50 protein-coding genes, 2 pseudogenes and 1 riboswitch (1 of these 53 cut by a window edge) are annotated in these 57,043 nt (G+C 69.3%); of the genes and pseudogenes, 23 read left to right on the top strand and 29 right to left on the bottom strand.

The window, feature by feature from the left end; all coding sequences use genetic code 11:
• Positions 1-3,224, bottom strand: the 5' portion of a protein-coding gene (locus tag GPJ59_RS01700) for a response regulator (RefSeq protein WP_219664478.1). Its footprint begins 709 nt before the window's first position; 3,224 of the gene's 3,933 nt are visible here — the first part of the coding sequence; the start codon lies at positions 3,222-3,224; its stop codon lies off the left edge, out of view.
• 903 nt (positions 3,225-4,127) lie between these two features.
• Here GPJ59_RS01700 and GPJ59_RS01695 point away from each other — a divergent pair.
• Positions 4,128-5,000, top strand: coding sequence for a hypothetical protein (locus tag GPJ59_RS01695; protein WP_219664476.1), 873 nt, complete (start codon positions 4,128-4,130; stop codon positions 4,998-5,000).
• Positions 5,001-5,263: 263 nt separating this feature from the next.
• Here the strand turns inward: GPJ59_RS01695 and GPJ59_RS01690 are convergent, their stop codons facing one another.
• The 3 genes from GPJ59_RS01690 to GPJ59_RS01680 form a co-directional block, all read right to left on the bottom strand.
• A complete protein-coding gene (locus GPJ59_RS01690) occupies positions 5,264-6,226 on the bottom strand; it encodes a hypothetical protein (protein ID WP_219664474.1) in 963 nt (320 codons plus the stop codon).
• Positions 6,227-6,605: 379 nt separating this feature from the next.
• Positions 6,606-7,154 (bottom strand): response regulator, encoded by a 549-nt coding sequence (locus GPJ59_RS01685; RefSeq protein WP_219664473.1) that lies wholly within the window; start codon positions 7,152-7,154, stop codon positions 6,606-6,608.
• A 45-nt stretch (positions 7,155-7,199) separates the two neighbouring features.
• Positions 7,200-10,139, bottom strand: a complete 2,940-nt coding sequence (locus tag GPJ59_RS01680) for a helix-turn-helix transcriptional regulator (RefSeq protein WP_219664472.1) — start codon at positions 10,137-10,139, stop codon at positions 7,200-7,202.
• 334 nt (positions 10,140-10,473) lie between these two features.
• Between GPJ59_RS01680 and GPJ59_RS01675 the strand changes: the two genes are divergently transcribed.
• Entirely contained in the window at positions 10,474-10,902 is a 429-nt protein-coding gene (locus GPJ59_RS01675; protein ID WP_308120070.1) for an ATP-binding protein, read from the top strand.
• Between the two features lie 387 nt (positions 10,903-11,289).
• Entirely contained in the window at positions 11,290-11,667 is a 378-nt protein-coding gene (locus GPJ59_RS01670; protein WP_219664467.1) for a hypothetical protein, read from the top strand.
• A gap of 35 nt (positions 11,668-11,702) precedes the next feature.
• Here the strand turns inward: GPJ59_RS01670 and GPJ59_RS01665 are convergent, their stop codons facing one another.
• Complete coding sequence (locus tag GPJ59_RS01665) at positions 11,703-11,840, bottom strand: hypothetical protein (protein WP_219664465.1); 138 nt, start codon at positions 11,838-11,840, stop codon at positions 11,703-11,705.
• A 350-nt stretch (positions 11,841-12,190) separates the two neighbouring features.
• Positions 12,191-12,260: riboswitch (guanidine-III (ykkC-III) riboswitch) on the top strand.
• A gap of 7 nt (positions 12,261-12,267) precedes the next feature.
• On the opposite strand from GPJ59_RS01665, the gene GPJ59_RS01660 reads away from it, so the two are divergent.
• The 4 genes from GPJ59_RS01660 (at position 12,268) to GPJ59_RS01645 (ending at position 16,952) form a co-directional block, all read left to right on the top strand.
• Complete coding sequence (locus GPJ59_RS01660) at positions 12,268-12,504, top strand: hypothetical protein (RefSeq protein WP_219664463.1); 237 nt, start codon at positions 12,268-12,270, stop codon at positions 12,502-12,504.
• Positions 12,505-12,514: 10 nt separating this feature from the next.
• Positions 12,515-12,913: an ACT domain-containing protein gene (locus tag GPJ59_RS01655; RefSeq protein ID WP_219664461.1), complete on the top strand. Its 399-nt coding sequence runs from the start codon at positions 12,515-12,517 to the stop codon at positions 12,911-12,913.
• Positions 12,914-13,084: 171 nt separating this feature from the next.
• On the top strand, positions 13,085-15,400 hold the full coding sequence (locus GPJ59_RS01650) for an ATP-binding protein (RefSeq protein ID WP_219664459.1): 2,316 nt from the start codon (positions 13,085-13,087) through the stop codon (positions 15,398-15,400).
• Positions 15,401-15,896: 496 nt separating this feature from the next.
• Entirely contained in the window at positions 15,897-16,952 is a 1,056-nt protein-coding gene (locus GPJ59_RS01645; protein ID WP_219664457.1) for an RICIN domain-containing protein, read from the top strand.
• Between the two features lie 53 nt (positions 16,953-17,005).
• Here GPJ59_RS01645 and GPJ59_RS37000 read toward each other — a convergent pair.
• Positions 17,006-17,209, bottom strand: a pseudogene (locus tag GPJ59_RS37000) (NAD(P)H-dependent glycerol-3-phosphate dehydrogenase); the annotation flags it as partial.
• A gap of 456 nt (positions 17,210-17,665) precedes the next feature.
• Here GPJ59_RS37000 and GPJ59_RS01635 point away from each other — a divergent pair.
• From GPJ59_RS01635 to GPJ59_RS01615, 5 genes are all read left to right on the top strand, one after another.
• On the top strand, positions 17,666-18,157 hold the full coding sequence (locus tag GPJ59_RS01635) for an ATP-binding protein (RefSeq protein ID WP_258023703.1): 492 nt from the start codon (positions 17,666-17,668) through the stop codon (positions 18,155-18,157).
• 434 nt (positions 18,158-18,591) lie between these two features.
• On the top strand, positions 18,592-18,831 hold the full coding sequence (locus tag GPJ59_RS01630; protein WP_219664455.1) for a hypothetical protein: 240 nt from the start codon (positions 18,592-18,594) through the stop codon (positions 18,829-18,831).
• Positions 18,832-19,030: 199 nt separating this feature from the next.
• On the top strand, positions 19,031-19,378 hold the full coding sequence (locus GPJ59_RS01625; RefSeq protein WP_219664453.1) for a recombinase family protein: 348 nt from the start codon (positions 19,031-19,033) through the stop codon (positions 19,376-19,378).
• Positions 19,379-19,502: 124 nt separating this feature from the next.
• A complete protein-coding gene (locus GPJ59_RS01620; protein WP_219664451.1) occupies positions 19,503-20,672 on the top strand; it encodes a transglycosylase family protein in 1,170 nt (389 codons plus the stop codon).
• A 130-nt stretch (positions 20,673-20,802) separates the two neighbouring features.
• Positions 20,803-21,261, top strand: a complete 459-nt coding sequence (locus GPJ59_RS01615) for a transglycosylase SLT domain-containing protein (RefSeq protein WP_219664450.1) — start codon at positions 20,803-20,805, stop codon at positions 21,259-21,261.
• 8 nt (positions 21,262-21,269) lie between these two features.
• On the opposite strand, the gene GPJ59_RS01610 is transcribed toward GPJ59_RS01615, so the two are convergent.
• Positions 21,270-22,727, bottom strand: a complete 1,458-nt coding sequence (locus GPJ59_RS01610) for an NF041680 family putative transposase (RefSeq protein ID WP_219664447.1) — start codon at positions 22,725-22,727, stop codon at positions 21,270-21,272.
• 615 nt (positions 22,728-23,342) lie between these two features.
• On the opposite strand from GPJ59_RS01610, the gene GPJ59_RS36990 reads away from it, so the two are divergent.
• Together GPJ59_RS36990 and GPJ59_RS36985 are read left to right on the top strand one after the other, a co-directional pair.
• Positions 23,343-23,471 (top strand): hypothetical protein, encoded by a 129-nt coding sequence (locus GPJ59_RS36990; RefSeq protein ID WP_374200762.1) that lies wholly within the window; start codon positions 23,343-23,345, stop codon positions 23,469-23,471.
• 1,146 nt (positions 23,472-24,617) lie between these two features.
• Complete coding sequence (locus GPJ59_RS36985) at positions 24,618-26,912, top strand: proprotein convertase P-domain-containing protein (protein ID WP_258023702.1); 2,295 nt, start codon at positions 24,618-24,620, stop codon at positions 26,910-26,912.
• A 214-nt stretch (positions 26,913-27,126) separates the two neighbouring features.
• On the opposite strand, the pseudogene GPJ59_RS36980 reads toward GPJ59_RS36985, so the two are convergent.
• Positions 27,127-27,357, bottom strand: a pseudogene (locus GPJ59_RS36980) (isochorismatase family protein); the annotation flags it as partial.
• A gap of 349 nt (positions 27,358-27,706) precedes the next feature.
• Between GPJ59_RS36980 and GPJ59_RS01590 the strand changes: the two are divergent.
• Entirely contained in the window at positions 27,707-27,856 is a 150-nt protein-coding gene (locus tag GPJ59_RS01590) for a hypothetical protein (RefSeq protein WP_219664445.1), read from the top strand.
• Between the two features lie 6 nt (positions 27,857-27,862).
• On the opposite strand, the gene GPJ59_RS01585 is transcribed toward GPJ59_RS01590, so the two are convergent.
• Positions 27,863-28,249 carry a winged helix-turn-helix transcriptional regulator gene (locus GPJ59_RS01585; protein WP_219664443.1) on the bottom strand — a complete coding sequence of 129 codons (387 nt, stop codon included), beginning with the start codon at positions 28,247-28,249 and terminating at the stop codon, positions 27,863-27,865.
• Positions 28,250-28,288: 39 nt separating this feature from the next.
• Between GPJ59_RS01585 and GPJ59_RS01580 the strand changes: the two genes are divergently transcribed.
• Positions 28,289-29,827: an MFS transporter gene (locus tag GPJ59_RS01580; protein ID WP_219664441.1), complete on the top strand. Its 1,539-nt coding sequence runs from the start codon at positions 28,289-28,291 to the stop codon at positions 29,825-29,827.
• Here the strand turns inward: GPJ59_RS01580 and GPJ59_RS36975 are convergent.
• The 3 genes from GPJ59_RS36975 to ctaD all read right to left on the bottom strand — a co-directional run bounded on the left by GPJ59_RS36975 (position 29,812) and on the right by ctaD (position 32,486).
• A complete protein-coding gene (locus GPJ59_RS36975; RefSeq protein WP_258023700.1) occupies positions 29,812-30,090 on the bottom strand; it encodes a hypothetical protein in 279 nt (92 codons plus the stop codon). The two genes, GPJ59_RS01580 and GPJ59_RS36975, sit on opposite strands and share 16 nt — an antisense overlap.
• Before the next feature lie 285 nt (positions 30,091-30,375).
• A complete protein-coding gene (locus tag GPJ59_RS01570) occupies positions 30,376-30,804 on the bottom strand; it encodes a hypothetical protein (protein ID WP_219664439.1) in 429 nt (142 codons plus the stop codon).
• 41 nt (positions 30,805-30,845) lie between these two features.
• On the bottom strand, positions 30,846-32,486 hold the full coding sequence (gene ctaD, locus GPJ59_RS01565; protein WP_258023707.1) for an aa3-type cytochrome oxidase subunit I: 1,641 nt from the start codon (positions 32,484-32,486) through the stop codon (positions 30,846-30,848).
• A 294-nt stretch (positions 32,487-32,780) separates the two neighbouring features.
• On the opposite strand from ctaD, the gene GPJ59_RS01560 reads away from it, so the two are divergent.
• On the top strand, positions 32,781-34,469 hold the full coding sequence (locus tag GPJ59_RS01560) for a sensor histidine kinase (protein ID WP_258023699.1): 1,689 nt from the start codon (positions 32,781-32,783) through the stop codon (positions 34,467-34,469).
• A 70-nt stretch (positions 34,470-34,539) separates the two neighbouring features.
• On the opposite strand, the gene GPJ59_RS01555 is transcribed toward GPJ59_RS01560, so the two are convergent.
• From GPJ59_RS01555 to GPJ59_RS01530, 6 genes are all read right to left on the bottom strand, one after another.
• Entirely contained in the window at positions 34,540-35,274 is a 735-nt protein-coding gene (locus GPJ59_RS01555; RefSeq protein WP_219664433.1) for a response regulator, read from the bottom strand.
• 110 nt (positions 35,275-35,384) lie between these two features.
• Positions 35,385-36,857 carry a protoporphyrinogen oxidase gene (gene hemG / locus GPJ59_RS01550; RefSeq protein ID WP_219664431.1) on the bottom strand — a complete coding sequence of 491 codons (1,473 nt, stop codon included), beginning with the start codon at positions 36,855-36,857 and terminating at the stop codon, positions 35,385-35,387.
• A gap of 25 nt (positions 36,858-36,882) precedes the next feature.
• Positions 36,883-37,863 (bottom strand): globin domain-containing protein, encoded by a 981-nt coding sequence (locus GPJ59_RS01545; protein WP_308120069.1) that lies wholly within the window; start codon positions 37,861-37,863, stop codon positions 36,883-36,885.
• Complete coding sequence (locus tag GPJ59_RS01540) at positions 37,842-38,117, bottom strand: hypothetical protein (protein ID WP_219664526.1); 276 nt, start codon at positions 38,115-38,117, stop codon at positions 37,842-37,844. The genes GPJ59_RS01545 and GPJ59_RS01540 overlap by 22 nt, the downstream gene beginning before the upstream one ends.
• On the bottom strand, positions 38,114-38,764 hold the full coding sequence (locus GPJ59_RS01535; protein ID WP_219664428.1) for a vitamin K epoxide reductase family protein: 651 nt from the start codon (positions 38,762-38,764) through the stop codon (positions 38,114-38,116). Before GPJ59_RS01535 ends, GPJ59_RS01540 begins: the two co-directional genes overlap by 4 nt.
• Complete coding sequence (locus GPJ59_RS01530; RefSeq protein ID WP_258023698.1) at positions 38,745-39,308, bottom strand: hypothetical protein; 564 nt, start codon at positions 39,306-39,308, stop codon at positions 38,745-38,747. Before GPJ59_RS01530 ends, GPJ59_RS01535 begins: the two co-directional genes overlap by 20 nt.
• Before the next feature lie 283 nt (positions 39,309-39,591).
• Between GPJ59_RS01530 and GPJ59_RS01525 the strand changes: the two genes are divergently transcribed.
• The gene (locus GPJ59_RS01525) at positions 39,592-40,074 is read left to right on the top strand and encodes a pyridoxamine 5'-phosphate oxidase family protein (protein WP_219664426.1); all 483 of its coding nucleotides are present in this window, start codon (positions 39,592-39,594) and stop codon (positions 40,072-40,074) included.
• A 49-nt stretch (positions 40,075-40,123) separates the two neighbouring features.
• Here GPJ59_RS01525 and GPJ59_RS01520 read toward each other — a convergent pair whose 3' ends face one another.
• The 3 genes from GPJ59_RS01520 to GPJ59_RS01510 form a co-directional block, all read right to left on the bottom strand.
• Positions 40,124-41,038, bottom strand: coding sequence for a universal stress protein (locus GPJ59_RS01520; protein WP_219664424.1), 915 nt, complete (start codon positions 41,036-41,038; stop codon positions 40,124-40,126).
• A 276-nt stretch (positions 41,039-41,314) separates the two neighbouring features.
• Positions 41,315-42,022 carry a response regulator gene (locus GPJ59_RS01515; RefSeq protein ID WP_219664422.1) on the bottom strand — a complete coding sequence of 236 codons (708 nt, stop codon included), beginning with the start codon at positions 42,020-42,022 and terminating at the stop codon, positions 41,315-41,317.
• Positions 42,023-42,170: 148 nt separating this feature from the next.
• The gene (locus GPJ59_RS01510; protein ID WP_445271626.1) at positions 42,171-43,889 is read right to left on the bottom strand and encodes a sensor histidine kinase; all 1,719 of its coding nucleotides are present in this window, start codon (positions 43,887-43,889) and stop codon (positions 42,171-42,173) included.
• Positions 43,890-44,224: 335 nt separating this feature from the next.
• Here GPJ59_RS01510 and GPJ59_RS01505 point away from each other — a divergent pair, with 335 nt between their 5' ends.
• The 3 genes from GPJ59_RS01505 (at position 44,225) to GPJ59_RS01495 (ending at position 46,886) form a co-directional block, all read left to right on the top strand.
• Positions 44,225-44,917, top strand: a complete 693-nt coding sequence (locus tag GPJ59_RS01505) for a CBS domain-containing protein (RefSeq protein ID WP_219664510.1) — start codon at positions 44,225-44,227, stop codon at positions 44,915-44,917.
• 183 nt (positions 44,918-45,100) lie between these two features.
• Positions 45,101-45,889: a ribosome hibernation promotion factor gene (locus GPJ59_RS01500; RefSeq protein ID WP_219664420.1), complete on the top strand. Its 789-nt coding sequence runs from the start codon at positions 45,101-45,103 to the stop codon at positions 45,887-45,889.
• A gap of 64 nt (positions 45,890-45,953) precedes the next feature.
• Positions 45,954-46,886: a universal stress protein gene (locus GPJ59_RS01495; protein WP_219664417.1), complete on the top strand. Its 933-nt coding sequence runs from the start codon at positions 45,954-45,956 to the stop codon at positions 46,884-46,886.
• Between the two features lie 71 nt (positions 46,887-46,957).
• On the opposite strand, the gene GPJ59_RS01490 is transcribed toward GPJ59_RS01495, so the two are convergent.
• The 6 genes from GPJ59_RS01490 to GPJ59_RS01465 form a co-directional block, all read right to left on the bottom strand.
• The gene (locus GPJ59_RS01490) at positions 46,958-48,490 is read right to left on the bottom strand and encodes a YfcC family protein (protein WP_219664415.1); all 1,533 of its coding nucleotides are present in this window, start codon (positions 48,488-48,490) and stop codon (positions 46,958-46,960) included.
• Positions 48,487-49,440: a carbamate kinase gene (gene arcC / locus GPJ59_RS01485; protein ID WP_219664413.1), complete on the bottom strand. Its 954-nt coding sequence runs from the start codon at positions 49,438-49,440 to the stop codon at positions 48,487-48,489. Before arcC ends, GPJ59_RS01490 begins: the two co-directional genes overlap by 4 nt.
• Before the next feature lie 33 nt (positions 49,441-49,473).
• A complete protein-coding gene (argF, locus tag GPJ59_RS01480) occupies positions 49,474-50,475 on the bottom strand; it encodes an ornithine carbamoyltransferase (RefSeq protein WP_219664411.1) in 1,002 nt (333 codons plus the stop codon).
• A 74-nt stretch (positions 50,476-50,549) separates the two neighbouring features.
• Positions 50,550-51,773, bottom strand: a complete 1,224-nt coding sequence (locus GPJ59_RS01475) for an arginine deiminase (protein ID WP_219664410.1) — start codon at positions 51,771-51,773, stop codon at positions 50,550-50,552.
• A gap of 308 nt (positions 51,774-52,081) precedes the next feature.
• Positions 52,082-52,978: a universal stress protein gene (locus GPJ59_RS01470; RefSeq protein WP_219664408.1), complete on the bottom strand. Its 897-nt coding sequence runs from the start codon at positions 52,976-52,978 to the stop codon at positions 52,082-52,084.
• A 104-nt stretch (positions 52,979-53,082) separates the two neighbouring features.
• Complete coding sequence (locus GPJ59_RS01465; protein WP_219664406.1) at positions 53,083-53,697, bottom strand: cysteine hydrolase; 615 nt, start codon at positions 53,695-53,697, stop codon at positions 53,083-53,085.
• Between the two features lie 76 nt (positions 53,698-53,773).
• Here GPJ59_RS01465 and GPJ59_RS01460 point away from each other — a divergent pair, with 76 nt between their 5' ends.
• On the top strand, positions 53,774-54,232 hold the full coding sequence (locus GPJ59_RS01460) for a pyridoxamine 5'-phosphate oxidase family protein (protein WP_219664404.1): 459 nt from the start codon (positions 53,774-53,776) through the stop codon (positions 54,230-54,232).
• Between the two features lie 90 nt (positions 54,233-54,322).
• Here GPJ59_RS01460 and GPJ59_RS01455 read toward each other — a convergent pair whose 3' ends face one another.
• Entirely contained in the window at positions 54,323-55,237 is a 915-nt protein-coding gene (locus GPJ59_RS01455; RefSeq protein WP_219664402.1) for a LysR family transcriptional regulator, read from the bottom strand.
• A gap of 73 nt (positions 55,238-55,310) precedes the next feature.
• Here GPJ59_RS01455 and GPJ59_RS01450 point away from each other — a divergent pair, with 73 nt between their 5' ends.
• Positions 55,311-56,336: a DMT family transporter gene (locus tag GPJ59_RS01450; protein ID WP_219664401.1), complete on the top strand. Its 1,026-nt coding sequence runs from the start codon at positions 55,311-55,313 to the stop codon at positions 56,334-56,336.
• Here GPJ59_RS01450 and GPJ59_RS01445 read toward each other — a convergent pair.
• A partial coding sequence (locus GPJ59_RS01445; protein ID WP_219664400.1) for an aminotransferase class I/II-fold pyridoxal phosphate-dependent enzyme occupies positions 56,327-57,043 on the bottom strand: 717 nt, incomplete at its 5' end. The two genes, GPJ59_RS01450 and GPJ59_RS01445, sit on opposite strands and share 10 nt — an antisense overlap.

Below are 57,043 nucleotides of genomic sequence, written 5' to 3'. Positions count from 1 at the left end.
TGTGCCACCTGTGCGGTGTATCCGATCCTGCTGAGCATGCGCAGCAGGAGGAGGCGGTTGGTCTCGTTGTCCTCCGCCACGAGGATCCGCAGATCCTGGGCGGCGGCAGGGGCTTGCTCGGGGGAGGCCAGCAGCTGCAGTTCCGCGGAGGCCTGCGGCATACCGAGCACCCGGCCCAGTTCCTCGCAGAGCTGGCTCGCTTTGATGGGCTTGGTGTGGTAGCTGGCGAATTCGTCGAAGTTCTCGCTGCTCTGGCGGCCGACCGAGGTGAGCAGGATCAGCGGCAGAGTCGTCCTGTTCCGCCACTTGCGGATCTCGCGGGAGAGTACGGCGCCGTTGGTCTCCGGAAGGCGGTAGTCCAGGATTCCCACGTCGAAGGGATCGCCCCGGCGGATCCAGTCCAGGGCCTCGCCGGGTGATGGTGTGGCCCGGACGACCATGCCCCAGGATTCTCCCTGCAGAGTGAGGATCGTGCGGTTCGTCGCGTTGTCGTCGACCACGAGCATGCGCTTCCCTCGCAAGTCCGGAATCGTTTCCGTCTGAGGGTGGATCCGCATCGCGGCGGGGACAGGTTGCGCCCGGATGGTGAAGTGGAAGGTCGAGCCCTTGCCTGGAGTACTCTCCGCCCAGATGGTGCCGCCCATGAGCCCGGTCAGACGGCGGCTGATCGCCAGCCCCAGCCCGGTCCCCTCAAAGCGCCGACCACTGGAAGCGTCCAGTTGTTCGAACGCGTGGAACAGCAGGTTCATGCGGTCGGCGGGGATGCCGATGCCGGTATCGCGAACCGCGAAGTGCAGGTGTACCGAGGCCTCTTCCGGCACTTGGGCATCGTCGGGTGGGGTGGCCTGATCCAGTTGCCCGGCTTCGCGCCCGGGTACTGCCGTGTGCGGCCCGACGGGGCTGAGGGTGAGCACCACCTCGCCTTCGTCGGTGAACTTCACGGCGTTGCTGAGGAGGTTGCTGATGACCTGGCGCAGACGGACGGGGTCGGTCATCACGTGTTCTGTTGTCCCGGGCGTAACGATGTAGGCGAGGTCGAGGTTCTTCCGGGCTGCTCGGCTTGCGACCAGGTCAAAGGCCGTCTCGATGCAGTGGCGCAGGTCAACAGGCTTGCTCTCCAGGTCCAGCTTGCCGGCCTCGATCTTGGAGAAGTCCAGGATGTCGTTGATGATGACGAGGAGGTTTTCGCCGCTGTTGCGGATGATCTCGGTGAAGTCCCGCTGCTCACGTTGAAGGGGAGTGTCCAGCAGCAGCTCCGTCATGCCGATCACGGAGTTCAGGGGGGTGCGGATCTCGTGGCTCATCGTGGCGAGGAACGCGCTTTTTGCCTGGTTGGCGACCTCGGCGTTCTTCTGGGAGACCCGCAGGTCCTCTGCTGCCTGGGAGCGTTCCAGTGCGCGTCCCAGCTGGGTGCCGACGTTCAGCATCAGCCTGCACAGCGTGGCGTCAGGCTCGGTCGGTCCTGAAGCCAGGAATTCGAGCACTCCACCTACGTGCTCGCCATACAGCACGGGGAACACCAGATAGGTGCGGACGTCGAGGCGGGCAGCCCTCCGCATCGATGCAAGATGCGGCTCGTCGTCGAGGTCTTTGATCCACACAGGTTTGGCGTCACGCCGGACCTTTTCGGCCGGTGGGGCGATCGATGAGGTCTGGATGGCTTCGAAGAGATTTTTGAGCCCCTGGGCTTGCTGCGGGTCATCGAAGCGCCAGTCCTCATAGTCCGGGACCCGCGCGGAGTGGTTGGTGCCGGTGGCCCCGCTGTCACACGATGGCAATGGCCCGGCCATGCGCACGTGTCCCGCCGGCCACCTGGTGTAGGAGCACACGAGGCCCAGGATGGTGCGTGCGGCCTGTTGAGGGGTTGTCGCCACGTTCGCGGCCGAGGCCACGCCTTCCAGCAGTTCCAGCGACGCGTTGCGCTCGTCCAGCTGTCGGGTGCGCTGGCTCACTTTCTCCTCCACCGCGGTATAGCTCTCCTGCAGGTGGTCGGCCATGGTGTTGAACGTGGTAGCCAGCGTCCCGATTTCGTCCCGGCTTGTGACGTGGGCCCGTCGGCCAAGGTTGCCTTCCGTCAGGTTCCTTGCGGCGTCAGCCACGGCGGAGAGATTGTGGGCGATGCGGCGGGACATCAGAGTCGTCAGAGAGACGATGAGCGCCAGCCCGGTGCCGATGGTGACCAGCAGGACGGTGTTGCGCGTCCGGACCGCGTCGATCCGCGCGTGCAGCATGTGCTCTTCCCTGTCGAACATGGCGTTCCACAGTTGTGTGTTCGCCTGCAAGGCGCTCCTGGTCAGCTCTTCGACCCTCGTAGGGGTCAATCGGGAGCTCTGCCCCGAAGCCAAGTGTGTATTCGTCGCACCCATCAGGCTGGTGACCGACGCGCTGGCCCGATCGAGCAGCGGAGCGAGAGTCGATCTCAGCGCGGTGTCGTTGTTGTTTGCCGGCGTGGCGACGAATGAGCGGTTGAGGGCGTCGTTCAGTTGGCTGACGTGCTGATTCAGCCGACCCATCGTCTGGTTGAGGTCACCGGCGTCTTTGGTGCTTCCTGTTCGTACAGCCGTACCGAGCTCGCCGCCTAGCTGGCTTATGTCGCCGACCAGCGCTGGCTCCAGTGACAGCATTGCGGCACCGATGTAGAAGGTGTCGAGCTGAGGATCGAGGTTGAGTTTGGAAGCGTCGCCCACGTAAGAGTAAAGCGCCAGCAGATTGTCGACCAACTGGTCGGTGTAGCCCGTATTCAGCGCGTACACCGGGCCCGCGGCCTTGACGGCGTTCCATTCGTTCAGAAGCGCCGAAGGCGCGAGTTGTCCCTTGCCCTCGGTTTCCAAAGTTGCGCTCAGCTGCCGCTGCAGCGGGCGGACCGCCCGGGTGAGCTTGGTGAAGTCGGCGTCGACCGCAGCCTCGGCGTCGGCGAACTGCTGCGGCGCAATGCTCTGTCCGTGCACCGCCTGGTTCGAGAGCGCAGCGTACTGCAGCACCTTGAATGTCACTGTGCTCAAAGGGCGGAGGAACTGGGTGCCCTGGAGTTCATCGTTGGCGACGTTGACACTGTTGTTCTGCTGGCCGATCACATAGACCGTCGCCAAGGCCAGAGGCACCAAGAATGCCAGGGCTATGGCGCAGAGCTTGTGCCAGATCCGAGGCATGTAGCGCCAGGTACGGCCCTCCCTGCTCGACAGCGCGTGCGCCGTCGACGGTGAGGAGACCGGGTCCTGGCTCATGCTTCGTCCTGCAGGCAGACGCACTTTTCGGCGACTGGACGGTTGGCGGGAACCGCTGTCGCCTGCCGCCTGACTCTCTAGTATGCAATAAAAGGGACATGAGCGACGACAGCACGCGTACGCCTTGAGGCGCCGGGGGAAGTCTTTCGCGCGGTGGCGGCGATCGACGACGCAGTTTCCTGCGGATCATTCGCACGGCAACCGGACCGGTGGACCCGGAGGCGTGGTTCGCTGCGGTCCACCCAGTGCCCTGAGTCGTTGGCAGTAGGCGGCGGTGCCGGTCAGGTCGCCAGTCCGCCCGGGCACACCGTGATCACGACTCGTCGGATCACGGACAGCGACGGCGCGACACGCACCTGAAATGCCCGGCGATGGGGGCGCCGGACCGGGCCAAGGTGTCCTGCAGCACCGCCCCGGACAAGATCACCACGACTTTCCATCAACTGTGAGTGGCGGGCGCAGTGCTGTTGGTGCAGCAGTGGATGTAGCGGCGAGGCGCTTAGCGGCCTACGATGTTTTTGCCGTGTTGCGAGCAGCTCAGTTCGCCCGGCATGGCAACCTTTGAACCACCTGCAGGCCATCAACATTTCCTGATGTTATGCATTGCTTTTGCGGGAAACCGAGATGCGCATACCGTACCCGGTCAGTGTGATGACCGTCCCTCTGGTCGTCGTGATGGTTGCGTCCGGATGCACCGGCACCCGACCGCAGTCATCTCTCCTGCCCCCGTCTGCGGCGGTGGATCTAGCCGGAGTCTGTCCGCGTACCGTAGTGGTCCAGGCGGATTGGGAACCCGAAGCTGAGCATGGGGCTTTGTATCACTTGCTCGGTCCGGGGTATCGCATCGACGAATCCAAGAGACGTGTCAGCGCTCCGCTGGTGATTGGCGGAATGAGTACCGGAGTGAATATCGAAGTGCGTGCGGGCGGCTCGGCGGTCGACTTCCAGACGGTACCGGCGCTGATGTACAGCCATCCGGAAATCACGCTCGGCATGGTCACAGCAAATCAAGCATTGGCAACGTATGCGCTCTTTCCCGTCACCGCTGTCTTCGCGCCGCTCACCAAGAGTCCCGGGATTATCATGTGGGATCCGGCTTCCCATCCAACTTGGCGGGGCATCGCCGATATCGGCAAGAGCGATGTGAAGGTCTTGGTGTCACCCGGGTCGTTGTACACCCCCCTGCTGGTCCGGGAGGGCCTGATCAAGCAAAGTCAGATCGACGCCAGCTATGATGGCACGCCGACGAAATTCGTCACGAATCCGACCATGGCCATGCAGGGCTTCGCAACGTATGAGCCGTATTACTATCAGCACCATGTGCCGGCCTGGGGAAAACCGCTCAAATATCAGCTGCTTGCCGATGTCGGATACGAGGACTACGAGGGCGCGCTGACTGTGCAAACCGGTTCCCTCCGGCGGCTGTCCGCATGTCTCAGTAAATTGGTGCCGATTTTGCAGCGGTCGCAGATCGAATACATCACTAATCCGGGACCGACGAATCAGCTGATCACGGAAGTTGTCCGCAAGTACAACGACGGCTGGGGGTACAATCGGGAAACTGCAGACTATGCCGCACAGCTGATGAGGTCTTCGAAGATTGTGGCGAACGACAGCAGCGGCCCCCTCGGCGGCATGGACCCGGCTCGCGTGCAATCGATAATCACGGCATATTCATCCACCTTCAAGGAAGCGGGTGTAAGGGTCAAGCGCGGCCTCACTGTCGCCGACGTGGCCACAAACGAATTCATCGACAAGAACATCACTCTTCGTTGAGGTGAGTAAACCTTTCCAACCTGCTGGTGAAGCTGGTCAGTTGCAGCCCTGACGGACGAGGAAGGCCCTTGGTAGACAGGTTACCCGCCCCAGGTACTCGACTTCGATTCGGGCATAATGCGCTGGCACTGCTGCGACCACGCACGACGCCCTACCGCGACATGACGCCTTCCTCAAGTTCGCGGCGTTCTGAGCGATTGCTGTTGGGACGGCAGCCAACCAAAGGACGCCAGCAGTGGCTCCCCCCTGTACCTTCACGCACGTCAACGAAGAGTGATGTTCTTGTCGATGAATTCGTTTGTGGCCACGTTGGCGACAGTGAGGCCGCGCTTGATCTTCGCGCCTGCTTCCTGGTAGCTGGTCGAGTATGCCGTGAGTATGGATTGCATGCGACCCGGGTCCATGCCGCCGAGGGGGCCGCTGCTGTCGTTCGCCACAATCTTCGAAGACCTCATCAGCTGTGCGGCATAGTCTGCAGTTTCCCGATTGTACCCCCAGCCGTCGTTGTACTTGCGGACAACTTCCGTGATCAGCTGATTCGTCGGTCCCGGATTATTGATGTATTCGATCTGCGACCGCTGCAAAATCGGCACCAATTTACTGAGACATGCGGACAGCGGCCGGAGGGAACCGGCGCGCACAGCCAAGGTTCCCTCGTATTCGTCATATCCGACATCGGCAAGCAGCTGATATTTGAGCGGTTTTCCCCAGGCCGGCACATGGTGCTGATAGTAATACGGCTCATACGTTGCGAAGCCCTGCATGGCCATGGTCGGATTCGTGACGAATTTCGTCGGCGTGCCATCGTAGCTGGCGTCGATCTGGCTTGGCTTGATCAGGCCCTCCCGGACCAGCAGGGAGGTATACAACGCCCCGGGTGACACCAAGACCTTCACATCGCTCTTGCCGATATCGGCGATGCCCCGCCAAGTTGGATGGGAAGCCGGATCCCACATGATAATCCCGGGACTCTTGGTGAGCGGCGCGAAGACAGCGGTGACGGGAAAGAGCGCATACGTTGCCAATGCTTGATGCGTTTTGACCATGCCGAGCGTGATTTCCGGATGGCTGTACATCAGCGCCGGTACCGTCTGGAAGTCGACCGCCGAGCCGCCCGCACGCACTTCGATATTCACTCCGGTATTCATTCCGCCAATCACCAGCGGAGCGCTGACACGTCTCTTGGATTCGTCGATGCGATACCCCGGACCGAGCAAGTGATACAAAGCCCCATGCTCAGCTTCGGGTTCCCAATCTGCCTGGACCACTACGGTACGCGGACAGACTCCGGCTAGTTCCACCGCCGCAGACGGGGGCAGGAGAGATGACTGCGGTCGGGTGCCGGTGCATCCGGACGCAACCATCACGACGACCAGAGGGACGGTCATCACACTGACCGGGTACGGTATGCGCATCTCGGTTTCCCGCAAAAGCAATGCATAACATCAGGAAATGTTGATGGCCTGCAGGTGGTTCAAAGGTTGCCATGCCGGGCGAACTGAGCTGCTCGCAACACGGCAAAAACATCGTAGGCCGCTAAGCGCCTCGCCGCTACATCCACTGCTGCCCCCGGCGCCGTAGGAACGTACCGATCGATGATGACGGCTATGGGTGACCGTGCCGACTCACGGCGGGGATAATTCGCTGGAGGGTTCGCGCGCACTCCCCCAGGCGGTCGTTGCGGTCGGCGACAGGGTTGAGCGACTCGGGGTCGAATGCGTCCTTCTCCGCAGTGTTGAGGGCTTCGATCAGGACGCCGAGCTGGTTGTCGTAGTCCTCCTCCATGTCGGTGAGTCGTTTGCGGAGCAGGATGCCGTTGATGCGGGCCATGAGGAGGAGGGAGTTGAGGGGTTTGGGGAGGTAGTCCTCTGCTCCGAGTTCGAGGCATCGGATGACGCTGTCCACCTCGTCGAGCTGGGAGATCATGACGACTGGGGTGTCGCGGAGGGCGGGATCGTTCTTCATGAGCTCCAGCGTGGTATAGCCGTCCATCTGTGGCATCAGGATGTCGAGCAGGACGACGTCGAAGGATTCCGTGCGCATGATGCCCAGCGCCTGTTGTCCGCTTTCGGCAGCCACAGCATGGATTCCATTGATTTCCAGTCGGTAGGTCACCATCATGCGGTTTGTTCGGTCGTCGTCGACAACCAGCACACGGCCTCTTTCTGGGGTCATGGTGTGAGCTCCGATCCCAGGCAGTCAGGTACTTTCCAGGCTATCTGGGTTGATTTCATGTGCACCTGGTTCCTGGTCCGGCTCCGCAGCGGGCTCGTTCACGTGGGCGGGCGCGGGGAGCTTTGCGGCCAGCTGGCGCCGGTTGCTGATGTCGAGCTTGCGGTAGGAACTGGCCAGGTGGGCCTCGACGGTCTTGGGCGTGACGAACAGGGCTTGGGCGATCTCGCGGTTGGATCTGCCGGCGGCGGCCAGCTCGGCGACGCGCCGCTCACTGGAGGTAAGGGCTTCGATTCCGGCAGCAAGCGCGCTGCGGGGGCGGGTACCGCCGGCCCTGAGCTCAGCCTTGATCTGCTGGACAAGCGGCTGTGCACAGCAGCGGCTGGCGATGTCGCAGGCCTCGGCCAGGACGCTCCGGGCTTCCGTGCGCTGTCCGGCGCGACGTAGGGCAGCACCGAGTTCCGCTGCCGCTTTCGCGTATTCCAGCCGGGCTGGTGAGGAGCGGAGCCGGAGCACGGCCTGCTGGAGGAAAGCGGTGCCCTTCTGGCCGCGGTGGACGAGGCCGGCGATGCGCAGGGCCCTTCCGCGGGCCAGGGGGGCGCCCCAGTCGCGGGCCAATCGTAGTTCCTCCAGGGCCAGCGGCTGGGCTTCCTCGTCCCGGTCCAGCAAGTGCAGGCACAGTGCGGCCTCGGACTGCCAGGGCAGGACCGCGGGGTTCTGCCCGCCGGCCGCGACGAAGGCCTCTCCTGCGGCCAAGGCGGCTTTGAGGGCATCGCTCGGCTTTGCCTGCAGGCGCAGTAGGCGCGCGCGGCGCAGCAGGAGGTGGTAGAGGAGGCCTGTGAGGGGGAGAGTGTCGGATTCCAGGGCCCAGTCCAGCGCTTGCTGGGCTTGGTCCAGGCTGCCCCGCTCCATGAGGATGTCGGCGAGGAACGGGCCGAGGAGGAGGCGGTGCAGGCTGATACCGGCGGTCTCGACGGCCTGTACGGCGTCTCGGGCGTCGGCTTCCGCTTCGGTCAGGCTGCCCACACCCAGGCGGGCCAGGGCGCGGTAGGTGAGGGCGGTCGTCAGGCTGCTGGTCGATCCTTCTCCATAGGCTCGGGTGACTGCCTTGTCCAGGTTGGTGAGTGCTTCTGGCCGGTCAGCGCAGATCAGGACCCACCATGCCAAGGCCAGTGGTGTCGTGCCCGCGGCCCGCTGGAGCAGTTCTCCGTCCTGCATGGCCCGCAGTGCCCTCGGCACGGCGCGGGGGTCGCCGACGATGGCGTCGTGTCCGGCGATCACGCAGTCCAGGAATTTTCCTCCCAGGGTTGGTCCTGGTCCCAGCAGCCTTTGCCGGCCGACCTCGCGCAGGATGTCTTGCCGCAGGCCGGGGGCGGCCGGTTCGAAGAGGGGGACGGAGAGGATGTCGGCCAGCAGCCTGGCGGTGAGGTCCGGCTCACCGGGGGGGAGCTGGGCCAGAGCCTGGCGCCACACGTCAAGCGCCTCTGGTATGCGCTGGGACAGCAGCAATCCGTTGCCCAGCAAGCTGGCGATCGCGGCGTGGTGGCTGACTTCGGTTGCGAGGGGCAGTGCTTGCTGCAGGTAGCGCACGGAGGCGTCGGTGTCGGTGAGCTGCAGGGTGCGCCCCAGTTGATGCAGGACCTCCAGGCGCTCGTTGGGGGTGGAGGCCTCGCCCAGGCCCCGGCGGAGGTAGGTCACGGCAGCATGTGGAGAGCCCCGGCTGCGGGCATCGCGGGCGGCTCGCATCAGGATCGACAGCAGGTGGGGTTCCTTGGCGGGCGGCAGGCGTAGCAGGTGTGCGGCCGCCTGCTCGGCTTCGGCGCCGGCCTGGGAGAGCAGGTCGGCGGCTCGACGGTGTGCGGCCCGCCGTTGCTCGGGTGTCATGGCGTGGTAGACCGCGGCTTGGACCACTGGATGGGTGTAGCCGATCGGCTCGGATGGCCCCTGGCCGGGGCCGGCACGGAGCAGTTCGATGCGCTGCAGGTGGGCCGTGGCTTGCAGCGCCGTACTCAGGGGCAGTCCTGCCAGCGCCGCGGCCTGCTCCAGGGGGACGTGCTCACCCAGAACGGCAACGGCCCGGGCAAGCGCCAGGTCGTGAGCAGAGAGACGATGGATCCTCAGCGACACCCAGCGGGCGACAGCGCGCGGTCCCAGGGTGGTGACCTGCGCGGCGTTCGCCGCTCGGGGTGTGACGTGCTCGGCCAACAAAGTGGCCACCGTCTCTTTGAGCAGCAGGGGATTGCCGCCTGTCGCGCTGTGACAGGCGGCCAGGAAGGCATCCTCCACGGGCTCCCCCGGCACGGCCTTTGCGAACTCCCCTTGGACCATGCTGAAGGCAGCAGTTGGGCTCAGCGCCTTCGGACGCAGCAGCCGGCAGGTGGGGTCGGTGATGATTCGATCCAGCAGGTGCAGCTCCGCGGCCGATTCGTGGGGGCGCAGGGCCACTACGACACACAGCCTGAGGGCGTCCAGTCGTGGCTGCAGGTAGGTGAAGAACCCCAGCGAGGCGACGTCCGCCCAGTGAACGTCGTCAACGAGGAGCACGACAGGCTGCTGCTCGCACAAGTTGTAAGTGAGCCACAACAGTCCGTGACGGATGGCAAAATCACGCTCGGCAGTGGTGCCGTCGGCGGTGACCGGTTCGAAGACGGGGGAAGCCTGGCCAGCTGTGCCGGACAGCAGTTGCTCGCGTCGCTCAGGACCGCCGGAGGCCAGGAGCGGTTCAAACAGCTGCCGCACGACACCGAGGGAGTACTCGTGCTCCAGTTCGCTTCCCCGGGCGGTTGCCACACAGAAGGTGGGGGGCGCAGCGATGGTGCGGATTTGAGCGAGCAGGCTGCTCTTGCCGATACCCGCCGACCCTTCGATGGCGGCGAATCCCCCCTGCCCGCTCTGCGCCCGGGTGACCAGTCTGGTGAGAGCACTGATTTCGGCGTCGCGCTCGTACAGGGCGCTGGTCCGCTCCACCTTCCCAGTATGCGCCGGGCCGGACGCCGGAACATTGCCAGCCGCCTTCCGCCCGGGCATGGGGCGCTGACCAGGCCGGAAGGCGGTTACGGTGCCCCCGGGGGGTGGGGGCGCGGGCGGTGTTGGGGACGAAGGCCGGTGGGGTGTCAGGACGAAAGTTAGGGCTGTTCCCTAATGTCCCGAATGCGGGCGGCGCCTAGAAAGGATCACGCAACGTCATTCCAGCCCGCGACATCGGACGATCATCATGACCGGCTTCTTCTCCCCCCAGCCCTCCGCCGTAACTGGAGATCCGGCACGGTCCCCAGAAGTTCCCGAGGGACACCACCAGCCGGTGGCCGTGCACCAGGACGAGCGCCCTCTGCCGCACCATCCCACCGCCGCCGGTACCGCCAGGCGTCACGCCTGGCAGGTGCTTGCCGACTGGGGAGTCGAGGTGGAGGAAATCTTCGACGCCCTGCTGGTGGTCTCGGAGCTGGTCACCAACGCGGTCGAGCACGCTCTGCCGCCCGTCGTCCTGCGTCTGAAGATCACGGCCGCAGCCGATGGCAGCACCAGGCTGCTCGCCGACGTCATCGACGGCGGGCCGGCCCCGCAGGACGGGGCGTGGACGAGCAGCTGCCCAGCCGACGAGCATGGTCGCGGCCAGCAGATCGTGGCCGCGCTCGCTGAATGCACGACTGCGCAGCGCTGCGACCGCGGCGTTGATCACGGGGCCACACTGAAGTCGGCCACGCCGGTCCTCGTTCGGGACGCGGCATGAGCCCGCACGTCAGGCAGCGCGATGGTCTGGTGCACGGCGAGGCTGCCGCAGCCATGGGTGAGGGGGCCGCTGGTCGGCCGGGTCCGGAGATGACGGCATTCCACCAGGCCGAGTCGTGATGCTGCGGCAATCGGATCCCGCGTGGAACCAGTGGGTCGGTCAGACCCTCACCCTGGCCGACGGCCGAGCGGCCACCGTCCGCATGGCCCGCCGCGGGCGCGCCTGGGACACCCTGTGGGCCGTCGACCACCGCGGCACCATGCACCAGCTCAACTCCCGCGGCTTCGGGCAGGCGCGCCCCGGCACAATCCCCGCGCTGCAGCAGCAGACCGTAGCGGTCCAGGTCCCAGACAATCGACCACTCCCCACGGAAGAAAAGGATTTCTCGTGCCGCACAGAACCAGCCGAGAACCCATCAAAAACTACATGAGTCCGCCGGCTTCCTACCTGTGTTGCCCCCATTACGATCCGCAGCACATGACCGGCCACCAAGAAGCGCTCAGCCGGTTCTCCCATCGCTTGGGAGCACCGCCGCCTGTCACCTATCTCGACAACGGCCACTCCTGCCAGGATCACCGGCCGGCCCTGGAAAGGCTTGCACGCGCCGTCATGGCCGGACAGCACAGCCTGGTACTGGTGCCTGGACTGTGGGTCTTCTCCGCGGACGAACACCGTGCACAGCGCACCGCCGACCTTCTCACCCGCGCCGGCGGATGCCGCGTCCTCCAGCTCCCCGCACCACTCGAACCGCGCCGCTGGTGGTGACGGCGAGCCATGCACGAGGTGCCGATCAGTGACGGTCACAATCCCCCGGCTTCGACCCGCGGGCAGCACCAGGGCACGTCGGCGACGGCCCCCACTCCCTGCGTGGTCTGCCGGACGCCCATGGACCAGGACCAGCAGCCCTGCACCCGGTCCACCACCTGCTGCTCCTGCACGGTGCCCCGGCGCCCTGCTGGGCCTCACCGGCCACCTGTCCTTGTCCAGCCCTCGAGTTCAGGTGGTGCTGCTGTTGGCCATCGGACTGATCATGGTGGTGATTGCCCTGGCACCCTCCGGCATCAAGGGCGTGCGGCGGCGTATGCCCCACCCGTGGCGTGCGGCCCGACCGGTGAGCGCCCCGGACCGAGCCGGCGGCCGTCCCGCCCGTATCGGCTTCGCCCGTGATCGGGCCCCGGCCGTCGAAGAGGTGGGATCCGGCCCTAGGGGATCGTGCACCGGCTCCTGACATTGCATTGGATCGCCCCGGTCGGCGACGCTCGGCCCCCGAGGGGCTATTATCGGCCACGGCGACGCCGTCTCGGCGTCTGCCCCGGACGAGAGCGGTGCCGTACCCGGCCAGGCAAAGACGGCTCGCAGGCACCCATGCATGTCATCGATCTCGTCGAAATCTCCGGCTCACTGCTCATCCTGGTCGCCTTCATCACCAGCCGGACCAGGCACCTGCGCCCGAACTCCCGCACCGCCCTGTCACTCAGCCCGGCCGGTTCCACCACCCTCGCGGTGATTGCCCTCAGCCAGGCCTCGTGGGGCTTCCTGCTGCCGGAGGGAACCTGGGCCCTGGCATCCGCCTGCCTCAGGCAGACCACCCGCCACCACTGAAGGAGTCCCCATGCCCGCAGAAAAGGACCTGCACAAGCTGCTCGCCGGCATGCGCCCCGAGCTCAATCCGGGAGAGTACGTCTTCACCGTCGCTCCCGACGGCCGCATCCCTGCAGACGCCCGCCCCGTTGCCACGATCGCCGAGGAGGAAGGGCTCACGCTCGTCCTGCCCCGACAGGACGCGGACCGGGCCGGACTCGTGTACGACTACGTCGCCGGCTGGATCACCCTGCGGGTGCATTCCGCCCTGGACGCCGTCGGCCTCACCGCCGCCGTCGCTGAGGCGCTGACGCAGGCCGCGATCAGCTGCAACGTCATCGCCGGCTTCCACCACGACCACCTGTTCGTCCCCCACGACAGCGCCGCCCGCGCGGTCGCCGTTCTGGAAGAACTGACCGACAGCCTGTGAGTGATGCTCCCTGACGACTCCACCGGTACAAAGGCCTGGCGCACACGGTATGTCGAGCGTGTCTTCCTCATGCCGAAAGGGCATCGTGCGCACGGCAAAGTGTCTCCTCCGCCACGCGCATCTGCACCCTCCGCGTCCTGATGCGGAGGGGCAGCAAGGAGCGATCTGTTGATGCGGGCCAATCGGCGATCCCAGGGGAACCTCCCTGCCGATCTCACAAGCTTCGTGGGTCGGCGGGAGGAGCTCGCCGCAGCGCGTGCTGTACTGCCGCGGACCAGGCTGCTGACGCTGACCGGTGCCGGAGGCATCGGCAAGACGCGCCTGGCTCTGCGGCTTGCCGCCCAGGTCGCACGTGCCTACCCGGCCGGGGCGTGGAGAGTGGACCTCGCGGCCGTGGAGCGGCCGGACCTTCTGGGGCACGCGGTGCTGGAGAGTCTCGGCCTCGATCACGAGGTGGGGCGGCCGGTCCTGGAGGCTCTGACCGGTCACCTGAACGGCTTGCGGATGCTGCTGGTTGTCGACAACTGCGAGCACCTGCTGGAGGCTTCCGCCACCGTCATCGGCACCTTGCTGGCTGCGCTGCCCGGCCTGCAGGTGATCGCCACCAGCCGACAGGCCCTCGCGGTCGAGGGGGAGCACCTGCTGACCGTGCCGCCGCTTCGGGCACCGCACCCGGAGGCGTCCGTACCGGCCGAGGCGGCAGCGCGGAACGAGGCGCTTGAACTGTTCACCCAGCGCGGTGCCGCCGCGATCGGCGAGTTTGCACCCGCCGGGTCGGAGGCACGCGCCGCCGCACTCGTCTGCCATCGTCTCGACGGCATCCCGTTGGCCATCGAACTCGCCGCCGCACGCCTTCGGACGATGACATGCGAGGAGATCCTGCAGCATCTGAACAACAGTTTCCACCTGCTCTCCAGAGGCAGCCGGACCTCTCTGCCCCGCCACCGGACTCTGCTTGCCGCACTGGACTGGAGCTTCGACCACTGTGCCCCAGAGGAACAACTGCTGTGGGCACGCATGTCCGTGTTCGCCGGTAGCGCCGATCGCGAGGCCGTCGAAGCAGTGTGCAGCGATGACCGGCTCTGTGTTCCGGATCTGCTGGATCTGGTGGCCGCTCTGGTCGACAAGTCGGTTCTGATCCGCGAGGACGGTGACACCGGGGTGCGTTACCGGATGCTGGAGACGGTTCGCGCCTACGGACGCCGGCAACTGGAGACGCGCGGCGAGGTTGCCGTCTGGCGCCGTCACCACCGCGATCACTACCGGCGCATCGTCCTGCGCGCCGACGAGGAGTGGTTCACCCAGCGGCAGACCCTGTGGATGGGGCGCCTGCACGAGGAACGGCCCAACCTGCGCGCTGCCCTGTCCTTCTGCCTCGAAGAGCCGGGTGAGAGTGCGCCGGGCCTGGAAGTGGCCGCAGCCTTGTGGTGTCACCGGCTTGGGGCCGGCGGCTTGGAGGAGGAACGTCTCTGGCTTGCGCAGACCCTCGCCGTGTCCCCCGAGCCCAGCAGGGCCAAGGCCTCAGCGCTGTGGGCCGACGGCTGGCTCGCCCTGTTGCGCGGAGACCATGGCGCCGCCGCCTCACGGGTGACCCAGTGCCGTGCCCTCGCAAAGACCGTGGGCGACGAGCGTGCCGGTGCCGACGCAGAGCAGCTCGCCGCCCTGGCCGCGCTCTTCCAGGACGACTTCCCAACCGCCATCCCCCTGCTCGAGCACACCCTTTCCCGCTACCAGGCGCTGGGCGCGCTCGGTGAGACGTGGTCCACGCTCTTCCTCCTGGGACTCGCCTGCTGTCTGGACGGCGACCCGCGCGCTGCTGACCTCTGCCGTGAAGGCCTGGAGTTGTGTGAGAAACACGACGCCAGGTGGTCCCGCTCGTGGTCACTGTGGCTGAACGGCCTGCTGCACCTGATGGGTGCCGAGCACGAACGGGCCGCAGGGCTGCTCCAGGAGAGCCTGCGCCTTGGCCGGCCCGACCACAACCGCCTCGGCGTTGCCCAGTGTCTGGAGGTCCTCGCGTGGACCAGGGCGCGGCAGGACCAATGCCTGGATGCGGCTGAGCTGCTGGGCTCGGCACAGTTTCTGTGGCAGCAGATCGGCAGCACACTGCCGGGTGTGGGACATCTGCTCCGCTACCGCACTGAGTGCGAGGCACGGCTGCGCCGGGAGCTGGGTGAGGACCGCTTCCAGCACGCGGTGAAGGCCGGTGAGGCTTTGCCGATCGATCAGGCTGTCGAGCGGGCCCTCGGCGCGCCGAAGAGCCTCCGGCAGCCCCGAGAGAGACCGGGAACGTTGCTGACGGCCCGCGAGCGCCAGGTTGCCGAGCTCGTCTCTCAGGGACTGGCAGACAAACAGATCGCTGCCCTGCTGGTCCTGTCGCCCCGCACGGTTCACGGCCACGTTCAGCGCATTCTGGTCAAGCTCGGGTTCACGTCCCGCCGGCAGATAGCGCAATGGGCCGGCGGCCGGCCCCCCGCCCCGCCGTAACGCAGGGCCGGACGCGCGCCCCGCACGGGCCGCATGTCCGCCGTGGTCCAATCTCCACCGGTGGTCGGCCGGTCTGTTACCGCTGGCAACGGCGACCGACGGCACCAGGGCGTTCACGCATACAGGCAATGGAACAGGCAATGTTGTGCAGGCCTTGAGGCCATGGCGCTGTTCGCGGAGCGACTCCTTCGGGCGCATCAGGGCGGGATGATGCTTCAGGTTGCCGGCGGCGAGGATCCCAGCAGGGGCTTGACGCGTCCTGTTCGGGGTGAGGGCGAGTCTGCAGGAGCTCGTGGGGGGGAACAGGCAATGGAACAGGCAATCCTCCCGGAGCCGCCGCCCGGTAGCAGGTCGGATGCTTCTACCGCGTCCCTTCCACAGCCAGCGCTCGGCCAGTTGGGAGGGAGCCTGAGAAGAAAGGGTAAGACCCTTGACACCGACCATGACTGCGAGACGGGGCACGCCGCCCGCACCTCTGTCTCGCCTGATCGCCAGCGTGCTGGCCGTCGCCTTCCTGGCCTTGGGAATTTCCGTATCCCCGCTGACCGTAGGCCAGGCTCTTGCCGCCACGTGCACGTACACATCCTCGAGCCTGAACTGTCTGAGCCTCGGCGCCATCACCGGCAGGAGCGTCGACGTGGAGGGCGCCTCCACCAGCGACGGCGCCCGAATCGTCACTGTCTACTCGGGAAGTCCCTCCTGGAGGGATACGGCGAAGTGGCGCTTCAACGTCAACCCGGACCACACGTTCCAGCTCGTGAACGTGGGGACGGGCAAGTGCATCGACGTCGGGTGGGGAGACGACGGTCTGCGCCAGTGGACCTGCCAAGGGCAGGCCACACAGAAGTGGGCGATCCAGCCGAATTCCGCCGGGTGGAGATTGCGCCACATCAACTCTGGCAAATGCATGGACCTGCTGAACCGAAGCAACTACGACAACGCCTGGGTCGGGCTCTACAACTGCAGCAGCGGCGACAACCAAGCCTTCCATTTTCATGGCGGCAACCCGGCCGCCCAGGCCAGGACCCTGGCCGTGGCGTACGCAGCGAACAAGTGCCAGACCCAGACGTGGTCGTGCTACTGGTCAGAGGACAGCGAATCGGCAGCCGCCCCGCTGCCCACCAAGTGCATCTCCACGCAGTGGCACAACCCCTACGACAATCCCTACAACTACACGTTCACGATTTCGACAGCGAAGGGGTTCTCATCAGCTCTCGGCGTCACCGTCACGTCGGGTTTCGAGACCGGCGCGCTGTCCTCCGTGATCGCGAAGGTGACAGCTTCATTGAGCGTGTCGAACCAGTTCACGTGGAGCAACACCACTACTGCGACCAACAGCGTCACCCTCCCGGCTCAGCCGCACAAGTACAACTGGGTGGCACGGTCGGTGCAGGCGAAGACGGTGACGGGTAACTTCACCTTCGACGCCGACGGGTTCCCGTGGGACGCCTACGACACAATCGTCGTTCCTCTCAAGGACAGCTCCGACGACACCGTGTTCTACAGCCCGATGAGCACGGCCACTCCCACCTCTGGCTGCCCGAGCCTCTGAGGCTCCCCGACCACCAGTTGCCTGGCACTCAGCGAGTGCCAGGCAACTGGCACGACGCCCCGCCGGCCGACGAAGGTGTGGGCGTCGGCGCTCATCGCGATGCCGGGCCGGGTGGTCTCGGCAAGACCACGGGCGACCAGGGTCGCCTTGGCATTGTCGCCCAGGCCCATGCCATCGGCGATGCCCCCGGCGAGCGCGATGACGTTCTCGACCGCTCCGCCGAGCTCGCAGCCCACGACGTCCGTAGGCGGCCGCGGTCACCCACCGGAACGGGCTGGTCACCGGATGGCCCGGCGGGCCATGCCCTTTGGCCACTACTGCCTCCATCTCGAAGGCGACCGCGTAATGGAATCACGGTTGAGCAGCCGGCCCTGACCGACAACCACTCCCGCACAAATCGGATCAGACACGCAGCTGCGGGCCGGCGGCGGAGGGACGGCGGCGGGATGGTTCCCGTGGCCCGGGTTCACGCGGGGCGGGTGCGGGGCGGCAACCCTGGCTCGTGATCGTTCTCACCTGACAGCTGGGACCATAAGCGCTGGTCAGGCATGTTGCAGGCGGAACGTTCCGGGTTGGCATGGGGGGGGCGCGGCCGGCGTTGGGGGTGGCTTGTTAGGGCGAAGGTTAGGGGGGTTCCCCAATGTCCGGAATATGCGGAATGCCTAAAAAGGATCACGTAAGTCCATTCCCGGCCCGCACATCGGATGATCACCATGACCAGCAGCACCGACGCTCCCCAGTCCTCCGCAGTGAGCAGCGTTCCGGCCCAGACCACCGACGGCACCCAGGAGCCGGCAGTCATGCACCAGGACGAGCAGGAACTGCCCTTTCACCCCACCGCAGCCGGCATCGCTCGGCACCACGCACAGCAGCTGCTGACGGGCTGGGGAGTGGACGACGATGAGATCTTCGACGCTCTGCTGGTGGTCTCGGAACTGGTGACCAACGCGGTCGAGCACGCTCTGCCCCCCATTGCTCTGCACCTGAAGGTCACCTCTGCCGCCGACGGCAGCACACAACTGCACGCCAACGTCACCGACAGCGGACCCGCCCCCAGCGACGGGACCTGGACGAGCAGCTGCGCGGACGACGAGCACGGCCGAGGTCAGAACATCGTCGCCACCTTGGCCGAATGCACCACCTCCAGCAGCAGCGACAGCGGAGCCGAGTACGGCGCCACGCTGACCGCAACCTGCGCCGCGTGACTCTCCAGCCACCCTCGGTGAAGGCCATGCCTCCCAGCGCCCGTCGTGCGCTGCCACGGCCCGCGGCTACCGGCCCCAGCCCTTTGGCGCCACACACTGGGCCGCCAAGCCCGTCACTGTCTGCGCCCCGGCAGGCACACGCTGCTGAACTCTTCGCCGGCCTTACCGCTCCCGCGAAACTCTCGTCCTCCTCCCCCACGGGACCACACGTCCGCACATCCCTGGAGACAGCGATGTCCATTTCCACCACCCGTGCACCGACCACTTCCGCTGCCCCCGCGCCCTCCACCGTCCGACCCGCTGTATACATCCGGCACTCCCCGCGCGCCCCCCGAGCGGCCCGCCGCCACCACGAGGCACTCCAGAGCTTCGCCGCCCGACTGGGCCTGCCGGCCCCCACCGTCTACGTGGAGACCGGCCAAACCTCAGAGGGCATGACGTCACTGGAACGACTGGTCGGTGCCGTCTACAACGGTTCCCACCGCATCGTCCTCCTTCCTGGCACCTGGGTGTTCTCCGCCGACGACGCCCAGGCACGAAAGATCGTCCGGCTGCTCAGCCGGGCCGGAGCCCGTCGCATCCTCACCTTGCCCCAGCCCCACCGCCGACCCCCCTACGCCGTACCTGTCACGCCGTCACCGGGGAACGAAGAGCAGGAAGACGGCCAGTCGTGAGGCGCCCGTACCGGCCCAAACGCCGTGCCGTACGCGCCTGGCCCCCTCGCCGGACTTCCCTCTCACGCTGGGTCCCGCCACCTCGCCCTGCCGACTCCCCCACGACAGCGCAGGCAGGACTGACGCCGATCACCCGCTCCTGGCTACTGCCGTCCCGCTCCCGCGGGGGCAGCAGGCACCGACCCCGAAGGCATGAACCATGAGGATTCCCGCGCAGATGCGCCGCCACCTTCCGCCCAGCACAGCCGCATACCTGCGCTGCTACCCCTACGACGCCGCAGGAATGCCGCACCACCACTGGGCCCTGGATGCCTACGCCCGCCATCTCAACCTGCCATTGCCCGTCGTGTACTTCGACAACGGACGACGCGTACACCGCCCCGAGTTCAAACGCCTGGTCCGCTCCGTCGCCGGGGGCCAGCACGACATCGTCCTCATTCCCGGACCGTGGGTCTTCGACCTCCACGCCGAACAGGCCGAACAGCGCCTGCGGGTGCTGACCGTCTTGGGCTGCCAGGTGGTCGAACTTCCGCGCCCTCCCTGGTGACGCGGAACGAGCCCGCACCACACAGCGGCCGGTCCTCCCACGGCGACGGCCAGAACCCGCCCACACCCCCGACAGACCGCCATCCGCAGTATTTTCGCCCGCCCCCGCCTCCAAGGACGTCCCGATGCGCTACCGCCATGCCTCCGTGCCCCGCTCTTCCTTCAAGCACCGCACCCTGCTCGCCGTCGCCGCCGCCACGGTGCCCCTGGCCCTGGCCTCCCCCCAGGCTCACGGCGCCTCCACCGAGACATGGGACAAGGTCGCCGAATGCGAGAGCAGCGGGAACTGGTCCATCAACAGCGGTAACGGCTTCTACGGAGGCCTGCAGTTCACCGACGCCACCTGGGCCGCCTTCGGAGGCCACGACCACGCCCCCCAGGCCCACCAGGCCAGCAGGGAAGCTCAAATCGCCGTTGCGGAAAAGGTGTTGGACAAGCAGGGCCCCAAGGCCTGGCCCGTCTGCTCCGCGACCGCCGGCCTGACCCGCGACGGCGAGACTCCCACCCCCGCCGTCACCCCGTCGCCCGCCGCACCGGACACCACCCCGTCCACCGAACCGTCCACCACGCCGACGGACAGCCCGGCCTGCGAAGCCAACGGATCTTTCACCGTCGAGCGCGGTGACACCCTCAACAGCCTCGCCTCCCGCCTGTGCGTGGAATGGGAAGACCTGCGCGACGAAAACGCGATACCCGACGACACAGACCCCGACGAAAACCTCCGCCCCGGCATGCTCATCAAACACTGCCACGGGCACCACGCCCAGCCCGAACAGAACACCCCCCAGCCGAGCACCCCGGAGCCGAATCCCGAGACGAACACCGCCACGCCCGAGTCCAAGCCGGCGAGCGGTCCGGCCCAGCCGGCCACCGCCGAACTGAACACCACGGCCAAGGGCACACTGCCCGTCACGGGCGGCGCCGTGACCACCCCTTACAAGCAGCCCGGCTCCTGGGCCGCCGGATTCCACACCGGTATTGACTTCGCCGTCCCCACCGGCACCTCCGTCGTGGCCGCGACCGAGGGCACCGTCGTCACCGCCGGCCGGCAGGGTTCCTACGGCAACGCCGTGATCATCAAGCACCCGAGTGGCATGCACACCCTCTACGCCCATCTGCAGTCGGTCTCCGTCCGACAGGGCGACCCTGTCGACAAGGCCCAGGAAATCGGCCTGTCCGGCAGCACCGGAAACTCCACCGGCCCACACCTGCACTTCGAAGCCCGCACCAGCAACAACTACAGCGCACACACCGACCCCGTCGCCTACCTGCGCAGCCTGGGCGTACCCATCTGATCCGGTACTTCGCCCGGGCAGGCGGCAGCGCCCCATGGAGAAGTTCTCCAAGCCATGCGTGGCAAAGCCGTGCCCGGGACAGCGATGGCCAAGTCCCCCGCTCCACAGGAATATACGAAAGGGCAGCATCATGCCGTTTTCCGCTCTCCCGAGGCGATCAGCCTCCAAGATCCTCGGGTACGCCACCGGCGGCTTCGTCGCGGCAGCTGTCCTACTCGGCGCGAGCACCACGGCACTCCCCGCCCCCGCATCCGCAAGTCCCGTGAACACACAGCGACTTGATGGCTGGATACGGCACTCACTGCAGGTCATGAAGGCGAAGGGCATCCCCGGCACGTACGGCGGAATCCACCGCAACCTTATGCGCGAGTCGAGCGGCGATCCGTTCGCCATCAACCTGTGGGATTCCAACGCAAAGAAGGGCATTCCCTCCAAGGGCCTTATGCAGGTCATTGACCCCACGTTTCGCGCGTACCACGTAGACGGCACCTCGTGGGACATCCATGACCCGGTTGCCAACATCGTGGCCGCATGCAATTACGCGGCACACCGCTACGGATCGATCGACAACGTGAACGGACCCTACTAGCTTGATCTTTAACCTGTGCGGCGAGGTCGTGGGGTCGTCGACTTCTTGTTCCGGGACGTGGCGGTGTCGGTTTTGCGGACTGTGTGGACGTCGTGTCGTGGGGCGGGTCGGGTGTTCTTGCGGCCTGGTGGCCTACCGGGGCCGGGGCGGGAGGGTTTCGGTGCACCGGCCGGGCAGGTGGCTGTCGGGCGGATGTGCCGGAAGTCGCGGCGGACGCGGGCGGGCGTGAGGCGTTCGACAGGTGCGGGTTTCTCCCAGGGCCGACGCCGGTCGGCTGCCAGGGGCCGGGCGAGACGGAGTTGGGTGTAGACGGCGAGGATCAGCCAGGTCCATCGGTCGGCCGCCTCGGGGGTTCGGATCTTCGGGCAGGTCCAGCCGAGGGTCTGTTTGAACAGGCGGAAGGTGTGCTCGATGTCGAAACGTCGCAGGTATGCCTGCCAGAGGCGGTCGACGTCCGATGCGTCTGCGTCGGTGCCGGACCACCACAGCCAGACCGGCTTCGGGGTGGCTCCGCTGGGCAGGTGGTCGATGTCCAGGCGGATCACGGTCCCCTCGACGATCGGGAGGGTGGCGTCGGCCGCGGCCCAGGAAGAGCGGTGGGTCAGCTTGGGGTGGAGCCGGTCCCAGGAGCGGGCGAGGGCGGTGCCGTAGAGGCGTGTGTCGGTGACGGTGTGGGTGTCCGGGGTGCCCCAGGTGTCGGGCTGGCCGAAGCCGAACTCGCCGCCGTGCCGGGGTGGCCGGCCTTTGGTGTGGGGCTGCCGTGCGGGTGCGGGTCTGCGCAGGACCCGGTCCGAGCGCATCCGGGCCAGGAACTGCACCGGCAGGTCCCGCAGGAGGTGGGCCAGACGGGGCGCGTCGTATCCGGCGTCCGCGATGACGAGGACATCCGGGTCCCCGACCTGCCACTGACCTGCGGCGATCAGCCGCTTGACCAGGTCGCGCAGCTGCCGGGCGGTGACGGTGGCAGTGTCGTCCCCGGGTGCCAGACGCAACGCGTCCAGCGGCGCGGTCCACGAGCTGCGGCCCGGTTCCAGCGCGCAGACGATCGAGTACGGCCACCCGGGGATGGGGATGTGCTGGTCCTTGCCCCGGCCGTAGGTGTGGCACAGGATCCGCTCCGGTGAGGTGTGGGCGTCCGGCCGCAGCCAGCACGTGACGTCGACGGCCAGGACCAGCCGGCCGTCGGCCGCCCGCGGCAGAGGCACCGAGGCCAGAGCCTGCCGTATCCGGGCCGCGTCGATGCGGCCTTTTGAGACGGCAGCGTAGAGCCCTCCGTGTCCACGGCGGTGTTCGCCCACCAGCGACAGCTCGGCCAGCGACCTCACCGGCCCGTCCCCGCACAGAACCGCGTCAGAGGGCTCGAACAGAGCATCCGAACGGGCGGTGAGACAGGAGAAGAACTCGCCCCGGAAGCGTGACAGCTCGGCCAACGGCTCCCGTCGGGCATCGTGATGCAGCAGACTCATCCTGACGGCCTTCGTCCTGGACGTGTGTGTTCCTTGGTCGGAGCACATGATCCAGACGAAGGCCGCTTGCGCGTACGGCGGATACCGAACCGGGTGATCAAGTACGACACGCCGTTCGAGGAACAGCTCTACCGGCGGCGCAGAGATCCAGGTCCGCAACGAGTGGACCAGTCGCCGGCCGGTGACAGACGCTCTCCACCGGCCCGCACGACGACAAGCCCGTCACCTTCGAAGCCGATTCGGCCACCAGCAGCAAGGAAGATCGGGCTCGCCAGCTTGAAGGCGTATCCGTCGTCAGTCTCGAGATCCTTCACCAGTACCAACCGCGAGGTCGGCGTGGCTCCGTCAGCTACCAGGCGCATACCGAGATGGTCCCACGCAGCCTGAGGTCGCCTCGCCCCTGCTCAGCAGCTGACCAACAGCCCAGACGTTAAAGATCAAGCTAGGGCCGTGACCTGTTCTGGGTTTGACAGGGACTCAGAATTTCGACACCGAGTGGGCCGCGATGAAAGCGGTGGCCCGGAAACTGGGCATCGGCACGACCGAGACGCTCCGGAAGTGGGTGCGGCAGGACCAGGTCGACGCCGGCGGGCAGACTGACCGGGCCCCGACCTCATGGCCGACGCCCAGAACCGCTGCCGGGTCGCGGACTTCACCCACGTGAAGACCTGGGCCGGCGTCGTCTGCGTGGCCTTCGTCGTGGACACCTTCCCCGCCGGATCGTCGGCTGGTCGGCCGCCATGAGCGCCCCCACGACGCAGGAGGCCCAGCCGTCGCAGCCACTGCATGAACCACTTCCAGCTCATGCCCCTCCTGCACGCGACACCTGCATCCGCGGCATCTGGAGAAGACCCCACCGGCCCGAGCGGCTCTCCGCCGACTACGACTAGTACAGGCGCCATTGTGGGCGCGGGCATCACGCCGAAGATCACACGCAAAGGCGCAACTCTTGGTCCGGGTAGGTCGTCGAGCGGACCTTCGCCTTGCTCCACCAGTTCGGCACCTCATTCTGATAGCCGAAGCGGAATTGGACCTTGACGCCCCACACCACCGTACGACGCCAATATTTTCCTTGACTCCATCGGCTGGGCCTCCGCACACTCTCGGACACCCGGCGGGGCCTCGCAGACCGCCGACCCCCGTCACATAAACGACGGGGAGCGCCTTGTGAGCACTCGGCGTGCCGTGTGCCAGCCGTTAACCCGTGATGGAGAGTTCCACCTCTTGGCCATGGGTAGCACCCGCCCTCCACCTCTACTCCGACCCAATGCTGCACACGCCAGCACGATTGATGTGGCCCGGCACATCACTCTCGGTCTCCGCACCGAGGTTGTGCCTGACCCAGCATCACAATGCCCAGGCAGCTAAAGCCCCTAATGCCTCAGAAGCGAGGTTATCGTGCCATCTACACTTCAGCCGCAAACAGCGAAACGCCATCAGCCTTCGCGCCAACAAAACCAATTGCGACGCCTGCTTGCTACATTCATCGCAGCAGTATTGGCGGCGGCCTCAATGGTCCTGATCAACGCAAGCAATAGCTACGCCAGCCCAGGCGACCACAAAATGGTTACCTGGAACATGCAGGGCGGCAACAAGTGGACGGATACCGTCCGCCGACTGGCCGCGGGAGGCGGCGGTTACTTGCCACACGATGTTGTTGCCCTCCAGGAGGCTGGTCCTCTTGGAAGTATCCCCGGTAGACCTCATAGGCATGACGATCTGACTGGTGGGCCACTGGGGTCATACCACTGGGAGATGCACAGGTGGCTTATCGGCACAGAGGCTCGAGGTCACTACTACTACATTACTTGGCTACAAACCGATCCAATTCGGAATCAACAGACATTGCCCAACGGGAAGCAAACGCGCGACGGATCCGACCGCAACAATATGGCCATCGTCACCTTCGAGGAGCCTTTGGACGTACAGATGCAGGCTGCAAACCAAAACAACAACCTATACCCGGGAATGCGGCCGGCCCTCGGTGTCCGACTCGCCGACGGCTCGTGGATCTGGGACTTTCATGCCAGTTCAAATGGCGACAACAGAAGTAACGATGCGAGTAATATGGTCGCTGCGATCGCCAATCGTGGAGATGGAAGCTGGGCCCTTCTTGGTGACTTCAACCGCCGCCCAGAATTCCTCACCCTGCCCCCTACCCCCAGCAATTCCCCTCCCGCACTGATCTACTCGAGTGGGCGAGCCACTCATCAGAATGGTGGCGAACTCGACTACATGGTGTCGAATGACGGCCTAAACATGGGAGGCTGGACGGGGCGGCGTCTCAACGGCGCCGGATCTGACCACTGGCCTGTCGACTTCGGCCTCCGCGCATCCGCCGAACAAAGCGCAATCCGGTCTGTCGACGGTCCCGGAGAGTGTTGGACTGAAGCAGAGTCGGGGACCAAAGTTCGGCCACAAAGCTGCGCGGATCTAGCAGGACAGGAGCATCATAACTTCAAAATTGACGCGAATACGCATAAGATTACAACAACCGTAAACGGCGTCAACAAATGCCTCAGCGCCGGCCAGATGGCACTTAGTTTGGCTGACATCTACAAGGCGGGCGATATAGTGCGGTTGGAAAACTGCTTCACTAGTGATTTGCAGGAGTGGGAGCTTGTGGATCGTACTGACCGATGGGGGCGTACGGGGCAAATTATCAAGCCGTGGCATAGTTCACAGTACTGCGTCTCTCCGGATCCAGATTTCGGACTCCTGCTCCAGTTGCAGGCCTGCGATGATGACAAGGATAGCCAGAAGTGGATATTCACTGGCGACAGCACGGCGTACCAGTGGGAGACTGCTGTAGCTAGAACCTTCATCTCGACGGGGAAAGACTTCGAGGACGACAGCATACTTTATCCTCCCTTGAAGGAGGCACCTCCCTTCGGTCCTCCCCCCTACGGCACCCCCACCCCGCCTCCCCCTTCGGGTTCTTGCCCGGCTCTGCCGAACCCAGTGGACCCCATATACGATCCCTGCCATGCCATTAGCAAGCGGAGCATCGCTGATTTCCCCATCAACGACAACAGTACGGTGGACAGCCCGATCTCCGTCACCGATGTCCCTGGAAGTGCTACGACCACTCTGGGTGTCGGTGTGGATATCAAGCACACTTTCCGCGGGGACCTCCACCTCTCGCTGGTCGCACCGGACGGAACGGTGTACACACTGGAAGACATTCCAGACAGCGACGGAAATGACCACGTGTTCAAGGCGTACGTCGTAAACGCCTCCTCTGAGACAGCGAACGGCAACTGGAGGCTGCGAGTGAGGGACACTGCCAGTCCCGACACGGGCACGATCGACGCCTGGCACCTAATATTCCCCACCGGATCCACAAGCACTTCTCCTTCTCCTTCTCCTTCTCCTTCTCCTTCTCCTTCTCCTTCTCCTTCTCCGACAAGCGGATCCACTACTCCTGCCGGGAACTACTTTCAGACCCAGACAGCTGTGCCCATCACTGATATTCACACCTCGGACAGCCCCATCACGGTCACCGGCCGCAGCGGTAACGCACCTGCCGACCTCAAAGTCGGCGTAAACATCACGCATACGTTCCGGGGTGACCTCGACATCGGTCTCGTCGCGCCGGACGGCACCTACTACCTGCTGGAGGAGATCCCGAATGACGACAGCGCTGACAACGTGGTCAAGACATACACAGTGAACGTCTCGTCCGAAGTCGCCAATGGCACCTGGAAGCTGCGGGTCAATGACCGCGGCGCGGGTGACACCGGGACGATCGTCTCCTGGTCGATGACGTTCCCGTCGGGCTCGACCGCCCCGCCGCCGAGCGGCCCGATCAGCATCGAGGCGGAGGCATCCGGTAACACCCTGGCGGGAGGCACTTGGATCGATACTGCCTGCACGGTGTGCTCGGGTGGCGCGAAGGTCCGAAGCGTCGGCGGCGCCGCATCGAGGTACGTCACGATCAACAACGTCTATTCGAGCACCACTCGTGACGCCACCGTGACCATCCACTACCTGCTCTCGGGTACCCGCGACTTCTACATCAGCGTCAACGGCTCCGCAGGACAGAGGGTCACCCTCACCGGCTCAAGCTTCAGCACCGTAGCCACCCGAACTCTCACCCTTCGACTGAATGCAGGAGCGAACAGCATCAAGTTCTACAACGACACCGCCTATTCACCGGATCTGGACAAGATCACGGTCAGCTGACGACCCTGGAATCCGGCCTCGCGCAAGGCGCCACCACTGCAACGGGTCCGCCCCCACCGCAGTCGACCCGCCTGCCCGAGGCCCCAGGGCCCGTCCACAAAGAAATCTGACCTGCTTGTGGCCGGCTGCGGACAGCCGGCCACAAGCAGGTCCGCCCACCGACATGCGACTACGGCTGCAGGGCATCCGCAGCCAGGAATGCGGGATACGGCGGTCAGCCCGCGGGAGCCCACGCATATACGAGCGCGGCGGTGGTGGTCAGCTCGGCGACCAGGGAGAGCGAATGGCGGACCAGTTCCGCGGTCTAGGCGGCGGGCACCCCGACGATGGCGTCGGCGGGGACCACGACCCGGTAGCCGAGGTTGACGGCGTTTTCGAAGACGGTGTTCGGGATCGCGATGTTGGAAGAGACGCCGACGACGACGCGGGTGCGGACGCCGAGGTTGCTGCGCGTCGATCGTGATGCCATGGCGGGGCAGGGCAGGTACCACTCGATCCACAGGATCGCCACCGTGCGGACCGCCAGGCGGCCGATCGCCAGGCCGGTGCCACCGGCCAGCAGTACCGCGAGCGCGCGGCTCACATGGTCCCCGGCGATCACCACACCCGCGGCGAGGGCGACGAGTCCGAGGCCGACCGCGGCCGTCGTGCAGCGGATGACGAACTCGGCCGGCTGCAGCAGCTCCGCGTCCTCCTCGCCGTCTGCCTCCCGGCCGCGCACACCAAGGGCGTCAGCCCCAGCCCCCTGCACGTCGTGGGCCAGACGTACTCGCTCGCTGGTGCGGCTGCCGCGCGTGGCGAAGAATGTCCACGTCGGCACGATGGCCGCGGTGCGCAAGGAGCGCGGGGACCGCGAGAGGTACGTCCGCAATGCCGTGTGGGTGATGATCGCGGGCTTCACGGCGTGCGCAACGGCCTTGACAGGCCTCGTCCTCGTCCCCTGACCCCGCTCACGTCGACGTGGTGGCGGCGTCGTAGGTGGCGCGGGCGGTGGTGATGTCGGCTCGGTGGCGTTCCGCCCAGCCGACGAGTCCGCTGAGGGTTGCGCGGAGCTCCTGGGCCATGGGCGTGAGGCGGTATTCCACCCTGGGTGGGACGGTGGGGTGGACGGTGCGGACGAGCAGGCCGTCGCGTTCCAGCTTGCGCAGGTTCAGGGTGAGCATGCGGCGGCTGATGCCGGTGATGGTGCGTTCCAGCTCGGTGAACCGGACCGGTCCTTGTGCGGCGGCGACGAGGATGCCGATGCTCCACTTGCCCGCGACGTGGTCGAGTACCTCGGTGAGCGGGCACGCCTCGTTGCTGACCTGGTCGGTTACATCGGTGTGACGGTGTGACATGAAAGTGCCTCCTTCCGCTGCGCGTCATGGTTACAGAGGATGGCCGCTGTAACAAATCGTGCCCTATGGAAGGGGTTCCCCGTGTGGAGAGCCAACTCGTCAGCACAGACGTCGCGTTGGACGGCACTGGCCGTGCTCTGTGCCGGACAGTTGATGGTCGTTCTTGACGGGACCGTCGTGAGCGTGGCGCTGCCGTCCATCCAGCACGGCCTCGGCTTCTCCTCGGCCGGCCTGGCCTGGGTGGTCAACGCCTACCTGGTTCCCTTCGGCGGCCTGCTGCTGCTTGCCGGACGGCTCGGCGACCTCATCGGGCGCAAGCGCGTCTTCATCACCGGCCTGGGCGTCTTCACGGCTGCCTCGCTGCTGTGCGGTCTGTCCCAGGGCCCGGCGATGCTGCTCGCCTCCCGGTTCCTCCAGGGCATCGGCGGCGCGGTGACCACCGCGGTCACCCTCGGCATGGTCGTGGGCCTGTTCCCGGAGCCGAAGGAGCGGGCCAGGGCCATCGGCGTCTACAGCTTCGTCCAGTCCGCCGGCGGCTCGCTGGGCCTCCTCGCCGGCGGTGCCCTGACGCAGGCCATCGGCTGGCACTGGATCTTCTTCGTCAACATCCCGATCGGCGTCGTGGCCGTGCTGGCGGCCGCGCGCGTGCTCATGCCCGAACGGGGTGTCGGCCTCGGCAAGGGGACCGACGCCGTGGGCGCGCTCCTGGTCACCGCCGCGCTGATGCTCGGCGTCTACACGATCGTGGAGACCGCCGGCCACGGCTGGGCCTCCGCACACACCCTCGGCTTCGGCGCCGCCGCACTCGCGCTGCTCCTGGCGTTCGTCGTCCGTCAGGCGAAGGCCGCCCATCCGCTCCTGCCGCTGCGGGTGCTGCGCTCGCGGAGCGCCTCGGGAGCGATGGGCATCCAGGCCCTCATGGTGGCCGGGATGTTCAGCTTCCAGTTCCTGTGCGTCCTCTACCTGCAGAAGGTGCTCGGTTTCGACGAGATGCACACGGGGCTCGGCATCTTCCCGGTCGCGGTCGCGATCGGCGCCCTGTCCCTCACCCTGGCGCCCAAACTGATCGCGCGCTTCGGTCCCCGTGCCGTGCTGCTTCCGGGACTCGCGCTGATCGCGGCGGGCCTCGCCGCGCTCGGCCGGGTACCGGCAGGCGGGAGCTACGTCGTGGACGTCCTGCCCGCGCTGCTGCCGCTCGGCACCGGATTCGGCCTCGCGATGCCGGCCCTGGCCACGCTCGCGATGTCTGCGGCCACGCCCGAGGACTCGGGGATCGCCTCCGGCATGTTCAACACGATGCAGCAGATCGGCGCCGCCTTCGGCCTCGCGGTGCTCAGCACCCTCGCCAACGCGCGCACCGATGCCCTGCTGAGCCACGGGGCAAGCGCACCGTCGGCACTCACGGGCGGCTACCAGCTCGCCTTCCGCATCGGCGCAGGCCTCGTCGCCGTCTCCCTCCTCCTCGCCGCCGCCCTGCTGCGATCCCCCGCCCCGGCGCAGCGTCGCGCCGCGGTCGAAGAGATGCCCCTAGCCGAGCACACCGCCCAGCCCGCCGGGACCGGTCAGCGGAAGTCGTAGTAGTTCCTCCCCGCCACCAGGACGGACGTGAAGGACACGGGCAGGCCGCGCCCGTCGCGGGGTACGGCCTGGGAGGTCTGGCGGGTGAAGCCCAGGGATACTCCCGGGACGATCACGCTCTCCGGGTCCTCGTCGTCCACGGTCCGGCCCCGGCCCCGCAGATCCGCGAGGATCGCATCGGCCGGGTCCGTGAACACCTCGTGGTCTCCCAGCAGGACGCGGGTGGTGCTGCGCCGGCTCTCGCCCGGCCACCACAGTTCCACCGCCGTGACGCGGTCCTCGACGTCGAAGAAGAGGGTGTAACCGACCCCGTCGAAGTCGCCGGCCAGGCGTCGCGCACGCCGGGGGGGTGGGGACGGTGCCCCGGGGCTCGCCCCAGGGCCGGACCGCGTCCCGGGCCTGTTCGTACGTACTGCCGAGCCGGACGGGACCGGCGGCGGTCGGCGGGTCGAGGAGCAGGTTCATCTCGCGTCTCCGGTCGTCCACTTGAGCAGCTCGTAGTCTACGGACTCGGTGGCTGGTCAAGTCGGTACCGTGATTCCGGGCGGTCATCGGACGAGGAGGAGCGCCGTCGCGAGCCCGGGTATGAGGGCGATTCCTGCGAGGGTCCAGGCTGCGGCCGTCCGGCTCGGGCCGGTGCGGGTGGCTGCGTGGGGTACGTGGCGCAGGGCGGACCAGCGACGGGCTTCCTCCCGTTGTTCCAGGTTGTGCCGGATGCGGCCCCGGACGGCCTGGGCGCCGGTCAGGGCCGCTCCCGCTGCCGCCACGGCGGCGGTGAGGGCCCAGGGCGCCGCCGCCAGGAGCAGCGGGACGAGCAGCGCGGCGGTGCCCCAGCCGGTCAGGCACGCCGTGGCGGCCAGTCGGCGTGAGCCGGGGCGGTCGGCGCCGGCACGTACGTCGACGATCGCGGGGACGTACCAGACGCACCCCGACGCGCAGAGGACTGCGACACCGAGTGCCGCTGCGGCATGGGACATGAGCACCTCTCCCTGGGGCTGAAGAAGTTCCGCCGGCGGCTTTAGTGGTGGGCGGCTTCGAGGGCGGCGATCTCGGGGTGGTGGAGGTCGAAGGCCGGGGATTCCGAGCGGATGCGCGGCAGGGAGACGAAGTTGTGCCGCGGCGGCGGGCAGGACGTCGCCCATTCGAGCGAACGGCCGTAGCCCCACGGGTCGTCGACCTCGACCTTCTTGCCGTACTTGGCGGTCTTCCACACGTTGTAGACGAACGGCAGGAACGCCATCCCGAGGAGGAACGAGCCGATGGTGGACACGGTGTTGAGGGCCGTGAAGCCGTCGGCCGCCAGGTAGTCCGCGTAGCGGCGCGGCATGCCCTCGGCGCCCAGCCAGTGCTGGACCAGGAACGTACCGTTGAAGCCGACCGTGAGGGTCCAGAAGGTGATCTTGCCGAGTCGTTCGTCGAGCATCTTGCCGGTGAACTTCGGCCACCAGAAGTGGAAGCCGGCGAACATCGCGTACACCACCGTGCCGAACAGCGTGTAGTGGAAGTGCGCGACGACGAAGTACGAGTCGGAGACGTGGAAGTCCAGCGGCGGCGCGGCCAGGATGACACCGGTCAGACCGCCGAAGGTGAAGGTGACCAGGAAGCCGGTCGCCCAGAGCATCGGGGTCTCGAAGGACAGGGAGCCCTTCCACATCGTGCCGATCCAGTTGAAGAACTTCACACCGGTCGGGACGGCGATGAGGAAGGTCATGAAGGAGAAGAACGGCAGCAGCACACCGCCGGTGACGTACATGTGGTGCGCCCACACGGTCACGGACAGACCGGCGATCGCGATGGTGGCGCCGATCAGACCGATGTAGCCGAACATCGGCTTACGGCTGAAGACCGGGACGACCTCGGAGATGATGCCGAAGAACGGCAGCGCCAGGACGTAGACCTCGGGGTGGCCGAAGAACCAGAAGAGGTGCTGCCACAGCAGCGCTCCACCGTTGGCCGGGTCGAAGATGTGCGAGCCGAACCTCCGGTCGCACTCCAGGCCGAAGAGCGCTCCCGCGAGGACCGGGAAGATCATCAGTACGAGCACGGACGCGAGCAGCACGTTCCAGGTGAAGACCGGCATCCGGAACATGGTCATGCCGGGCGCGCGCATGCAGATGATCGTGGTGATGAAGTTGACCGCGCCGGCGATGGAACCGAAGCCGGACAGCGCGACGCCCATGATCCACATGTCGGCGCCGATGCCGGGCGAGTGGAAGGCGTCGGAGAGCGGCGCGTAGAGGAACCAGCCGAAGCTGGCGGCGCCGCCGGGGGTGAGGAAGCCGGCCGCGGCGATCAGCGAACCGAACATGAACAGCCAGAACGCCAGCATGTTGAGCCGCGGGAACGCGACGTCGGGCGCGCCGATCTGCAGCGGCATGATCCAGTTCGCGAAGCCGGAGAACAGCGGCATCGCGAAGAGCAGCAGCATGACCGAACCGTGCATCGTGAACGCCTGGTTGAACTGCTCGTTCGACATGATCTGCGTACCCGGGCGGGCCAGCTCGGCGCGCATCATCAGCGCCATGGCGCCGCCGACGAGGAAGAACACGAACGCGCTCACGAGGTACAGCGTGCCGATCCTCTTGTGGTCGGTGGTCGTCAGCCAGTCCACCCACGAGGCCCGGCGCACCGGTCCGGCTATGGAGCCCTGTCCGGCCATGGAGCCCTGTCCGGCTATGGAGCCTTGCGCGGTATTGGGCTCCGCGCTCGCCGCCTGCTTCATCCCTGCCACGTCCACCGGACGGTGCCTCCCTGTCAGCTGTTCTCATGACGGACCGGGAAGTGCCACAACTACGGGGGAGCACGGCGCCTCCCGGCCGCCGCCCCATGATCCGGGCAGCGGCAGGGGGGCCGGATAGAGTCGAACAGTCCCTGCTACCCGCCCCGAACAGGGCCGAAAGGCCCAGCACCCCGTGTCGTACAGTGCAGCCCGGAGACCGGCCCGGGAGCGGAGATGCCACGAGAAGAACCCCAGGCGGCGCAGCGCTGGCCGCATCTCGACGTGCCGGACCGCGTGCACGGCCTGCTGAGCGCCGTCATGGACCTGGGCCGCGGGCTGGAACTCCCGCAGGTGCTACGGCAGATCGTCGAGGCCGCGGTCACCCTCACCGACGCCGAGTACGGGGCCCTGGGTGTGGTCGGCGACGGTCAGCGGCTGTCACAGTTCCTGACCGTCGGCATGGACGACGGCCTCGTGGAGCGCATCGGCCAGGCCCCCTGCGGCCGCGGCATCCTGGGCGAGCTCATCCACCACCCCGTGCCACTGCGGCTCACCGACCTGACGGGCCACCCGAACAGCTACGGCTTCCCCGACCACCATCCCCCGATGCGTACCTTCCTCGGGGTGCCGGTCCGGGTGCGGGACGAGGTGTTCGGCAATCTCTACCTCACCGAGAAGCGCGGCGGCGGGGGTTTCGACGCGGACGACGAGGCCGTCCTGACCACGCTGTCCATCGCGGCGGGGATCGCCATCGACAACGCCCGCATGTACCACGAGAGCCGCCGTCGCGAGCACTGGCTGGAAGCCCTCGGGGAGATCACCCACAGCCTCCTGGCCGGCACGGACGCGGGGCAGGTGCTGCACCTGATCGCCCGGAAGGCGAGGGAGGCGGCCGACGCCGATCTGGCCGCCGTACTGCTGCCCGCGGCCGGAACCGCGGGCCGGGACCGGCTCGCCGTGGAGGTGGCCCACGGCCACGGCGCGCAGGACCTCCAGGGCCGGAGTCTTCCCGCGTCGGGATCACTGGCGGGGCTGGCCGCCCGGACCGGCGCACCCGTGGTCAGCCTGGACGTCGGCGCCGATACCCGGGCCTGTCCGCTGGGACAGGACCGGGAGGCCCACGGCCCCGCCGTGGCGGTGCCGCTCCCCATCGACGCCGCGGCCTGCGGCGCGCTGCGCCTGAGCCGCCGGGCGGGCCGACCGGGCTTCGACGACGTCGAGGTGCAGCTGATCTCCCGCTTCGCCGACCAGGCCGCCATCGCACTCGAACTGGCCCAGCACCGCGCGGAGGGTGAGGAGTTGGCCGTGCTGCACGATCGTGACCGCATCGCGCGGGACCTGCACGATCTGGCGATCCAGCGGCTCTTCGCCACCGGCATGACCCTGCAGAGCGCCACCCGTATGATCGTCGACCGTCCTGCCGACGCGGCCGAGCGGGTCGGCCGGGCGGTCGACGACCTGGACGACACCATCCAGATCATCCGGTCGACGATCTTCGAACTGCGCTCCGGCGACGATCCCCGCGGCGGGGCGGGCCTGCGCCGTCGGCTGCCCGAGGTCGCCCGCATGGCCACCCAGTCCCTCGGGTTCAGCCCGACCCTGCGCATCGACGGCCCTGTCGACTCCTGCGTACCGCCCGAACTGGCCGACCACGTCCTCGCCGTGACGGCCGAAGCCCTCAGCAACACCGCCCGGCACGCACGGGCCCGCCGGGCGGAGGTGGTCCTGGCCGTGCAGGAGGCGGAGAACCACCTGACCCTCACCGTGACCGACGACGGGGTGGGCGTGGGCCGCACGCGCCACACCGGCGGACTGCTCAACATGCGCTCACGGGCCGAGGAGCACGGGGGCAGCATGACGCTCGCGACCCCGCCCGGTGGCGGCACCCGGATCGTGTGGCGCGTGCCCCTGCCCGCGGACTGAGGCACGTCCGGAAGAGCAGGGTCGTACGGGAAGCCGCGGGCCGGGGCCGGCCAGGTGCGCCCGCCGGGGGTCAGCCGTGGGCGGACCGCGTGCCGGACGTCTGCTCCCGTACCCGCTCCGCGATCAGGGCCGCCTGGACGCGGCGGCGCACGCCGAGTTTGGACAGGATGGACGAGACCCGGTTCTTGACCGTCTTCTCCGCCAGGTACAGCCGATCGGCGATCTGCCGGTTCGTCAGCCCCTCCCCGATCAGGTCCAGGATCTCCAGCTCCCTCGGGGAGAGCCGCTCCAGTTCCGAGGAGTCCGGTTCCGAGGAGTCGTGCGGCTGGGGCGCCTGCTCGGGGCCGCGCAACCGGGCCATCACCCGCGCGGCCGTGCGGGGATCGAGGATCGACCGCCCCGACGCCACCGTACGGACGGCGTCCACCAGGCCCGGTCCCCCGATCTGCTTGAGGACATACCCGGCCGCCCCGGCCATGATCGCGTCGAACAGCGCCTCGTCGTCGTCGAACGACGTCAGCATCAGGCAGGCCAGCTCGGGCATCCGCGCCCGCAGCTCCCGGCACACCTCCACCCCGCCGTGGTCGCTTCCCCGGCCGGCCCCGCCGAGCCGGACGTCCAGCACCGCGACGTGCGGGCGCGCTGCGGGTACCCGGGCGAGGGCCTCCCGCGCCGTCGCGGCCTCGCCGGCCACCACGATGTCCGGCTCGGCTTCGAGCAGGTCGCGCACTCCTCGGCGTACCACCTCGTGGTCGTCGAGGATGAAGACCCGCAGGGGTGGGGCGGGTACGGCGTGTGCGTGCATGAAGGTCGCTCCGTCGACGTCGTGGTGCCTCCCGTGAGGCGGAACACCGTCCCCTTACGGGAGGAAAAGCTATGAGCCGGGTCGTCCCGGACAGAAGGGGTCCCGGGCGGTCAGTGGCTGCCGCCGGGCTCGCCGACGGGCCCGCCCGCGAGCTCGTCGGCGGCGCGCCGGCCGCTCGCCACGCAGTTGGCGATGCCCACACCGTCGTACGCGGCGCCGCAGACCCGGATGCCGGGCAGCTTCGCGACCGCTTCCCTGATCCGCTGCACGCGTGCCGTATGGCCCACCGCGTACTGCGGCAGTCCGTCGTGCCAGCGGCTGACCTTGGTCGCCACCGGCTTGTCCGACAGGCCGGTCGCCTCGGCCAGGTCGTGCCGGACCGCGGCGACGAGATCGGCATCGTCCAGGTAGAGGGCCCGCTCGTCGCCGTGCCGGCCGACGGAGGCCCGCAGGACGAACAGGTCCGGGGCGGCGTCCGAGAGCCACTGCCACTTGTGGCTGAGGAGGGTGGCTGCCTTGACGGTACGGCCCTCCACGGGCGGCACGAGGAAGCCGCTGCCCGCGGGGAGCTCCGGCATCCCGGCGCGCCGGAACGCCAGCGTCACCAGCGCCGGGGAGGCGTACTCGATCTCGGCGAGCTCCGCCGCAGCGGCCGGAATCTCGCCGGCCAGCAGCCTGGACGCCGCCTCCGCGGGAGCCGCGAGGACCACGTGGTCGGCCGACAGGGTGCGACGGGCGGTCCGCACCAGCCAGCCCGTACTGGTGCGTGCCAGGGCCAGCACGGGGGTGTTGAGGAGGACGGTGCCGCCGCGGGACCGTACCGCGTCGGCCACGGCCTCCGGCAGCCGCCCGATGCCGCCGTCGATCCCCATGAAGACCGGGCCGGCCGGGGGCTTCCCGGTCGAGTGCTGCTGGAGCGACCGTACGGCGTCCAGAAGGGAGTCGTGGGCCCTGGCCGCCTCGAAGAGGTGCGGGACGGTCGCGCGCATCGAGATCCGGTGGGCGTCGCCCGCGTAGACGCCGTCGAGCAGCGGCTCCAGCAGCCGGTCGACCACCTCCCGGCCGAGCCGCTCGGCCACGAACGAGCCGATCGCGACGTCGTCACCGAGCTCCGTACGCGGCAGGGTGCGGTCCTGCTCGATCCGGGCGAGGCCCTCCGGGGACAGCAGTCCGGCGAGCGGGGCGGCCTCTCCCGGCACGCCCATCACATGGCCCTTGGGCATCGGATGCAGCGTCCCGCGGGTCCATATCGCGGCGGCCGTGGTGGCGGCCGGCTGCAACGCGTCCGCCAGTCCGACGGCCCGGGCCAGCTCGACCGCTTCGGGGCGCAGGGCGAACAGGGCCTCCGCCCCCAGGTCGACCGGCACGCCGGCGATCTGCCCGGCGCGCAGCTTGCCGCCCAGCCATTGCGAGGCTTCCAGCAGGGTCACCCGGGCCCCTGACTCGATCAGCCGGTGCGCGGCGGCGAGGCCGGAGATCCCGCCGCCGATGACGACGACGTGGCCGGGACCATGACCGGGACCGGGACCGGGGTCGTTCGCGGTCGGGCCGTTCGCGGTCGGGCCGTTCGGGGTGTCGCTCATGCGGGGGCTCCTTCAAGGGGGTGCATCACTGATCGGCAAGGCCGGGTGACGACGGGGTCGTGGTCGATCCGGTCGGCGGGTCCTGCGGGGGCCCGAGGCGCAGCGGATCACCGACGCCGGTGTGTGCCACCAGCGCCTCGCTCACGTCGTCGGAGCCGGTACGGCGGATCTGGAACTCCAGCTGTCCGTCGGTGCGGGGTGCGCAGGCGATGGCGTACGGCCGCCAGGCCTGGGGCAGGAGCGGTGTCTGGAGGTTGGCGTACTGCCCGGCCCGGTAGGGATACGGCTCGCTGGTGCGTACGTGGACCACGGCGAGGTCCGGTCCGAACAGCCGATGGCTGGTCACCACCGCGTTCCAGTAGGGGGGTTCGGCCAGGGCCTGTTCCGCGCCGGCCACCATGGCCGTGACGGCGAGCCGCAGCATCCGCAGCCAGGCCCGCTCCAGTTCCCCGTTCCATTGCGTGCCCGCGCTCCCCCGGAGCGCCTCGACGAGGGCCGCCTCGAACACCTCGTAGTGCACCGGCCGTACGCCGAGCTTGCGGTGGTCGCGGCCCAGGCGGTGGCAGAAGGCGGCCAGTTCGTCAGGCTGGTGCAGGTTGTCGATCAGGTACAGGAAGGCCCGCTCCAGGTGGGTGCGCTGGAACGCCATCGAGTCGGGGAACAGGCCGCGGAGATAGGGATGGCGCTCGAACAGGGCGTCGTAGAGGTGGTCGATGAGCTGCCCTAAGGGGCTCACGAGGTGCAGGTGCCGGCTGATCAGTTGCTGGTCGGCGGCGCCGTCGTAGCGGTCCGGGCCGCCGGGCCCGGCCGGGGGCCCGGTCAGGTGCCCCGCGGGCTGCCGGGCCGGGGCCAGCAGCTGCCGGCGCAGGCGCATCGCGTCCTGCCGCGCCACGAGCGCGTGGTAGGTGTCGTAGGTGTCGTGCTGGTTCACTTGGTGGTTCTCCGGTTGTGCCTTGCCGCTCGTCGCCGTGTTCCGTACGGCGGTCAGCAGATCTTCTGCGTGCACCCTCCGCACGCGCCGCCGCTCCCGCAGGCGCTCGGCGAGGGAGCCGGGTCCGGCCCGGCGGCGGGCCTGCGGCGGCCGATCCCGCGGACCCCGGGCCGGCGCCGCGTCGCGTACCAGGCGAGGTTGGACGTGAGGCCGGCCAGCAGGACCCAGACGATGCCCACCCAACTGCCCCGTACGAAGGACACCGCGGCGGCCGCCGAGGTCAGGGCGCACGCGGCGGCGGCGTACACCGCGGGTCGGGGCAGGGTCACAGCAGGGTCTCCCAGTACGTCCAGAAGCGGGTGGCGATGAGCAGCACGATGACCCCGTACCAGGTGACCGGGACGACCCAGTGGAACTCCTGCACGCCGCTGACCAGCGCGCGGGGCGCGTGGATCACTCCGTGCCGGAGGTTGTGCACGGTGACGTACCAGAACATGGCGATGGTGGCCACCCACGCCAGGCTGCACCACAGGCACAGCGCCCCGATCTCGTACAGCGCCTGGCTCATCAGCCACATGCAGAACCCCGCGCCCAGGAGGGTGCCGAGATTGAGCCCGAGCCAGAACCACCGGCGGTAGTGGGCGCCGGCCAGCAGGCCGAACCCGACCGCGACGACCACGGCGTACGCGGCCAGGCCGAGCATCGGGTTCGGGAAGCCGAACACGGATGCCTGCTCGCTCTGCATCACGTTGGCGCAGGAGATCACCGGGCTGAGGTTGCACGAGGGCACGAAGGTCGGGTCGGACAGCAGTGTGAACTTGTCCTGCGTGATCACGAAGGAGGCCAGGAGCCCGGCCGCGCCGCTCACGATCAGCAGCCAGGCGAGAGCGCGCCCGGCGCCGATCACGCCGGGCCGGTCGGCACCCTTCGCGTGCCTGTGCGTCGTGGTGGGGTGGTCATGCAGGGTGCTGGACATCGATGTCGTTCCGCCTTGCGGGTGTACCGGTGGGTGCATGCCCCACCTTGCGGAGGTGTTGCGGGGTGGCCGGAGCCCTGGTCGCCCCCTCGGGCCACACGACGTCCACGGGGACGCCGCGGGCCCTGGCGTAGGCCACCAGGTGCGCGGTGGCGTCCCGGCCGTTGGACGCCGAGCCGTCCCAGACCGCCAGCAGCCGGCTGCTCGTGCTGATCATCTGCTCGTCGGCGCCGACGCAGGCGTCGCGGTCGTCCGGGTCGAAGGGCAGCAGCCGCGCCTGGTTGGCGAGTATGAGCAGCTCTCCGGCCGCCCGGCGGTCACCCTGCGGCAGCGCGGCGGGCACCGTCCCCTGCGCGGGGAGCAGCACCACCAGTTGCCGGCCGGCCGCGCGCACGGCCCGCCCGAGCACCACCGGCAGGCCCGCGCCCGCGCGTACCAGCCCGGTGACGTTGTCCGCCAGGCGCTCCAGCCGCATCCGTACTTCGGACTCCACCAATGTCAGCGTGTCCAAGGTCAGATCGGCATGGCCCACCACCGCGATCATCTGCCCGCCTTCTTCCCCGCCATCCGGCGTCCTCCACTCGCTTCCGTACCGGCGGACCCGCCCGCTGTCGCTAGACGAACGGACCCGCCGGTACGGAGACGAGTGAACACGCGGCGCGCTCGGCGCAACAGGGGCCGAATGGCCCCTGGTCGGAAGTGGTGGCAGCGGCGTCCACTGAGAGTGACAGGATCGCCCGCCTCCGGGCCGCGCCCGCGGCCAGGACACCCGCCTCACCGGTTCCCCGCCCGAGGCCCGGCCACACCGAACCGACCAGGAAGCCACTGTGAACGACGAATCCATCCGCCGCCCCCCTACAGCGCAGACACCGCGCCGGGCAGTCACCACAGGGCCGCGCCGCACGCTCGACCTGGACCCCGACGAGGCGCTGCGCCTGCTGGGCAGCACCCCCCTGGGGCGGATCGTCTTCACCGAGAAGGCCCTGCCGGCCATCCGCCCCGTCAACCACATCGTGGACGACGGTCAGATCGTCATCCGCACCCACGAAGGCGCGGCCCTGGTCGCACACGCCCGCGAGGCCGGCGACCAAGGCGTCGTCGTCGCCTACGAGGCCGACGTCATCGACCTGGAGACCCGCCTCGGCTGGACGGTCGTCGCCACCGGATACTGCCGCATCGTGACCGACCCCGGCGACGTCACCCGGTACCGGGCCATGATCGACCCCTGGTCCGACCAGCACATGGACTACGTCGTACGCATCCAGCCCGACCTGGTCACCGGCGTCCGGCTCGCCCCGGTCCCGGAGTAGGGGCCGGGGCTGCACGCTCGCGTCGGTGCCGTTCGCCGTCCGGACCACGTCAGTCGTGCGGTACGACCGCCACGGGAGCCGGGGAGTGGTGGATGACGGCGTGGGTGACGGCCCCGATGTGGGTGCCGATCCGCGAGCGCCGGTTCCTGCGGCCCACCACGACCAGCCGGGCGTCCCGCGCCGCGTCCACGAGGTCCTGCGCCGGCCGGCCCTGGTGGCACTCGCTCACGACGGAGAGGCCGGGGTACTTCTCCGCCCACGGGGCCAGCGCCTCGTCGAGCGCCCGGCGGGCGTCCTGGGCGACCTCCGACATCAGCACCGGCAGGGCGCTGCCCATGTCGGGTCCGAAGACCGCCGGGACGGCCCAGGTGTGCAGCACCCGCAGCGCACAGCCGTACCTGTCGGCCGCGGCGAAGGCGAACGCGAGGACCTCGTCCCCCGGTGCGGACACGTCCAGGCCGACCACGACCTCTCCGTCTCCGGCCGGCACGGCCTCCCCGGCCGGCACGGCTTCTCCGGCCGGGTCGTCCTCCCCGGCCGCCGGGCGGGCGTGCGGGCGGACCAGGACCACGGGGCGCTCGGTGCGGGCGAGCACGGCCAGCGAGACGGAGCCGGCGAGGAAGCCGGTCAGAGTGCCGAGGCCGCGGGAGCCGAGTACCAGCAGGTCCGCCTCCTCCGCGGCGGCGCACAGCTCCTCCACCGGGTCACCGGTGACCCACTCCGCCTCCGTCCGCAGCTCCGGGTGGCGCCGGCGCAGCCGGTTCTCCGCCGCACCGAGCGCCTTCTCGCCCCACTCGCGGGCCGTCACCGGGTCCACCAGACGCGTCCGCGGGTCGCTGTCCTTGATCCAGACCCGGAGCAGCCGCAGGGGCAGCTCGCGGCGCAGTGCCTCCTCGGCGGCCCAGTCGAGCGCGGCGAGGCTTTCACGGGATCCATCGACGCCGACGGTGACAGTGCGTGACATGAACGCCTCCTGGAGGGCACGGGGTCGGGCTTGCCCCTCCACAGTGGCTCCCCGCAACCACGCCGCAGAGGGGCCACAGGTCCCTGTCGCGGGACCTGTAGGCCCGCGGGGCCGCGTACGGCCGGCGGCGGGCACGAGTCGTGGCCGAACGGCCGGGACGGAGGGCCGTGCGGCCCTCGACCGGCAGCGCCTGCCTCCCTGATGCTGGGGAAGCGAAGAAAGCAGGGCGGCGCTCGGGCAGCCCTCGGGCGGCCTCGGGCGGCCCTCAGTCAGCCCTCACATCCGGCCGAGGCGCTCGCTCTGATCGTGCTGGGCGGCCAGTGCCTGGGTGGCGATGACGGCGGCCTGCACCCGCCGTTCGACGCCCAGCTTGGCCAGCAGCCGGGAGATGTTGTTCTTGACCGTCTTCTCCGCCAGGTAGAGCCGCTTGCCGATCTCCCGGTTGGTCAGCCCTTCGCCGACCAGGGCGAGGATCTCGCGCTCCCGGTCCGTCAGGCCGGGCAGGCCCTGCGACTGCTCCTCCTGGGGAGCTCCACCGCGCAGCCGGGCCATCACGCGGGCCGTGGCGCCGGGGTCCAGCATGGACTGGCCGGAGCCGACCGTCCGCACGGCGTTGACCAGGTCGGTGCCGGTGATCTGCTTGAGGACGTAGCCGGACGCGCCGGCCATGATGGCGTCGAGCAGTGCTTCCTCGTCGTCGAACGACGTCAGCATCAGGCAGGCGAGGTCGGGCATGCGGGAGCGCAGCTCACGGCAGACGCTCACCCCGTCCCCGTCCGGCAGGCGCACGTCCAGGACGGCGACCTGCGGGCGCAGTGCGGGAACCCGGACCAGCGCCTGCTCGGCCGTGCCCGCCTCCCCGACCACGGTCAGGTCCGGCTCGGCGTCCAGGAGGTCGTGCACACCGCGGCGCACCACCTCGTGATCGTCGAGGAGGAAGACCCTGACCGGTTCCTTCTCGGTGAGGCCGCTGCTGTCCGTCATTGCACACTCCGTGTTCGCCGAAATTCCTACGCCGCAGGGGGTCCCCTGCATCGTGGCGCGTGAGCGGACCATCGGCCAGGGCCGGATGGCCCTCAAACACAGCCATACCCCGTCCGAACGCAGCCCTACCCCGTCACGGAGAGGGCCGTCACAGCCCGGGAGTGAGCGGCACCCGCCAGACGAGCCGGCTGCCGCCCCCGTCCGGGCGCTCGATCTTCAGGGTGCCGCCCAGGCTCCGGGCCCGTTCCTCGAGGTTGCTCAGGCCGCTGCGCCTGCCCTCGGCGGGGATGCCCCGGCCGTTGTCCGTCACGGTGAGGATGACCTCGTCGCCGGTGGCCTGCAGGGAGACCTCGACCCGCGTCGCCCGGGCGTGGCGGGCGGCGTTGCTCAGCATTTCGGTGAGGGCCGCCATGACGTGCTCGCCGACCTGCGCCGGAACGTCGGTGTCGAGGAGCCCTTCCATGCTCAGGCGCGGCGGGAAACCGAGCGTGGTCGCCGTCTCACCCACCGCGCGGGCCACGTGTGCCCGCAGACTCGGGGCTGTGCCCTCCTCACGCGCACGGAGGCCGAAAATCGTCGAGCGGATGATCTTGATGGTTTCGTCGAGGTCGCCCACGGCGCGCGAGATGCGTTCGGCGGCGCTCTCGTTCTGTACGAGCCGTGCGGCGCTCTGCAGGGTCATCCCCGTCGCGAACAACCGCTGGATCGCCAGGTCGTGCAGGTCCCGGGCGATCCGGTCGCGGTCCTCCAGGAGCGCGAGCTGCTCGGCGTCGTTGCGGCGTTCGGCCAGCTCCAGGGCGAGCGCGGCCTGCCCGGCGAAGGCCAGCAGCGGCTCCAGTTCCCCTTCGGTGAAGACGGGCTCGCCCTGGCGCCGGGCCAGCAGGAGGACGCCCCGGGTGTCCTTGGCGGCAGTGCCCAGGCAGACGGCGACCGCGGGCCCCAGGCCGTCGAAGACTCGGGAGCCGGAGGTGTACCGGTCGTCCTCCGCGAGGCCGGCCGTGGTCACGGGGGCACCGGCCTTGTAGGCGGCGCCGCAGAGGGAGCCCTCGACCGGGACCACGAGGCCGCGCCGGGTGTCACCGTCCGCCCCGCAGGCCAGTTCGACGATGAGGTCGTCGGTCCCGTCGACGGGCACGGACACGTCGGCGATCACCGCGCCGGTGATCTCCTCGGCGCGGCGCGCGATGAGCTCCAGGACCTCCAGGCGCGGGCTGCCGGAGAGCAGGCTGTTGGTGATCTCGGCGTTCGCCTGCAGCCATCGCTGCTGGCGCTGCGAGGCCTCGTAGAGCCGGGCGTTGTCGATGGCCACGCCGGCCGCGACGGACAGCGTGGAGATCACCGATTCGTCCTCGGCGTCGAATTCCTGGCCGCCGTGCTTGTCGGTCAGGTAGAGGTTGCCGAACACCTCGTCCCGTACGCGGATCGGCACGCCCAGGAACGTCCGCATGGGCGGATGGTGGGGAGGAAATCCGTACGACGCCTCGTCCGCGGTCAGGTCGGCGAGCCTCAGCGGCTCGGGGTTGCGGATGAGCTTTCCGAGGATCCCGTGTCCCGCGGGCAGCGGGCCGACCTTGGCGATCTCCTCGTCCGTCAGCCCGTACGTGAGGAACTTCGACAGGGTCCGGCCGTCGGGGCCGATGACCCCGAGCGCTCCGTACTGTGCGTCGACCAGCAGGGCGGCGGCTTCCACGATGCGCCGCAGCACCTGGGAGAGGTCGAGCTCACGCCCCACCGAGACGACCGCCTCCAGCAGGCTGTGCACCCGGTCCCGGGTGCCGCGGGCCGCGTTGATGCGCGCCTGCAGCTCCTCCAGCAGCTCGTCGAGCCGCATCTGAGGCATCCGCGACAACGGCTCCTCGACCCCCACTACGCGCTCCCGACCTCGATCACCTGCCCGTACACGAACAGGGTATCGGTCCGCGCGGGTGGTCCTGCGGTCGGCCGGGAGGCCGGTGGCCGGGGCCCGATGGTCTGCGAATCGGCCCTTTACGGGCCGAACGGCCCATCGTATGGGTCCTGACCGGTTCTGTCCCCCGCCGGTGCCCGGCACCAGGCTGGAAGCACCGCCGACGTGCGCCGGCGTGGCCACGTACGAGGCCCTGAAGGTCGCCGGGGTCGGCGGTCGCTGTCGGCGGCTGCCGGAAACCTGCGAAACGATGGGAGATGCGCACCGTGGTCAAGAACCGGACTGTGGGCGAAGTGATGACAGGCGAGGTGGTCCGGGCACGCCCGGACACCTCCTTCAAGGAACTGGTCCGCATGCTCACCGCGCATCGGATCAGCGGCCTGCCGGTGGTGGACGACGACGACAAGGTCATGGGCGTGGTCTCCCAGACGGACCTCACCAGGCGCCAGGCCGGCCGCGGCCGGGAAGGATCGGTTCCGCGCCGGATGCTGCGGACCCTGAAGCGGCTGGCCGACGCCCGCTCCACCGCGGCACCCGCCCTGACGGCCGGCGAGCTGATGACCAGCCCCGCCGTCACGGTGCACCCCGAGCAGCGCGTCGTCGACGCCGCGCGCACCATGGAGCGCCGCCACATCGACCGGCTGCCCGTGGTGGACGAGGAGGACCGCCTCATCGGCATCACCACGCGACGTGATCTTCTGCGCGTCTTCCTGAGGACGGACGAAGACATCCGCGCGGACGTCGCCGTCGCCGTGTCCGCCCGGGCAACGGCCACCCAGGCGCCCGCCGCCCACCGCATCGACGGGCTCCACATCGACGTCCGGGACGGGATGGTCACGATGGCCGGTTCGCCCGGGCCGGAGGTCGACACGCGGGCGGTGATCCGGGCCGCATGGCGGGTGGACGGCGTGGTCGGTGTGGTGAACCGGCTCACGGCCGCCCGCGAGAGCGATCGCTCGGCGCAGGGCGGCATACCGCGACTGTCCTGACGTTCGCTCAGTTCGCCGCCCCGCGAACGCGGGTCGCAGGACGAACGGCCTTGACCGGGCCGCCCGTAAGTCCCGGCTCCGCGGCTGACGGAGGTACCGGTGGAGCTGTCGCCGGGGTCCGGACGGCCCTGCCCGGGATCGGTCGCCGGCGGACAGGCTGGGAGCGACCAAGGAGGAGTACTCATGAGCGGTCTCAAGACCAGCCAGGCAGTCGACGTCCAGGTCCGCACCCGAGGGCAGGTACCCCATGGCGCGGGCTTCTACGCCCAGGAGAAGGTGCTCGCGGCGGTCGGCCACGTGGGCGAACCGGTGCTGGCCGTCCAGGTGAAGCTCACGCAGGCCGTCAACACCTCGACGCACCGTCCGGCCACGGCCCAGGCCGTGGTGAACGTCAACGGCCGGCCGGTACGGGCCCACGTGGCCGCGAGCACGATGTTCGAAGCGGTGGACCTCCTGCAGGAGCGCCTGACCGCCCGGCTCGCCCGGGCCCGGCGGCACGGGCAGCGCGGCAGCGGCCCGAACGCCCAGGCGTGGTGGGACGGCCCGGGCCACGAACACCGCCCGCACCGTCACCACCTGCCGGCCGAGGAGCGCCGCGTCGTGCGGCGCAAGTCCTTCAGCCTGGCCCGCCAGACGCCCGAGGACGCCCTGATCGACCTGGAGGCCATGGACCGCGACTTCTGGGTCTTCACGGACCTGGTCTCCGGTCACGACAGCGTCATCTACCGCGAGGTCCGCACCGGCCGGCACCGTATGGCATCGCTGGGACCGCTGGGTCAGGAACGGGAGATCGACGGCGTGCTCGGCGTGAGCACGGTTCCCGTGCCCAAGAGCACCGTGGCCGAGGCCGTTTCGCGGCTGGAGCACACCGGGTTGCCCTTCGTCTTCTTCAACGACGAGGCCACCGGCCGGGGCAGCGTCCTCTACCACCGCTACGACGGCCACTACGGGCTGATCACTCCGTCCCGGTAGCCCGCTCCTGGCGGTACCGCCCGCCACCGCCCGCCCGTCCGAAGCCTTTCGCCCGGAGGAAACCATGTCACGTACCGTCATAGCAGCCGTGGACGGCTCGGCCGAGTCGCCGGCAGCCGCAGAGTGGGCCGCCCGCGAGGCGCGGCTGCGCCGCCTGCCCCTGCACATCCTGCACGTCTGGCAGGAGTGGTCGCCGGCTCTCGCCCACGCACCGTTCACCGGCGTGGACACCGCGCCCGGCCAGGCGACGACCGCCGCGCAGCACTGGGCCGAGCGTGTCCCGCGTGAGCTGGCCGACCGGCTGCGGGTGGGACACCCCGGCCTGGACATCACCGTGGAGGTGGTGTTCGGCCGTCCCGCCGAGGTCTTGCTGGAGGCGGCCGAGAAGGCGGACGTCCTGGTCGTGGGTTCGCGAGGGCTGGGTGCCGTGGCCGGTTTCCTGGCCGGGTCGGTCTCGTTGTCCGTCATCGCGCACGCGGAGCGCCCGGTCGTCGTCGTACGGGCCGGGGAACGGGCCGAGGACGAACTGCGGCGCGGTCCCGGCGTCGGCGAGGGCCGGCAGGAGCAGTGCCCCGACGTGGTGCTCGGCCTCGATCTGGCCCGGCCGTGCGACGAGCTGATCGCGTACGCGTTCGAGGCCGCCGACGCCCGCTCGGCCGCCCTGCGGGTCGTCCACGGCTGGAGCGTGCCGAGGGTCGCGGGATACGACCCCGAGGACGTCGACCCCGGCCACGGTGTCGCGCTGGGGCTGCGTGAGGCAGGCGCCCTCACCGATGCACTGCGGCCGTGGCGGGGGAAGTTCCCCCGGGTCGAGGTCAAGGAGCAGTCCATGGTGGGCCGGCCCGCGGACCACCTGGTGGAAGCCTCGCAGGACGCCGGCCTGCTGGTCGTGGGCCGGCGCATACGCCGGGCAGCGGTCGGAGCCCACATCGGCCCGGTCACCCACGCGGTGCTCCACCACGCCACGACACCCGTGGCGGTCGTCCCGCACCTCTGACCGGCGCGGCCCGCACCGTGAAGGGCGCGACGGTGGCCGGCCGGCCACCGTCGCGCCCTTCACGTACCGGTTCAGCCCAGGGCCGCACCGAGGGCGAGGAATCCGGCGACGGCCACCAGCAGGGCGCCCATCAGCGGTGCCATGAAGCGCAGGTACTGGTCGTAGCGGACCTTGGCCAGGGCGAGGCCGCCCATGACGACCGCCGAGGTGGGCGTGACGAGGTTCACCCAGCCGGAAGCCGACTGGTACGCGGTCACCACCAGGGCCCGGCTCACTCCGGCGAAGTCGCCCAGTGGAGCGAGGATGGGCATGGCGAGGGCCGCGTGGCCGGACGAGGAAGGGACGAAGAAGGCCAGCGGGAGGTTCACCACGAACATCAGGACGGCGAACACGCCGGAGGACGTGCCGTCCACCGCACGCTGCAGGGCGTCGAGGATGGTGTCGGTGACACTGGCGTTGTTCATGACGACCGTGACTCCCCGGGCCAGCATGACGATCATCGCTGCTCCGACGAAGTCGCCCGCCCCGGCGGTGACGGCGTTCGCCGTCCCCTTCTCCCCCAGGCCGCCGACCAGCCCGACGGCGACCGCCGCGACGATGAACAGGGCGGCGAGTTCGGGGAAGTACCAGCCGAGCGTGGGCAGGAAGGTGACGTGCAGATCGGCCCAGGGGACCACGGCGAAGATCATGAAGAGGAAGGTGGCCGCGAAGAGGCACAGGACGGTGCGCTGACGACGCGTGAGCTTCTCCGCGTCGCGGCCCTCGTGCTTGATGCGGAGGTCGTCCTCGGTCAGTGGTGTCAGCGATCGGGAGGGGTCCTCGCTGATGCGGTGGGCGTAGCGCACGACGTACGCGGCCGCCAGAGCGGTCAGGGCGGCCCACATCACCAGCCGCAGGACGATGCCGTCTCCCGTGCCGATGCCGGCGCTGTCGGAGGCCACCCCGGTCGCGAAGGGGTTGACGGTGGAGGCGAGAGTGCCGACCCCGGCTCCCACCATGATGACGGTCGCGGCGACCATGCGGTCGAATCCCAGGCCCAGCATCAGGGGGATCATCAGCCCGTAGAAGCCGAGGGTCTCCTCGGCCATGCCGTACGTGGTCCCGCCCAGGGAGAAGACCGTCAGCAGGACGACGAGGAGAAGGGTCCGGTGGTCGTGCAGGCGCTGTGCGAGCCGCGCCACTCCGGCCGTGAGGGCCCCGGTGCGCATCGTGACGGTGATGAACGCGCCCACGGCGAGGATGAAGAGGAACACTCCGGCCGCGCCGGCGAAGGAGCCGGTCCCGCCGGGCGTGGTGAGGCCGGTCCCGGGGTCGGTGACGCCGTAGAGGCCGTTGACCGGGGCGAGGAACAGGTCCTTGAGACGGTCCCAGAAGCCGGTGGTCAGCTCTGTGGAGTGGTAGCTGCCCGGGACGGGGCTGCCGTCCTTCGTGTCGTAGCGGCCGGCCGGTATGACGAACGTCAGGGCCCAGACCGCCACGGTGACGGCGACCAGGACGGAGAAGGCGGACGGGAACCGAAGCCGCCGCCGCGGGCCGTCGGGCGCGCCGGAGTCCGGTCTCGCCCCGGTCGGCTGCGGGGATGCGGGTGCGCTGGGGAGGGTCATCTCGGGTCCTGTCGTCCGTCGTGGCCGGCTGCGCGGTAGCGGCCGTTGGGGGTGACGACGGTGCCGGTGGCACCGTCGAGGACGGCTCGGGCGTCTTCGAGCGCGCCGATGGCCGCCATACCGCCGGTGAGTTCGACGAACCGGCACACGGCGTCGACCTTGGGTCCCATGGATCCGGCGGGGAACTGCTGGGCCCGCAGGGCTGCGGGCGTGGTCTGTCCGACGGGCTCGGCGTCGGGGGTGCCGTAGCGGAGCGAGACGTGGGAGACGTCGGTGAGCAGCAGCAGGGCGTCGGCGTCGAGTGCCTCGGCCAGGAGGGCGGCGGTGAGGTCCTTGTCGACCACGGCTTCGACGCCGGTCAGCTGCCCGTGTTCGTCACGGATCACCGGTACGCCGCCGCCCCCGGCGCACACGGCGACCGCGCCCGAGTTCAGCAGGAGCCGGATCAGCCGGGTCTCCACGACGCGTTGCGGTCGGGGCGAGGGGACGACGCGCCGCCAGTGGTCGCCGTCCTGCCTGACGCTCCAGCCGCGTTCGGCGGCCAGTCGCTCCGCCTCGGTCCGGTCGTAGACGGGGCCCACGAACTTGGCGGGGTCGGCGAAGGCCGGGTCGGCGGCGGAGACGAGGGTCTGGTTCAGCAGGGCGCACACCTGCCGGTCGGGCAAGGCGTTCTGCAGGCTCTGCAGCAGCCAGTATCCGATCATGCCCTGGGTCTCCGCGCCGAGGACGTCGAAGGGATAGGGCGTGCTCAGGGAGTGGTCGGCGGCGCTCTGCAGGGCGAGGACCCCGACCTGGGGTCCGTTGCCGTGGGTGATGACGAGTTCGTGCTCGTGTGCGAGGGGGGCGAGGGCGGACACGGCGGCGCGCACGTTGGCGAGCTGCACGGCGGCGTCGGGCCGCTCCTTGCGGCGGAGCAGGGCGTTGCCGCCCAGTGCGACGACTACACGCATGGTGTTTCTCCGGGGGCGAGGGGATGCCGGCGCTCAGTCGCCGAGGGTGGCGACGAGGACCGCCTTGATGGTGTGGAGCCGGTTCTCGGCCTGGTCGAAGACGATGGAGTGCGCGGACTCGAAGACCTCGTCGGTGACTTCCAGCGCGGTCATGCCGGTCCGGGCCGCGATCTTGGCGCCGACCGTGGTGTCGCTGTTGTGGAAGGCCGGCAGACAGTGCATGAACTTGACCGCCGGGTTGCCCGTCGCCTCCAGGACCTTCGTGGTCACCTGGTACGGCTTGAGGAGGGCGATGCGCTCGTCCCACATCTCGGGCGGCTCACCCATGGAGAGCCACACGTCGGTGTAGACGAAGTCGACACCGGCCACGCCTTCGGCCACGTCCTCGGTCAGGGTGATCCGCGCGCCGCTGACGGCCGCCGCCCGGCGTGCCTGCTCGACGACGTCGGGGGCGTTGTGCAGGGAACGCGGGCCGACCATGCGTACGTCCATGCCGAGCATGGCCGCGGTGATCAGCAGGGAGTTGCCGACGTTGTTCCTGGCGTCGCCCAGGTAGGCGAAGGACACCTGGTCCAGGGGCTTGTCGGTGTGCTCCCACATGGTGAGCACGTCGGCGAGCGACTGGGTGGGGTGCCACTGGTCGGTCAGGCCGTTCCAGACCGGAACGCCGGCGTGCCGGGCCAGGTCCTCCACCAGGCGCTGGTCGCTGCCCCGGTACTCGATCCCGTCGTAGTAGCGGCCGAGGACGCGGGCGGTGTCCTTGATGGACTCCTTGTGGCCGAGCTGGGAGCCGGCCGGGTCGAGGTAGGTCACGTGCGCGCCCTGCTGGTGAGCGGCCACTTCGAAGGCGCACCGGGTCCTCGTCGAGGTCTTCTCGAAGATGACGGCGATGTTCTTGCCGCGCAGCCGCTGCTCCTCGCGCCCCTCGCGGCGGGCCGTCTTGACGGAGGCGGAGAGTTCCAGAAGGTGGCGGAACTCCTCGGGTGTGAAGTCGAGTTCCTTCAGGAACGGACGCTGGTGCAGGTCGTCGTGCATGGCTGGCTCCTTGACACGTACAGGGGGTGGGCGGCGGCGGACGGGTGATCGGGCGGTGGCGGTGCGGTGGGCGGTCAGGCGGCCTCGCGCTCGATGGGGCAGGTCATGCACCGCGGGCCGCCACGACCGCGGCCGAGTTCGCTGCCGCGCACGGTGATGACCTCGATCCCGCTCTTGCGCAGGTGGGTGTTGGTGGTCACGTTGCGCTCGTAGGCGACGACCACTCCGGGTTCCACGGCCAGCACGTTGCAGCCGTCGTCCCACTGCTCCCGCTCGGCGGACCGGAGGTCCTGGCTGGGGGTGAGGACGGTGATGGAGGGCAGGCCCAGGGCATCGGCGATGGCCTGGTCCGTGTGCTCGGGCGCGTGGTCGGTGACCTTCAGGCCCTCCCCGCCGGCGCCGGGTTCGATGGTGGAGGAGGCCAGCGCGCCGAGGCCGGCGTAGCGGGTGAACGTGTCCCCGCTAACCATGGTCATGACAGTGTCGAGGTGCATGAAGCTGCGGCTCTTCGGCAGGTTGACGGCCACGACCCGCCGGGCGGAGCCCGCCGCGAACATGCGCAGGGCGAGCTTCTCCACGGCCTGGGGGGTGGTGCGCTCGCTCATGCCGACGAGCACCGCGCCGTTGCCGATGACCAGGACGTCGCCGCCCTCGATGGTGGCGGGGTAGGCCTCCTGCCCGTCTGCCCACCGGTGGAACTCCTGCTTCTCGAACAGGGGGTGGTGCCGGTAGACGGCTTCGAAGTGGACCGTCTCACGGCGTCGCGCCGGCTTGTTCATCGGGTTGATGCTCACGCCGTCGTACACCCAGCACGAGGTGTCGCGGGTGAACAGGTGGTTGGGCAGGGGGGCGAGGAGGAAGTCGTCGGGCGCCATGGCGTGCAGTCGTACGCTCGGTATCGGGCCCGTGCGTTCGAGCAGTTCGGCCTTGGTGACGCCGCCGATGAGGCAGGAGGTCAGCGCGGCCGGCTCCAGGGAGTCGAAGTACGCGCGGAGCCGGTCGGTGCCGAGGACGCCGAACTCGCGCTCGTCGAAGACCCGGTCCAGGACGAGCTGCCGCGCATCGACGGCGTCCAGCGTCTCGGTGAGCAGGTCGGCCAGCAGGTGCACGCGCACTCCGCGGTCCCGCAGGACGTCGGCGAAGGCGTCGTGCTCCTCGCGGGCGCGCTTGGCCCACAGCACGTCGTCGAAGAGGAGGGCGTCCTTGTTGGTGGGTGTGAGGCGTTTCAGTTCGAGGTCGGGGCGGTGCAGGATGACCTGCTTCAGCCGACCGGTCTCGGAGTCGACGTGAAAGGACATGGGGTCCCCCGGAGGTGAGAAGGAAGGTGCCGAGGTGCGCCGAGCGGGCGTGGCACAGGAGGTGCTGCCGGCCGGGCGTCCGCTGGGGGGACGCCTCGGGGAGCACTTGAACTCTGTCACTCGCGTCCCCTCGGACCCGGCCGCAACGGTCCCTGGTGGCGGGCCGGTCGGCACCCCCTGCGACGGACCCGTTCGGTCGGCCCGCAGGGACCTTCGGCCCTGCGGACCGAAGGCCGGCCATCGGGCGCGGCGGGGCGGGCAGACCGGCCGACGGTCACCGCGTTCGGCGGGGCGGGGCAGACGGACCGTCAGACGTCTGCGTGGGGTACGACGGCGACGGGGGCCAGGCAGTGGTGCAGCACGGCGTGGGCGACGGCCCCCAAGTGCGCGCCGAGCGGTGAGCGGCGCGCCGAGCGGCCGACCACGACCAGCCCCGCGTCCTGTGCGGCGTCGACCAGTTCATGTGCCGGACGTCCCAGGGAGCACTGCGCGGTGACAGGGACGGCGGGGAACTTCCGTCGCCAGGGCTCGAGCACCTCGGCCAGGGCGGCCTCCTTGGCGGCGGCCACCTCCGCCGTCAGGTCGTGCCCCGCCGGGGTCGACTCGGCTCCGTGGAAGGGCGGCGGGCTCCAGCTGTGGACGGCCCGTACCGCGGCGCCGTGCCGGTCGGCGTGGGCGAGGGCGAAGGCCAGTACGGCGTCGCTCCCGCTGGTGAGGTCCACCCCGACGACGACCGTACCGGGCGGCTGCGGGGCGGCCGGCCCGCCCGGGGAGCCGGGGTCCTCCTTCGGCCCGCGGACGAACACGACCGGGCGCGGGGCATGTGCCGCGACGGCCAGGGAGACGGAGCCGAGGACGTACCCGGCGACGGTGCCCAGCCCCCGCGAGCCGATGACCAGCAGTTCGGATTCCGCCGCCGCCTCGCACAGCACCTCGACCGGGTCGCCGCAGACGTAGGAGGTCGCCACCTCCAGAGCGGGGTGGGCGGCGCGCACCTGGTCCGCGGCGCGGCGCGGGATCCAGTCGGACCTGCGGTCCTGCTCCGCGGGCGTGAGGGCGAGTGGACTGTGCACGTCCGGACGGATGTCCCACACATGGAGCAGCCTCAGCCCCGTCCCGCGGCGCGAGGCCTCGGCGGCGGCCCAGTGGACCGCCGCCATGCTGACTGCGGAACCGTCGAGACCGACGGTGAGTGTGCGGGACATGTGCGGACCTCCATGGCAGGGGGGCGGGTGTTGCCCTCAGCCTGCTGGGCGCGGGAGGTCCGACGCAGGGGCCGCTGGTCCCTCGCCGGGGGACCGAGCTGCCCTCAGGCGGTGGTGTCCCACATCTTCGTGAGCTCCTCGGCGGTGGTGATGTCGGCGACCAGGGCGAGTGAGTTGCGGACCAGCTGCGGCGTGTACGCGGCGGGCACCCCGGCGATCGCGTCCGCCGGGACCACCACCCGGTAGCCGAGGTTCACGGCGTCGAAGACGGTGTTCGGGATCGCCACGTTGGCCGAGACCCCGGTCACGACCAGGGTCCGGCAGCCGAGGTTGCGCAGCAGGGCGTCCAGGTCGGTGCCGGCCATGGGCGAGAGCCCGTGCAGCCGGCGTACCACCAGGTCCTCCTCGGCCACCTCGATGGGGGCGGCCACCTGCACCGCGGAGGTCCCGCTGAGCTGGCGCACCGGCAGCCGCCCGGCGGCCCGGAACAGCCGGGCGTTGCCGCTGGCCCCGCGCCCGTCCGGGCGCCGTTCGGCGACCGCGTGCAGCACCTGTACGCCGGCCCGGTGCGCGGCGGCGACCAGCTCGGCGACCCGCGCCAGCATCCCCGAGTCCCGGGCCGCCGCGGCGAGCTCGGGCAGCGCGCTCTCCTCGCCGACGACGCCGTTCTGGCACTCGACGGTGAGCAGCGCGGTGGTGGCGGGATCGAGCTGGAGCATGACTCCCCCTGGCGTGGCGGCGGAAGAGCGCCCATGATTCCTGACACACAGTCAGATGTGAAGGGGTGCGGGACGGATGGACGACACACAGCGGCGCGGCCGCCGGATCATGATGACGGACCAGGAGGTCGACGCCTTCCTGCGCGAACAGCGCACCTGCCGGGTCGCCACGGTCTCCCCCGACGGCCGCCCGCACGTGGGCGCACTGTGGTTCGCCTGGGACGGGACCTCCCTGTGGCTGTACTCCCTGACCCGCAGCCGCCGCTGGGCCGACCTGCGCAAGGACCCGCGGATCTCGGTCGTGGTCGACGCGGGCGAGTCCTACGGCGACCTGCGCGGCGTGGAGCTCTCCGGCACGGTGGCCTTCGTGGGCGAGGCCCCGCGCACCGGCGAGCCGTGCACGGAACTGGCCGAGGCGGAGCGCATCTTCCCGGTGAAGAACTTCGGCGTCGCGCAGATGCCGCACGACGGGCGCCACGCCTGGCTGCGGCTGACCCCGGACGCGGTCGTCTCCTGGGACTTCCGCAAGCTCTGAGCGATGCCGGGCCCTGCGCAACCGCACGCTCCTTCGGTGCCTCCGGCTTGCACGCCCCGGCTTGCACGCCCCTGCCGGGGCGCACCCGGCTCAGCAGGCGCCGTCGGCGGCCTGGGCGGCGGCGGCCTGCAGGGCTGCCACGCCCGCCCGGACCGACGGGCGCCGGGCCGCGTCCGTGCGCCAGACCGCGTACACGTGCCGGCGCACGGACTCGCACACGGGCAGCAGCCGGACCCCGGCCGGCACCGGGCCGCGGCCGAGCCGGGGCGTCACGCAGACGCCGAGCCCCGCCTCGACGAAGGCGAGTTGGGTGTGATGCTCCTCGGCGATGTGCGCGATGCGCGGTTCCACGCCGAGGCCGCGCAGGGTGAAGACGAGCCACTCGTGGCAGAACTGCCCCTCGTTCCAGGAGATCCACTCGTCGTCGGCGAAGTCGGCGAGCGAGATGCCGGCCCGGTCCGCGAGCGGGTGGTCCGCCGGGACGGCGATGTCGGCGGCGTCGTCGAGCAGGTGCACGCGGTCGAGTTCGGCGGGCACCGGCATGCGCTTGTTGTGCCAGTCGATGGCCAGGGCGAGGTCGAGGTCCCCGCGGACCACCGCGGCCATGCTCTCCTCCGGCTCCAGCTCGCGCACCCGGGGCCGCAGCTCCGGATGATCGGCGCACAGCGCGGTCAGGGCGGCGGGCAGCAGGCCCCGCATCGCCGTCGGGAAGGCGCCGATGCGCAGCTCCCCCACGGCGCGGCCGCGCTGGGCCTCGACGTCGGCCTGGGCGAGCTCGACCTGGGAGATGATCCGGGCCGCGTGGTCGGCGAGCAGCCGGCCCGCATCGGTCAGCCGCACCCCGCGCCCGTTCTTCGCGAGCAGCGGCTGGCCCACCTCACGTTCGAGCTTGGCCATCTGCTGGGAGACGGCCGAGGTGGTGACGTGGAGTCCGTCGGCCGCACCGCTGACCGATCCGTGGCGGGCGAGGGCGTCGAGGGTACGCAGGCGCTCCAGGTTCAACATGTAAGCAATGCTACGCCGTCACCCCAAAGAAATCTCGCTTGTCCTACGAGATCGCGCCCGCGAGAGTGGCTCCATGAGCGCACCGACCACCCTGCCGAGCAGCCCGCCCGCATCCACCACCGGCCCGCACTCCGCCTCCCCCACCACGCGCCGCCCCCTGCGCGGCGCCGTCGCCCGCGCCTCGGCCGACTGGCGGCTGCGCTTCGCCGTCCTCTCCCTGGTCTGGGGCTTCAGCTTCCTGCTGATCAAGGTCGGCACGACCGCCTACGCGCCCTTCCAGGTCGCCCTCGGCCGGGTCTTCTGCGGCGCCCTCGCCCTGGTGGCCGTACTGATGCTGCGCCGCGAGCCCCTCCCCAGCGGCGCGCGCACCTGGTTCCACCTGGGGGTGGCCGCGCTCCTGCTCAACACCGCGCCGTTCTCGCTCTTCGCGTACGCCGAGCTGACCATCCCCTCCAGCCTGGCCGGCATCTGCAACGCCACCTCGCCGCTGTGGGGCATGGCGCTGTCCCTTGTCGCCCTCTCCGAGGACCGGCCGACCCGCCGCCGCGTCGCCGGACTGGGACTGGGCTTCCTCGGGGTGCTCACCGTGCTCGGTGCCTGGCAGGGCTTCTCCGGCGTCGACGCCAAGGGCACGGCGATGGCCCTGCTGGCGTCGCTGTGCTACCCGATCGGCTGGATCTACGTCCGGCGCACGCTGGCCTCGGCCGGCAGCTCCGCGATCGCCCTGACGGGCGGCCAGTTGCTGCTGTCCACGGTCCAGCTGGGCGTGCTCGCCGCGCTCTTCTCCCCGGCCCCCGCCGGCTTCCCGCTCTGGCCCACCCTCTCGGTGGTCGCCCTGGGCGCCCTGGGCACGGGGCTGGCGCTGCAGATGCAGTACGGCCTGGTCGCCGAGGTCGGCCCGACCACCGCGCAGATGGTCACGTACTTCATCCCGGTGATCGCCACCACGGCGGGCGTGCTGGTCCTCGGCGAGCAACTGCACTGGAACACCCCGGTCGGCGCACTGGTGGTGCTCGCGGGGGCGGCCCTCACCCAGAGCCGCTCCCGCACGCCCCGCACGCCCCGGGCGACCGGCGCGGCCCCTGCCGGTCAGTCGTAGCGCACCCCGGCTCCCGGCCGCGCGGCGGCCGCGACGGCTTCGGCTAGCGGCTCGACGTCCGCGGCCGTCAGCGGCGAGACGGTGATCCGCACGGCCGGCCCGGTCTCCACCCGGAAGCGCACACCGGGCGCGACCGCCCAGCCGGCCTGGACCAGCCGGGTCACCGCACTGGTCTCGTCGGCCACCGGGACCCAGACGTTCATCCCGCTCCGCCCGTACGCGGTGACCCCCCGCCGCGCCAGCGCCCCGAGCAGGGCCTCGCGCCGCTCCCGGTACGAGCGCGCCACGGCGGCCGGGTCCACCGCGGCCGAGCTCCACAGGTCCGCGACCGCGTACTGGAGCAGCCGGCTGACCCAGCCGGGGCCGAGCCGCTGGCGGCCCCGGACCCGGTCCAGGGTGACCGGGTCGCCGGTCAGCACGGCCAGGCGCAGGTCCGGCCCGTAGGCCTTGGCGCAGGAGCGTACGAAGGCCCAGTGGGGGGTGACCCCGGCCAGCGGGTGCAGCGGCTGGTCGACGATGGCGTGGCCGTGGTCGTCCTCGACGACCAGGGTCCCGGGGTGGCGGGCGAGTACCTCGCGCAGTTCGGCCGCGCGCCCGGCGCCCAGCGCCGCCCCGGTCGGGTTCTGCGCGCGGCAGGTGACGACGATCGCGCGGGCCCCGTCCGCCAGCGCCCGGGCCACGCTCGCGGGCAGCGGCCCGTCCTGGTC

Origin of the sequence: Streptomyces bambusae (assembly GCF_019400985.1) — a bacterium.
Taxonomy (GTDB): domain Bacteria; phylum Actinomycetota; class Actinomycetes; order Streptomycetales; family Streptomycetaceae; genus Streptomyces; species Streptomyces bambusae_A.
This window is presented reverse-complemented; position numbering and strand designations above follow the sequence as displayed.

Bases quoted from the DNA above. Each gene is read 5' to 3' on its own strand.
- GPJ59_RS01660 (WP_219664463.1), top strand. From the start codon at position 12,268: ATGCATGTCATCGATCTCGTCGAAATCTCCGGCTCACTGCTCATCCTG.
- GPJ59_RS01655 (WP_219664461.1), top strand. From the start codon at position 12,515: ATGCCCGCAGAAAAGGACCTGCACAAGCTGCTCGCCGGCATGCGCCCC.
- GPJ59_RS01650 (WP_219664459.1), top strand. From the start codon at position 13,085: ATGCGGGCCAATCGGCGATCCCAGGGGAACCTCCCTGCCGATCTCACA.
- GPJ59_RS01635 (WP_258023703.1), top strand. From the start codon at position 17,666: ATGACCAGCAGCACCGACGCTCCCCAGTCCTCCGCAGTGAGCAGCGTT.
- GPJ59_RS01630 (WP_219664455.1), top strand. From the start codon at position 18,592: ATGACGTCACTGGAACGACTGGTCGGTGCCGTCTACAACGGTTCCCAC.
- GPJ59_RS01625 (WP_219664453.1), top strand. From the start codon at position 19,031: ATGAGGATTCCCGCGCAGATGCGCCGCCACCTTCCGCCCAGCACAGCC.
- GPJ59_RS01620 (WP_219664451.1), top strand. From the start codon at position 19,503: ATGCGCTACCGCCATGCCTCCGTGCCCCGCTCTTCCTTCAAGCACCGC.
- GPJ59_RS01615 (WP_219664450.1), top strand. From the start codon at position 20,803: ATGCCGTTTTCCGCTCTCCCGAGGCGATCAGCCTCCAAGATCCTCGGG.
- GPJ59_RS01610 (WP_219664447.1), bottom strand. From the start codon at position 22,727: ATGAGTCTGCTGCATCACGATGCCCGACGGGAGCCGTTGGCCGAGCTG.
- GPJ59_RS36990 (WP_374200762.1), top strand. From the start codon at position 23,343: ATGGCCGACGCCCAGAACCGCTGCCGGGTCGCGGACTTCACCCACGTG.
- GPJ59_RS36985 (WP_258023702.1), top strand. From the start codon at position 24,618: ATGGCCATCGTCACCTTCGAGGAGCCTTTGGACGTACAGATGCAGGCT.
- GPJ59_RS01585 (WP_219664443.1), bottom strand. From the start codon at position 28,249: ATGTCACACCGTCACACCGATGTAACCGACCAGGTCAGCAACGAGGCG.
- GPJ59_RS01580 (WP_219664441.1), top strand. From the start codon at position 28,289: ATGGCCGCTGTAACAAATCGTGCCCTATGGAAGGGGTTCCCCGTGTGG.
- GPJ59_RS01570 (WP_219664439.1), bottom strand. From the start codon at position 30,804: ATGTCCCATGCCGCAGCGGCACTCGGTGTCGCAGTCCTCTGCGCGTCG.
- ctaD (WP_258023707.1), bottom strand. From the start codon at position 32,486: ATGGCCGGACAGGGCTCCATAGCCGGACCGGTGCGCCGGGCCTCGTGG.
- GPJ59_RS01560 (WP_258023699.1), top strand. From the start codon at position 32,781: ATGCCACGAGAAGAACCCCAGGCGGCGCAGCGCTGGCCGCATCTCGAC.
- GPJ59_RS01555 (WP_219664433.1), bottom strand. From the start codon at position 35,274: ATGCACGCACACGCCGTACCCGCCCCACCCCTGCGGGTCTTCATCCTC.
- hemG (WP_219664431.1), bottom strand. From the start codon at position 36,857: ATGAGCGACACCCCGAACGGCCCGACCGCGAACGGCCCGACCGCGAAC.
- GPJ59_RS01535 (WP_219664428.1), bottom strand. From the start codon at position 38,764: ATGTCCAGCACCCTGCATGACCACCCCACCACGACGCACAGGCACGCG.
- GPJ59_RS01530 (WP_258023698.1), bottom strand. From the start codon at position 39,308: ATGATCGCGGTGGTGGGCCATGCCGATCTGACCTTGGACACGCTGACA.
- GPJ59_RS01520 (WP_219664424.1), bottom strand. From the start codon at position 41,038: ATGTCACGCACTGTCACCGTCGGCGTCGATGGATCCCGTGAAAGCCTC.
- GPJ59_RS01515 (WP_219664422.1), bottom strand. From the start codon at position 42,022: ATGACGGACAGCAGCGGCCTCACCGAGAAGGAACCGGTCAGGGTCTTC.
- GPJ59_RS01505 (WP_219664510.1), top strand. From the start codon at position 44,225: ATGACAGGCGAGGTGGTCCGGGCACGCCCGGACACCTCCTTCAAGGAA.
- GPJ59_RS01500 (WP_219664420.1), top strand. From the start codon at position 45,101: ATGAGCGGTCTCAAGACCAGCCAGGCAGTCGACGTCCAGGTCCGCACC.
- GPJ59_RS01495 (WP_219664417.1), top strand. From the start codon at position 45,954: ATGTCACGTACCGTCATAGCAGCCGTGGACGGCTCGGCCGAGTCGCCG.
- GPJ59_RS01490 (WP_219664415.1), bottom strand. From the start codon at position 48,490: ATGACCCTCCCCAGCGCACCCGCATCCCCGCAGCCGACCGGGGCGAGA.
- arcC (WP_219664413.1), bottom strand. From the start codon at position 49,440: ATGCGTGTAGTCGTCGCACTGGGCGGCAACGCCCTGCTCCGCCGCAAG.
- argF (WP_219664411.1), bottom strand. From the start codon at position 50,475: ATGCACGACGACCTGCACCAGCGTCCGTTCCTGAAGGAACTCGACTTC.
- GPJ59_RS01475 (WP_219664410.1), bottom strand. From the start codon at position 51,773: ATGTCCTTTCACGTCGACTCCGAGACCGGTCGGCTGAAGCAGGTCATC.
- GPJ59_RS01470 (WP_219664408.1), bottom strand. From the start codon at position 52,978: ATGTCCCGCACACTCACCGTCGGTCTCGACGGTTCCGCAGTCAGCATG.
- GPJ59_RS01465 (WP_219664406.1), bottom strand. From the start codon at position 53,697: ATGCTCCAGCTCGATCCCGCCACCACCGCGCTGCTCACCGTCGAGTGC.
- GPJ59_RS01460 (WP_219664404.1), top strand. From the start codon at position 53,774: ATGGACGACACACAGCGGCGCGGCCGCCGGATCATGATGACGGACCAG.
- GPJ59_RS01455 (WP_219664402.1), bottom strand. From the start codon at position 55,237: ATGTTGAACCTGGAGCGCCTGCGTACCCTCGACGCCCTCGCCCGCCAC.
- GPJ59_RS01450 (WP_219664401.1), top strand. From the start codon at position 55,311: ATGAGCGCACCGACCACCCTGCCGAGCAGCCCGCCCGCATCCACCACC.